Raw genomic sequence first — 53,433 nt, forward strand, 5'->3', positions numbered from 1 at the left:
ACGGCGCCTTCGCGTCGCTGCCGGCGCATGCGCTGGGCGCCGCCGCCATCCAGGCTGCCCTGTCCCGCGCCGGTATCCAGGCCAGCGAGGTGGACGAGGTCATCCTCGGCCAGATCCTGACCGCGGGCGCCGGGCAGAACCCGGCCCGCCAGGCCTCGGTGCATGCCGGCATCCCGGTCGAGCGCACAGCCTTCGGCATCAACCAGCTCTGCGGCTCCGGCCTGCGCGCCGTGGCGCTGGCCGCCCAGCAGATCGCCACCGGCGATGCCGCCATCGTCGTCGCCGGCGGGCAGGAGAGCATGACCCAGGCGCCGCATTGCGCGCAGCTGCGCGCCGGCGTGAAGATGGGCGACTTCCAGATGGTCGACACCATGATCCGCGACGGGCTGTGGGACGCCTTCAACGGCTACCACATGGGCAACACCGCCGAGAACGTCGCCCAGAAGTTCCAGATCACCCGCGAGCAGCAGGACGAGTTCGCCTACAACTCCCAGCGCAAGGCGGGCGAGGCGATGAAGTCCGGCGCCTTCAAGGACGAGATCGCGCCCATCACCGTCAAGGGCCGCAAGGGCGACACGGTGGTCGACGCCGACGAATACCCGAAGCCCGAGACCACGCTGGAGGTGCTGGCCAAGCTGCGCCCGGCCTTCGCCAAGGATGGTTCGGTCACCGCCGGCAATGCCTCGGGCCTGAATGACGGCGCCGCCGCCATCGTGGTGATGACCGCGGCCGAGGCCGCCAGGCGCGGCCTGACGCCGCTGGCGCGCATCGCCTCCTGGGCCACCGCCGGCGTCGATCCCTCGATCATGGGCACCGGCCCGATCCCGGCCAGCCGCAAGGCACTGCAGAAGGCCGGCTGGAACATCCAGGACCTCGACCTGATCGAGGCCAATGAGGCCTTCGCCGCCCAGGCCTGCGCGGTGAACAAGGAGATGGGCTGGGACACCTCCAAGGTGAACGTGCATGGCGGCGCCATCGCCCTGGGCCACCCGATCGGCGCCTCGGGCGCCCGTGTGCTGACCACCCTGCTCTACGGGATGAAGGCGCGCGGCGCGAAGAAGGGCCTGGCCACGCTGTGCATCGGCGGCGGCATGGGTGTCGCCATGTGCCTCGAGGCCGCCTGAGAAAGTAAAGGCCGGGGGGACAGGGTCCCCCCGGACTCCGCCTTCAGTGGGGCAGTTTTTCCACCGCCGTCAGCAGGCAGCCGGGGCGCGCGGTGTGGATGTTGATGTGGCGGGTGCGCGGATCGTCCAGCGCCCGCTGCAGCAGGGGGGCCACCGCGGGCCCTTCGGCGATGCCGCCCAGATCGTAGAGGCACAGCGCCGCTTCGTCATAGGAGCGGACGGAGACGATGGCGTTCGCCAGCACGATCGGCGCGATCTCGTCCTCCGCCGCATAGGCCGCGCAATCCCGCGCATGCAGGAAGATCGGACTCGGCGTCCAGTAGACGCCCTGCGGCTGCGGCAGGTCGTAGCTGCCGAGCAGCATCTCCTCCCCCATCTCGCCGAGTTGCAGACAGTGCCGGCAGGGAAAGCCCGGGCCGTCCACCACGCGGCGATGCAGCTTCTGGCCGCGATCGTCGAGGCCGGTGGCGCGCCAGCGCGCGGCGGTGGCGCTGGGGATGGGGGTGCAGCGGAAGCGGGACATGCAGGGCTCTCCTCTTGGTGGGGGGAGCCTCGCCCGGGCGGCAGCCGGGCCGCCATCCGGGGGTTGCGGCGATTCGAGAGAAGCGCAGCAGAGCGTTCTTTTTTGAAAAAAAGAACCAAAAAACTTTTGTCAGTTGGCGTCCCGCGAATGGCCTGAGGCGGGACGCCAAACTGACAGAAAGTCTTTTTGCTTCTTTTTCTTCAGAAAAAGAAGATTCTTACTAACAGAAATGCGCCCCGCGCGCCTCCACCGGCAGCATGTACAGCGACTGGCTCGCCGTCATGAACAGCACGTTCCGCCGCGTGCCGCCGAAGCAGAGATTGCTGCAGATTTCGGGAAGGCGGATCTGGCCGATGCGCTCGCCATCGGGGGCGAAGACATGCACCCCGTCATACCCCTCTCCCACCCAGCCGGCGGAGGACCAGAGATTGCCCTCGGTGTCGCAGCGTATGCCGTCCGCCAGGCCGGATTTGCCGTCCAGCGCCATGTCGACGAAGACCCGCGGGTTGCGCAGGCTGGCGCCGTCCACGTCGAAGGCCCAGACGACATTGCGCGCCTCGGGGTAGTGGCTGCTGCCGGTGTCGGCGACATAGAGGATGCGGTAGTCCGGGCTGAAGCACAGGCCGTTCGGCTTGAAGGGCTGGTCCGCCACCTTGGTCACCGCGCCCGATTGCGCGTCGATGCGGTAGACGGCTTCCTTGATGAAGGGGCGCGGGCTGCCGGTCTCGTGCCGCTGGCCCTCATAATCCATCAGCGCGCCATAGCCGGGGTCGGTGAACCAGATGCTGCCATCGCCCGGATGCACCACGCCGTCATTGGGGGCGTTGAACTCCCCATCCGGCCCGCGCGCGGCCAGGATGGTGACATCGCCATTCGGCTCGTAGCGCACCACGTCGCGGTGGCGGTGCCGCATGGCGATCTGCCGTCCCTCGCGGTCGAAGGTGTTGCCATTGGCGAAGCCGGAGGGGCTGCGGAAGCGGCGGGCGACATGCCGGTCCTCCTCGATCAGCCGCAGGCATTCATCGTTCGGGATGTCGGAGAAGATCAGGAAGCGGCCGGTGGCGTGCCAGGCCGGCCCCTCGGCCCAGCCCATGCCGGTATGCACCCGGCGGATCGCGGCATTGCCGAGCTTGGCGCGGAAGCGGCGCGGGTTCAGCACCAGCACGTCGGGGTCGGGGTAGCGCAGCGGCGGCGCCCCCGGCCCGTAATCGCGCTGGGCCAGAACAGGGGTGCCGCTGCCGGCGAGCAGCCCGCCGGCCAGCATGCCGCCAAGCACGGCCCGCCGCGGCGGGGTGGCGATCTGGAACATGTTGGGTCCTCCCAGACGGCCGGACCGGTGCCGGCCTTGGGCCGGACTATAGGTGCGGCGCCGAGTCGCGCCGCATCGCCTCCTCGCGAGCGGCCCAGACCCCCTCGGGCACCAGCACCCGCCGCCCGGGGCGGATCGAGGCGCCATGCGCCGGCAGCACGCCGTACATGCTCTTGCGGGCCTCCACCAGCACCAGCCCGGCGAAGCGCGGCGCCAGGCTGCGCCCCGCCCCTTCCCACAGCCCGGCGGCGCGCAGCAGCAGCCGCGCCTGGAAGGGGGGCGTGAACAGCGCCGTGTCGCGCCGCTCGGCGGTGAACATGTTGCGCTCCAGCAGGCGGGAGAGCTGGCCGGTGGAATAGGGCCGCCCCTGGCCGAAGGGCGTGCTGTCCCGGTGTGCCCAAAGCCCGCGGCGGTTCGGCGCCACGATCAGCACCCGGCCATCATCCTTCAGCACGCGCCACACCTCGCGCAGCGCGCGGCGGTCATTCTCCGCCCCCTCCAGCCCATGCACCAGCAGCACGCGGTCGAAGCTGAGATCGGGGAAGGGCAGCGCCGCATCCTCGACCCGCGCGGTCAGCGAGGCGGCGCCCGGCGGCCAGGGCACCGTGTCGGTCTCCGGCAGGCTGGCGGCCAGGATGCGGCTGGCCTGGTCGCGCCACAGCCGCAGATAGGGCGCGGCATGGCCGAGGCCCAGCACCTCCCGCCCGGTCAGGTCCGGCCACAACCGCGCCAGCCGCTCCCGCAGCAGGCGCGCGGCGACCAGGCCGAGCGGCGAGGCGTAGAAATCCCGGTGACCATGGTTGTCCGCGTGGACCTCAGCCTTCATGTCCCTGGATATAGGGCGTCCGGACCGGCATGGCACGCCTTGGCTGGGGCGCGGCGGGCGGAAAGCGATCCGCCGCCGGCCCCTTGCGAAGCCTGGCGGACCGCTCCAACCATGGCGCCACGCCGGAAGCCCCGCTTCCCCCAGAGATCCGAGGAGATGCCGCCATGGCTGTCACCGTCCAGGCCGTGCCCTGCCTGTCCGACAATTACGCCTGGATGCTGCGTGACCAGGCCACCGGCACCGTGGCCATCTGCGACCCCGGCGAGGCGAAGCCGGTGATCGAGGCGCTGGAGGCCGCCGGCGGCCGCTGCGACATCATCCTGCTGACCCACCACCATCCGGACCATGTCGACGGGGTGGAGGAGGTACGCGCCCGCTTCGGCGCCCGGGTGATCGGCGCCGCCACCGACGCCCACCGCCTGCCCAAGCTGGACCAGGCCATCGCCCCCGGCGACACGGTGGCGATCGGCGCCACCACCGGCACGGTGATCGACAGCCCCGGCCACACCATCGGCCATGTCGCCTTCCACTTCCCCGAGGGCGCCGTGCTGCTCTGCGGCGACACGCTGTTCTCGCTGGGCTGCGGCCGGCTGCTGGAAGGCACGGCCGAGGACATGTTCCGCGCCCTCTCCCTGCTGAAGCCGCTGCCGGATGAGACGCTGGTCTGCTGCGGCCATGAATACACCGAGAGCAATGCCCGCTTCGCCCTGACGGTGGAGCCCGACAATGCCGCGCTGCGCGAACGCGCCGCCGAGGTGCAGGCCGCCCGCGCCGCCGGCCAGCCCACCCTGCCGGTCACGCTGGGGCGGGAGAAGGCGACCAACCCCTTCCTGCGCGCGCCCACCGCCGCCGAGCTGGGGCGCATCCGCGCGGGCAAGGACAATTTCCGCGGCTGATTCCTGTGGGGAGGCTTTGCCTCCCCACACCCCACCACCGGGGTGGCGCGGCCACCCCGGACCCCGCGTTCAGACAACCAGGACAACGTCCCGATGAAGCTGTTCCACTCGCCCTCCTCCCCCTTCGTCCGCAAGGTCATGGCCTGCATCATCCTGCGCGGGCTGGAAGGCCGGGTGGAGCTGCTGGCGACCAACGCCCATGCCAGCCCCGAAGCGCTGCTGGGCGCCAACCCGCTCAGCAAGGTGCCGGCCCTGCTGACCGATGAGGGCGTCGCCATCTTCGACAGCCCGGTGATCTGCGAATATCTGGACGGGCTGGGCAATGCCGCGCCGCTCTTCCCGACCGCCGGGCCGAAGCGCATCGCCGCCCTGGTGATGCAGGCGCTGGCCGATGGCATGATGGACGCCGCCGTGGCCCGCCGCATGAGCGACACCCTGCCGCAGGATGACGGGCGCAAGGCCTTCTCCGCCCGCCAGAAGGCCGCCGTGGACCGCGGCCTGGCCACGCTGGAAGCCAGCCCGCCGCAGGGCCTGTCGGATATCGGCGCCATCTCGGTGGCCTGCGCGCTCGGCTATCTCGATTTCCGCTTCGCGCATGAGCCCTGGCGCGAGACGCATCCGAAGCTGGCCGCCTGGTATGAGGGCGTCGCCGCCGCCCCGGCCATCGCCCGCACCGCGCCGCCCGCCGCCTGATGGATCTGCGCGACCCCTCCCTGCCGGCGGCGGCGGTCATCGCCGCCCTCGGCCTGGCCCCTCACCCCGAGGGCGGGCATTTCCGCGAGATCTGGCGCGACCGGCCGGCGGATGGGTCGCGCGGCGCCGGCACGGCGATCTACTTCCTGCTGGCCGCGGGCGAGGCCAGCCACTGGCACCGGGTGGACGCGGCGGAGGCCTGGCACTGGTATGCCGGCGCTCCCCTGCTGCTCTCCATCGCCGCCGAGGGTGGGCCGGTGCGGGAACACCGCCTCGGCCCCGATCTGGGCGCCGGCGAAGAACCCTTCGGCCTGGTGCCGCCGGGCGAATGGCAGGCGGCGAAGAGCCTCGGCGGCTGGACGCTGGTGGGCTGCACCGTCTCCCCCGCCTTCGACTTCGCGGGCTTCACCCTGGCGCCGCCGGGCTGGCATCCGTGAGCGATTCCCTCGCCTGGGACAGGCGCTACGCCGAGCAGCCCTGGATGTTCGGCCGCGCCCCCAACCGCTACCTGGAAAGCTTCGCCCCCCGGCTGCGGCCGGGCATGCGGGCGCTCAGCCTCGGCGATGGCGAGGGGCGCAACGGAATCTTCCTGGCGCGGCTGGGGCTGCAGGTGACGAGCGTGGACTGGTCCGCCGCCGGCACGGCGCGCGCGGCCGACTGGGCGCGGGCGGAGGGGGTGGCGCTAGAGACCGTCACCGCCGATCTGACGCGCTGGGACTGGCCCGAGGCGCGCTACGATCTGATCGCCTGGGTGTTCCTGCACCTGCCGCCCGCGGATCGGGCGGTGGTGGCGGCTGCCGCCTGCCACGCGCTCGCCCCGGGCGGGAGGCTGCTGCTGGAGGGCTTCACCCCTGCCCAGCAGGGCCGCCGCAGCGGCGGGCCGCGCGAGCCGGCCCTGCTCTGGACACGGGAAGCCGCGGAAGTGGCCTTCGCCGGGCTGGAGCTGGAAGAGTGCCTGGCCGGCACGGTGCTGCTGGATGAGGGCCCGAAGCACCAGGGCCCGGCCGAGCTGCTGCGCGGCCTCTGGCGCCGCCCCGCCTGAGGAATCAGGGCGCGCGATAGGCCGAGCCATCCACCGCCCGCGCCGGGTGGCGGCGGTAGCGGCCGCGCTGCGGCACGGCGATCTCCTCGAAATGCTCGGCCAGCTCATGCAGCGCGGCGAGCATCTCCGGCCCATGCATGGCCTGGCCATGGCCGGTCACCACCAGCTCCGGCTCCAGCTCCGCCAGGCGGCGGACCGAGGCGCCGGCGGCCACCCAGTCGGTGGTGAAATAGGCCGGCGGCCCGTGCAGCTCGGCCTTCTGCACCGCCACCGAATAGGCCGATTCCTGCTTGGTGGTGACAAAGGCGTCGCCGGCGATCAGCGTGGCATCCGCTTCGCGCCAGAAGGCGACATGGCCGGCGCTGTGGCCCGGCGTGTGCAGCCAGCGCCAGCCGGGCAGGCCGGGCACCCTTCCATCCTCCGGCAGGGCGTAGAGCCGGTTGCCGACATCGACCGGCCCGCGCGGATAGAGCCGCCCCAGCGCCGCCATGGCGCCACCGCCCACCATCGAATCGCCCGGGGGATAGGAGGCCTCGCCGCGCAGATAGGGCAGTTCCAGCGGATGCGCATAGACCGGTGCGTCCCATTCCGCCGCCAGCTCCTGCAGCGCGCCGACATGGTCGAAATGACCATGCGTCATCAGGATGGCGGCGGGGCGGGCATGGCCGCCGAAGCGCGCGGCGGCGGCGCGGCGGATCAGCCCGGCGGTGCCGTGCAGCCCGGCATCGACCAGCACCCAGTTGCGGTCGCCGGCCTCCCGCACCCCGCAGAACACCACATTGACCAAGGCGAGGCGGCGATAGGCGAGGTCCGGCGCGATCTCCCGCGCCGGTTCGTCATGCCCCGCCTCCGGGAAGGGGGCGATGGCGCTGGGTGGCAGGGGCAGGGATCCGGTCATGGCGGGGCGTCCTCCTGGGAAGGGAACCCGGCCCTCGCGGCGGGGTTCCGCCTCGCCGCCCGGCCGCCGGCCATTCTCCGCGGCGGCGCGATGCCCGGCCTCTCAGCGCGGCCAGGCGCCGGGGGAGGCGGAGGCCGGGCGGCGGCGCCTCACCGCCCTGCCCGCCGGCAACCGCGCCGCAGCCAGGGCGTTGCCCTTTCGCAAGAGAGACGAGGTCCATCATGGGATTCCTGGCCCGCACCGCGATCACCGCCTTCGCCTTCTGGTGCGCCGCCATGCTGGTGGGCGGCATCAGCTTCAGCGGCCCCTTCAACCTGGTCATCGCGGCCATCGTCTTCGGCGTCGTCAACGCGCTGATCCGGCCGGTGGTGATGCTGCTGTCGCTGCCGCTGAACATCGTCACGCTGGGCCTGTTCACCCTGGTGGTGAACGCCGCCATGCTGGGGCTGACCGCGCTGCTGATGCCGGGCATGCGGGTGGCGAGCTTCGGCGCCGCCTTCCTGGGCGCGCTGGTGGTGGCCATCGTGTCCTGGATCGCCAACCGCGCCGTGGGCGACGGCGCCGCCCCGGCGCGCTGAGCCGCGCGGCGGGGAGAGCCCCGCCCCGCCGGGCCTCAGCCCCGCAACCGGTGCGGCCCCGCCATGGCGGGGCCGGACCCTTCAGTACATGTGCTGGCCGCCATTGATCGACAGGGTCGAGCCGGTGATGAAATCGGCCTCGTCCGCGGTCAGGAAGCAGACGCCGCGGGCGATGTCGTCCGCCGTGCCCAGCCTGCCGCGCGGGATGCGCGCCACGATCTTCTGCAGCACATCCTCCGGCACCGCGCGCACCATCTCGGTATCGACATAGCCGGGGGCGATGGCGTTGACGGTGATGCCGGCGCGCGCGCCTTCCTGGGCGAGCGCCTTGGTGAAGCCGTGGATGCCGGATTTGGCGGCGGCGTAGTTCACCTGGCCATACTGGCCGGCCTGGCCGTTGATCGAGCCGATATTGACGATGCGGCCGAACTTCCGGGCGGTCATGCCCTCCCAGACCAGCTTGGCCAGGTTGAAGCAGGAGCCGAGATTGGTGTCGATCACCTCGTCCCACATGGTGCGGTCCATGCGCTTCATGGTGCCGTCGCGGGTGATGCCGGCATTGTTCACCAGGATCTCGATCGGGCCGTGCTCGGCCTCGATCTTCGCCACGGCGGCCTTGCAGGCCTCGAAGTCGGAGACGTCGAACTTGATGGTCGGGATGCCGGTGCGCTCGGTGAAGGCGGCGGCGGCGGCGTCATTGCCGGCATAGGAGGCGACCACCTTGCGGCCCGCCTTGTGCAGCTGTTCGCTGATGGCGGCGCCGATGCCGCGCTGCCCGCCGGTGACCAGGGCGAGTCGTGCCATTGACGGTGTCCTCCTTCTGAAGATTGGGGCGGTGGCGACGCCATGGGATCGGTTCCCTCGGGCATCGCATCACAGACGGCCGGCGCGCGCCATGGCCCATGCGGGCCGGATTGCAGGGGGCGGCGCCGGCGGGCTCAGGATGCGGTCGCGCGGCAACCGGCGCGGCGGCCCGCCCGCGCGGCCAGGGCCGGGACCGCCCGGTCGGGGGCGGAGGGGCGGGATGGCAGGCCGGGCCAGGCACGCATGGGCGATTCGCTCCGTATTGCAGGGCGAGCCTAGGATCTGGGGCGGGGCCGCGCCAGGGCTTCACAAGCCTGCCATCGTTCTTGAACCGTAAAGGATTTTGTGCTACTCACAAAAAGTTGAGAGCGAATAAGCCCCGATCGCTCGGCCATAACTCCATGGATAACATAGGGAAAACGCCATGGCTTCAGCCCTGCCTCGTTCCGTCGCGGGTTCGGCACCCCTGCCTGCCACGGTGGACCGAAACGCCTTGCTGCTGATGCTGTCCTATGTCGAGGCCGAGTGCCGCCGGATGGGCGCCGCGCAGGCGGCTGAGCATGCTGCTGCCGCCGCCTCCTGCCTGCCCTTCGTGGCGGCGGAGATGCACTGGCCCTTGCGGGTGGATCTGCCGCCCAGCTGACCTGCCCGGGCAGGGTTGCACCGGGACGGGGCAGCCCTGCCATTCAGGCCTCGCACAGCTTCGTTGCGCTTTTGTCTGGCCCTGGCGGCGCAGGACGTGTATCCGGCGCCCGCATCCGCAACGGCAGGCTTTTCACCATGGACACCCCGATTGCCGCGGTCCTCTGGACCCACCAGGCGCAGCGCGATCTCGCGGCGGTTCTCCGCCTGCTGGGCCATGCCGAGCGCTGCTGCCTCGAGGCCGGCTCGGAGGAGGCGGCGAGCCTGGTGGCCGAGGCGATGTCGGTGCTGGCGCGCGATGGCGCCGCCCGCAAGATGGCGGCCTGAGCAGCCGCCGGGCGCCAGCGGCGCCCGGCCCTGACAGAAAGAAGATAGGGGTCCGGGGGAATTCCTTCCCCCGGCCTTTTTCATGCCGAGGCCACGCCATCCGGCCGTGGCCCGCCGGCCATCCAGTCCAGCAGCTCCACCGTGTGCACCGCCGGCACCGCGCCGCCGCCGAGCTGGGTGAGGCAGCCGATATTGCCGCTGGCGATCACCTGCCCGCCGGTGCGGGCCAGGTTGTCCAGCTTGCGCGCCTTCAGCTGCCCGGCGATCTCCGGCTGCATCAGGTTGTAGGTGCCGGCGGAGCCGCAGCAGAGATGCGACTCGACCGGCTCCTTCACGGTGAAGCCGGCCTTCTGCAGCAGCTGCTTCGGCGCGGCCGTGATCTTCTGCCCATGCTGCAGCGAGCAGGCGGCGTGGTAGGCGACGGTCAGCCCCGGCGCCGCGCGGCTGGGCGCGTAGCCATATTGCAGCAGCACCTCTGAGATGTCGCGCGCCCGCCCCGCCACCGCGGCGGCGCGGGAGGCCCAGGGCTCCGCCTCGGCGCGGAACATGAAGCCGTAATCCTTCACCGTGGTGCCGCAGCCCGAGGCGTTGACGACGATGGCGTCCAGACCCTCGCCCTCGATCTCGCGCATCCAGGCGGCGATGTTGGCGCGGGCGAGCGCCATGGCCGGGTCATGCTGGCCCATATGGTGGTTCAGCGCGCCGCAGCAGCCCTGGCCCTCGGCCACCACCACCTCCAGCCCGAGGCGGGTGAGCAGGCGGATGCTGGCCTCGTTGATCGAGGGGGCGAGCACCTGCTGGGCGCAGCCGGTCATCAGCGCGACGCGGCCGCGCCGCGCGCCATCGGCCGGGTGGATGCGCGGCGGCAGCGGACGGGCCGGCGGCAGGCTGGCCGGCGCCAGGTCGAGCATGGCGCGCAGCCTGGTCGCGCTGGTGCCGCGGCCGGGGATCAGCCCGCGCAGCGGCCGGCCCAGCCGGGCCAGCGCCAGCGCGGCGCGGAAGCGGCGCGGATGCGGCAATGTCGCGCCCAGCAGGCGGCGCAGCGCGCGCTCGGGCCAGGGGCGGGTGTAGGTTTCCTCGATATAGCGCCGCGCATGGTCGACCAGGTGCATGTAGTGCACGCCCGAGGGGCAGGTGGTCATGCAGGACAGGCAGGAGAGGCAGCGATCGACATGCTTCACCACCGATTCGGTGGCGGGCTGGCCGCTCTCCAGCATGTCCTTGATCAGGTAGATGCGGCCGCGCGGGCTGTCGAGCTCATCGCCCAGCAGCACGAAGGTGGGGCAGGTGGCGGTGCAGAAGCCGCAATGCACGCAGGTCCGCAGGATGGTGTTGGAGGCGCTGAGATCGGCATCTTCCAGCTGCGCCGCGGTGAAATGGGTCTGCATGGCGGGTCCGTTTCCTCTGCCGCCAGGGTGGGCCGAAGGGCGGGGCCGGGCAAGCGCCGGCGTCGCCGGTCTTTTCGAATCCTTAAGAAAAACAGCTGTATCCTAGGGATCGCGAAAATGTCATAAGGCGCAGCGAGGAGACACGGAATGTTGATAACCAATCTGCCCGCCACGGCCCCCCTGACCAGCGCCAGCCCGGTTGCCCAGCCCGGCGGCGCCGCCGAGCAGGCGCGGCTGGCGACCCTGCTGCAAGTGCCGCGCCCCAGCCTGCCGCCGCGCCCCGCCGGGCGCTGACCACCGCCCCGGCGGCGCGCGCTCAGCCGCGCAGCCGCCCGGGGTTGAACAGGAAGTCCGGGTCCAGCGCCGCCTTCACCCGCGCCCCGATGGCGGCGAGCGCCGCCGGCTCCTCCGGCAGAACCGGCACCGCGCCGCGCAGCGAATCCGGCGCGCGGAACAGGGTGAAGCTGCCGCCCGAGGGCGCCGCCGCCGCCATCACCGCGCGATGCGCGGCCTCATTCGCCGGGCCCGCCACCCAGACCAGCCCGCCGCCCCAATCCAGCAGCAGCTTCGCCGGGAAGGCCGCGCGCAGCGCCGCCACCGCCGCCGGCGCGGCGCTCGGCCGCAGCGAGAGGCGCCACACCGCCTCCCCCGGCGCGGCGCCGAGCGCGCGCGCCTCCCGCACCGACTGCCAGAGCGGCGCGTCCTCCTCGATGCGCGCCGCCACGCCATGGAGCGCCAGCAGCGCCGCCAGCGCCGCCGCCCGCCGCGGCAGAAACTGAGAAAAATCCTCGAGGCGCAGCAGGGCGGTGGGGCCGGACAGGCCCGCCTGCGCATCGCCCTCCGGCAGCAGCGCCGCGCCGGAGACGCCATAGGGGCTGCCGAGCCCGGCCGAGAGCGCCGCCACCCCGGCGGCGATGTCCGCCACCGGCAGGGCCAGCGTCAGGCTGGCCTCGGGGCGCGGGGTCAGCTTCAGGGTGATCTCGGTCAGCACCGCCAGCGTGCCATGGCTGCCGGCCAGCAGCTTGCACAGGTCGAGCCCCGTGACGTTCTTGTGCACCCGCCCGCCGGAGCGGATCAGCTCGGCATGGCCGGTCACCGCGCGCACGCCCAGCACCTGGTCGCGCGCAGCGCGCCGCCGACATAGATGCGGCGCGGGCCGGACAGATTGGCGGCGACCAGCCCGCCCAAAGTCGGCGGCGTCGCCACCCCGAACAGCGCGGCATAATCCGGCGGCTCGGCCGGGATCATCTGGCGGTGTTCTGCCAGCGCCGCCTCGATCTCCGGCAGGGTCGTGCCGGCGCGGGCGGAGAGCACCATCTCCTGCGGCCGGTACAGGGTGATGCCGGTGAGCGCGCGGGTGGAAAGACGCCGCGGCGCGACCACCGGGCGCAGGCTGGCGGCCCGGCCGCCCAGGCCACTGACCGCCAGGGCCTGCCCCGCCGCGCGGGCGGCGCGCACCGCCTCCACCACGCCCGCCTCGGTGGCCGGCGCCTCCGCCAGGTCGAGCGCCGCGCTCATGCCGCGCGCCCCGGCGTGGCCAGCACCGGATTGCCCTCCAGCGGGAAGACCTTGGCCGGGTTCAGCAGCCATTGCGGGTCGAAGGCCGATTTGATGGCGCGCTGCTGCGCCAGCTCGGTCGCGGTGAACTGCACCGGCATCAGGTCGCGCTTCTCGACACCCACGCCATGCTCGCCGGTCAGGCAGCCGCCCACCTCGACGCAGAGCTTCAGGATGTCGGCGCCGAAGGCCTCGGCCTTTCGGAAGCTCTCCGGGTCGTTGGCATCGAACATGATCAGCGGGTGCAGATTGCCGTCGCCGGCATGGAAGATGTTGGCGACCTTCAGCCCATACGCCTCCGACATCTCCTGCATCCGCCGCAGCACGCGCGGCAGCTCGCCGGTCGGGATGGTGCCGTCCATGCAGAGGTAATCGGGGCTGATGCGGCCGATCGCGCCGAAGGCGCCCTTGCGGCCCTTCCAGATGGCCAGGCTCTCCTCCGCCGTCTCCGCCACCCTGAGCGAGATCGGCCCGAACCGCCCGCAGATTTCTTTCAGTTTTTCCAGGAGGGCATCCTGTTCCTCGGTGTTGCCCTCGACCTCGATGATCAGCAGCGCCTCGGCCTCCAGCGGGTAGCCGGCCTTCGCAAACGCCTCGCAGGCATGGATCGCCGGGCGGTCCATGAATTCCAGCGCCACCGGAATGATGCCGCTGGCGATGATGGCGTCCACCACCTCGCCCGCCACCTCGTTGCTCGGATAGGCGGCGAGCATCGCCCGCGCCCCTTCCGCCGCGCGCAGGATGCGCACCGTCACCTCGGTGACGATGCCAAGCTGCCCCTCGCTGCCGGTGATCAGCCCGAGCCAGTCATAGCCGGCCGAATCGAGATGCCCGCCGCCGAGGCGCAACACCTCCCCCTCCACCGTCACGAAGGTGACGCCGAGCAGGTTGTTGGCGGTGACCCCGTATTTCAGGCAATGCGCGCCGCCCGAATTCATCATGACATTGCCGCCGATCATGCAGGCGAGCTGGCTGGACGGGTCGGGCGCGTAGAAGAAGCCATCCGCCGCCACCGCCTGGGTGATGCCGAGATTGGTCACCCCCGCCTGCACCACCGCCAGGCGGTCGGCGTAATCGACCTCCAGGATGCGGTTCATGCGCATCAGCCCGATGACGATGCCATCCTCGAGCGGCAGCGCGCCGCCCGAGAGGCTGGTGCCGGCGCCGCGCGGAATGATGCGGATGCCCTCGGCATGGCAGTAGCGCAGCAGCGCCGCCACCTGCTCCGTCGTCTCCGGCAGGGCGACGGCCAGCGGCGGCTGGCGATAGGCGGACAGCCCATCCGTCTCATAGGCGCGCAGCCGCACCGGATCGCCGATCACGCCCGGGCCGCGCGCCGAATCCGGCAGGATGCGGCCGAGCGCCGCCAGGATCTCCGCCCGCCGCGCCAGCACGGCGGCTTTCGGCTGTGGCAGCTCGATCATGCTCCGCTTCCCCTTTTGCCCGGAGAATGAAGCCCGCCCGCCGCCACCGCAAGCGCACGCAAAAACGACGCCGTGGCAGGGCCATGGCGTCGTTTTGGAGCGGAAGAACCGCTGCGGCCGCCCCGATGGCCGGCCGCGCCCGATGTCAGCCCTGGCGGGCCTTCATGCGGGGGTTCTTCTTGTTCAGCACGTACAGACGGCCGCGGCGGCGCACCACCACGCAGTTCTTGTCGCGCGTCTTGGCGCTCTTCAGGCTGTTACGGATCTTCATCTCGGCACCCTCTTCGAGCGGGCGCGTATACGGCCCACCCCCCTCCCCGTCAATCTTTTCTGTCCGCTGCCGGCTTTCTGTCAGCTGCCGGTCAGGGCCGTGACGGGAGGCGCTGCACTCGGCAGGAACGCCGTCGCCCAGGGGCGAAAAGAGCGTGGCGGCGGCCCGCGATGCGCCCCACCTCGCGCTTCGCCCCACCTCGCGCTTCACGGTCCGCCTATCCGCAGAAGCCCACCTCACCGGGAGACGGCGGCAGCCCGAAAAAGAGTACGGCCTCACAAGGAGACGGCGGCAGCCTGACAGGAAAGAGAATCGGACAGGGCGGGGGCGAGGCTGCGGAACTCGGCGGCGCGCGGGGAATGGGCGCGCCAGGCCAGGCCCAATCCCCGGGTCTGCGGCGTGTCCAGCGGCTTCAGCAGCACCGAGGCGCCGGCCAGCACGCCCCCCTCCACCGCCAGCCGCGGCAGCAGCGTCACGCCCAGGCCGCCGGCCACCATCTGCACCAGCGTGTGCAGGCTGGTCGCGGCGAAGCTGTCCTGGCTGACCGTGGCGTGCAGCCCGCAGGCGGCCAGGGTGTGGTCGCGCAGGCAATGGCCATCCTCCAGCAGCAGCAGCCGCTCGCTGCCCAGCGCCGCGACCGGCACGGCCGGTTCATCCGCCAGGCGGTGGCCCTCCGGCAGCGCGGCGAAGAAGGGGTCCTCGGCCACGCGCAGCGTCTCGGCCTCCGGCAGGGCGGCCGGCAGGGCCAGCAGCAGCAGGTCGAGTCGCCCGGCCGAGAGGTCATCGGCCAGCCGGTCGGTCAGGTCCTCGCGCAGCCAGAGCTGCAGGCGCGGGAAGGCGCGGCGCAGCGCCGGCATCAGCCGCGGCAGCAGGAAGGGGCCGATGGTCGGGATGACACCGAGCCGCAGCGGGCCGGAGAAGGGGTCGCGCGCCGCCGCCGCCGTCTCCGCCACCGCGGCCAGCGCCGAGAGCGCCTGGCGGGCGCGCTCCACCAGCTGCAGGCCGAGCGGGGTGAAGACCGGGCGCTTGGCCGGGCCGCGCTCCAGGATGGCGGCGTCGAGCTGCCGCTCCAGCGCGATGATGCCGGCCGAGAGGGTGGATTGCGTGACGGCGCAGGAGAGCGCCGCCCGGCCGAAATGGCCATGGTCGGCCAGCGCCACCAGATAGCGCAGCTGCTGGGGGGTGGGGAGCGGAGTCATCGAGCGGACCGATGATTTCGTCGAAAACTATTCATTGGCATGTGTGCGTTGCACCATACATAAAGCGGCATGCAACGGGGAGGGCGGGAACGCCCTGGCCCGGTGCCCTGGATCGTTTTGTAAGGGGGTATCCACAGATGCTGACGGTTGGTGACAAGTTTCCCGCCTTCAACCTGACCGCCGTGAAGGGCGGCCCGGAGGGCCTGGAGGGCCCCGGCAAGTCCTTCGTGGAGATCTCGAACGAGTCGGATGCCGGCAAGTGGAAGATCGTCTTCTTCTGGCCGAAGGATTTCACCTTCATCTGCCCGACCGAGATCGCGGCTTTCGGCAAGCTGAACAACGAGTTCGCCGACCGTGACGCGGTGGTCTACGGCGCCTCCACGGACAGCGAGTTCGTGCACCTGAACTGGCGCGTGCACAACAACGACATCCGCGACCTGCCCTTCGCCATGCTGGCGGATGTGAAGCGCGAGCTGTCGAGCGCGCTCGGCATCCTCGACAAGCAGGCCGGCGTCGCGCTGCGCGCCACCTTCATCGTCGACCCCGAGGGCACCATCCAGTGGGCCTCGGTGAACGGCCTGAATGTCGGCCGCAACCCGCAGGAAGTGATCCGCGTGCTCGACGCGCTGCAGACGGACGAGCTCTGCCCCTGCAACTGGAACAAGGGCGGCGACACGCTGAACCCGGACCAGCTGTTCAAGGCTGCCTGATCCGGCGGGGGCGGCCCCGCGCCGCCCCCTCCCCGGCCGCGCCGCCCCCGCGCGGGGGCCCCGCGCGGCGGTGCGCCGAACCGGCCTGGTGCCGGCTCCGCCCACCTTACGTCACGTCCCTGCATCGCCCGTTTCACGCCAGACCGGAGGTATCCTTCGCATGTCGCTCGAAGCCCTGCGCGCCCGCCTGCCCGACTATGCCCGCGACCTGAAGCTGAACCTGGGCAGCCTGGCCACCGAGCCGGTGCTGACCGAGCAGCAGCGCGCCGGCACCTTCGTCGCCAGCGCCATCGCCAGCCGCAACGCCGTGGTGACCAAGGCGCTGATCGCCGAGTTCGGCGCCCAGCTCTCGGCCGAGGCGCTGCTGGCCGCCAAGGCCGCCGCCGCGATCATGGGCATGAACAATGTCTATTACCGCTTCACCCATCTGGTGGGCGGCGACTATCCCGGCCTGCCGGCCAAGCTGCGCATGAACGTCATGGCCAAGCCGGGCGTCGAGAAGGTGGATTTCGAGCTGTGGTCGCTCGCCGTCTCCGCCATCAATGGCTGCGGCATGTGCATGGAGAGCCATGAGAAGGTGGTGAAGCATGGCGGCCTGACCAGCGAGCAGGTGCAGGCCGCGGTGCGCATCGCCGCCGTGGTGCATGCCGTCGCCGGCGTGGTCGATGCCGAGGATGCGCTGGCCGAGTGAGGCCGCGGGGCCGGCCCCAGGGCCGGTCCCTGGGCCGGTTCAGGCGCCGCGAGCGGGGCCGGGTTCCGCAAGGGGCCCGGCCTCTGCCGTTTTTCGCGGCATTTTAACCCGACCGGGCGCAAACTCCGCTCGGGTCATGCGTTCATCGCATGGGGTTCCGCTGAAAATGCAGGCAAATTTTCTGCTGCACCGCGAAAAACTGCTTGCATACGAACGACCCCTGACCTATCTTTCCTCTCGCAGCACACAGTTCGCTGTGTCGCTGTCTTTCTTGGACGTTTCCTCCCTAAACTCGGCGGTGCTTCGGCACCGCCTTTTTTTTGCCCGCGCGCCAGGGCGCGGCCGAAGCGCGACCGCGGGCCGCCCCACCGACAACAAGATTCAGACGCGCAGGAAGGACCAGTCGGCCTCGACCAGGCCGTCCAGCAGCGTGGTCAGATCCTGCCGCAGCCGCGCCATGCCGGGCGCCCGCTCGATCGCCGCCTCATCCATGTAGAGGCCGCGGGCGATCTCGATCTGCAGCACATGCACCGATTCGCGCGGCCGGCCGTAATGGCGGGTGACATAGCCGCCGGCATAGGGGTCGTTGCGCCGCACCCGGTAGCCCATGGCCCAGAGCTGCTCCTCCACCCGCCGCACCGCGCGGCCATGGCAGGCGGTGCCATGCGCATCGCCCAGCACCATGTCGGGCGCGTTGGCGCCATGGCCGGGATGCGCCGGCATGGAATGGCAATCGATCAGCAGGCAGCAGCCGAAGGCCTCGCGCGTCTCGGCGATCAGCCCGGCGAGCGCCGCGTGATAGGGCTGCCAGCAATGCTGGATGCGCTCCTCCGCCTCGCGGAAGGGCAGGCGGCGGCGATAGACCGGCTCGCCATTGGCCACCACGCGCGCGATGGTGCCGAGCCCGGCGCCGACCCGCGGGCTGGCGCTGTTCACCCAGGCCGGCAGCGGCCCGTCGAACATGGTCGGGTCCAGCTCCCAGGGCTCGCGATTGGCGTCGCAATAGACACGCGGGAAATTCGCCGCCAGCAGCGGGATGCCGAGGCCGGGGGCGGCGCCCCACAGCTCCTCAACGAAACTGTCCTCGGAACGGCGCACCGCATGCGAGTCGAGCCGCGATTCGGCCAGGAAGGCGGGCGGGTAGTGGCGGCCGGAATGCGGCGAGGCCAGCACCAGCGGTGCGCGCTGCCGGTCCGGGCGCGACAGCTCGAAGGGGCCGGGCGCGGATTGCCCGGCGAGGAGCGGCATCGGAAGATCCATGATCCGTCGCCATCAAGCCACAGCGCAACGCCGCTGTCACGCGCAGGGGGCCCCAGCATGCGGGAGGCCGCGGGGCGGCGACAGGATTTTTGCGGCGGCGGCGAAACCCCTCTTGCCCACCCCCGCCCTCCGGGCTAAAGACCCGGCCCTGCCGGCGGGCGCGTAGCTCAGCGGGAGAGCGTCCCCCTGACACGGGGAAGGTCACAGGTTCAATCCCTGTCGCGCCCACCATTCCTCCGGCAAAGCTCTCCATCCTTCTCTGCACCAGACAGCAGCGCGGCCCATCGGGCCGGACGCGGCTTCGTGGCATGACAGACGGACCACTTCCGGCATAATGCCGGGATGGAAACGACCTCCCTTCCCCGCCCCCCTGTCCTGGCGCCGGATGCCGGCGAAGGGCCGCCGGTCCTCTCGGCCGACCAGGTCGGCGCCATGCTGCGCTTCCTGCTGGATCGCGGCCCGCGCGACGCGGCGGAGCTGGCCGCGCTGCGCCAGCTGCCGACGCAGAAGGCGCTGCGCGAGACGCTGTTCCGCAGCGAGGAATTCGGCCGCCTCTACCGCGCCGCGCTGCGCCACAGCGCCGGCTATGCGATGCCGCTCTTCATGCTGCAGCCGCCCGCCGACCGCGCCGTGCCCTGGCGCTTCGCCGAGCCCGGCCTGGCCGACCCGGTGACGCAGCTCTGCACCGCGGCGCAGCTGCAGGGGCCGGAGCATGCGCGCTGGTGCAGGCTGATGAAGGTGGCGCCGCGCCAGCACCGCAAGCAGTGGGAATTCGCCTGGATCCTGGCGGCGCTGGAGAAGGCCGGCATGCTGCGCCCCGGGCTGCGCGCGCTGGGCTTCGGCAATGGGCGGGAGCGGCTGCCCTGCGTGCTGGCCGGGCTCGGCCTCTCGGTCACCGCCAGCGACGCCCCGCCCGAGGCGGTGGCCGGCCAGGGCTGGTCCAGCAGCCAGCAATACAGCGCCTCGCTCGACCAGCTGCATCATCGCGACCTGATCGACCGCGAGCGTTTTCTCCAGCTGGTCTCCTTCCGCCAGGTCGACATGAACGCCATCCCCGATGATCTGCGCGGCTATGATGTCTGCTGGTCGGCCTGCGCGCTGGAGCATCTGGGCTCGCTGGCGCATGGGCTCGACTTCATCCGCGCCAGCCTGGCCACGCTGCGCCCGGGCGGCCTCGCCTTGCACACCACCGAATTCAACCTCGGCAGCAATGAGGAGACGCTGGAGGCGCGCAGCCTCAGCCTGTTCCGCAAGCGCGACATCGAGGGCCTGGCCAGCCGCCTGACCGCCGAGGGGCATGAGGTCTGGCCGCTGAACTTCCATCCCGGCCATGCGCTGGCCGATGTCTATGTCGACACGCCGCCCTATTCCTCGCCGCATCTGAAGCTGCAGGCGGCGGGGCATGTGGTGACCTCGATCGGCATCGCCGTGCGCAAGCGCGGCTGAGGCCGGGCGCGGCGCCGCGCCGCATGGCGCTCATTGCGCGGCGCCCTCCCCTCGGGCAATAAACATGCAGAAGGGTCGGGTCTGCCTTGCCGGAAATGAGCAAGGCCGGCCTTGACCCTGCCGCGCCGCCACCGCACACCGGGGGCCACGCCGAGGGAAGGGAAGAAACGTCCATGCAACGCCGCAACCTGCTGCTGGCCGGCGCCGGGGCGCTGGCCGCGCCGCTCGCCCTGGCCCGCCCTGGCCTGGCCCAGAGCCGCGCCGCCGCCGTCACCATGCGGCTGTCGCACCAGTTTCCGCCCAGCCACCAGCACGCCACCATCCTGGCCGCCTTCGCCGAGCGGGTGAAGGCGAAGAGCCAGGGCGCGATCGATGTGCAGGTCTTCCCGGCCGAGCAGCTGGCCCGCGCCGGCGAGAATTTCCCCGCCGTGGCGCGCGGCGCCTTCGAGGCGGCGGCGGCGGTGAATTTCCAGTGGGGCAACACGCTCCCGGAAATGAACGTGCTGACCCTGCCCTATCTGTTCACCGAGCTGGAGCGGATCCGCAAATTCCCCGGCTCCCCGGCGGCGCAGTTCCTGGAGGGGCTGCTGCAGAAGCGCGCGGTGCGCAACCTGATGTGGCTCTACACCACGCGCCAGGCGATCTTCACCAGCAACCGCAAGCCGATCGTCAGCACCGAGGATTTCCGCGGCCTGAAGATCCGCGGGCTGAACGCGCTGACCGACCATGCGCTGACCGCGGTGGGCGCCGCCCCCTCCTCCATGCCGGGGCCGGAGGTGCCGCAGGCGCTGCAATCCGGCGTGCTGGATGCGGGGCTGACCGACATCTCCGCCGCCGTCTCCCGCCGCTTCTACGAGTTCCAGAAATTCGGCACGGTGACGCCCTGGTTCTGCGTCTTCACCCATGTCTATGTGAATCCGCGCTGGTTCGACGGGCTGCGCCCCGAGCATCGCAGCCTGATCCAGGAAGAGGCGGCGCAGGCCGAGCGCGACCAGATGCCGCTGACCGAGGAGGTGGCGGCGCATGCCCTGGCCGAGCTGAAGCAGCGCGGCATGACCGTGCATGAGCAGAGCGCCGCCGAGCGCGAGGCCTGGAGCGCTGCCATGCAGAAGCCGGTGGTCGACGCCTTCCTGCGCCTGGCGCCGGAGAACGGGGCGCGCGCCATCGAGACGCTGCGCGCGCTGTGAGCGGCCTGGCCCGCGCCATCGCCGCCCTGGCCCGCTGGGTGGCGCTCGGCGCCGCCGCGCTGGGCGGGGTGGCGACGCTGCTCTGCCTGGCGCTGATCTGCTGGTCGGTCGCCGCGCGCTACCTGCTCGGCCAGCCGCAGCCCTGGATCGACAAGGCGGCGGGCTGGCTGGTGGTCGCCCTTGTCATGCTGGCCGCGCCCGAGGCGCAGCGCCGCTTCGAGCATATCGGCGTCGATGTGCTGACCGGCCGCCTGAAGGGCCGCGCCGCGCATGGCGCCCGGCTGCTCTCCACCCTCTCGGTCGCCCTCGTCGCCGGCATCCTGCTGCAGGCGGGGCTGGAGACGGTGGAATTCAGCCGCATGATCGGCGTGATGACCGAGATCGAGGGCGTGCCGGTCTGGTGGATCCAGGCGCTGCTGCCGCTGGGTGCGGCGCTGCTGATGCTGGTGGCGCTGGCGCAGTCGCTGCAGCTCGCCCTCGGCCAGGCGCCAGACTACCTGCCCGATGGCAGCGAGGAGCTGCCGCGCGACACGCTGGCGCGCGGCGAATGAGCCCGGGCCGCCCGGCCCCGCATCGCTCCACCCGGCATCGCGGCGGGCGGTCGCGCCGCCTGGCGTGACCCGCGCGCCGGACCCCACCACCGGGGCGCGCGCCGCGCCGCAGATCCCGCGGGCGCGCCCCGGCCCCGCCTTCCTGAGGACCCGCCATGACCTTCCTGGCCCTGCTCGCGGCGCTGTTCGTCGTGCTCTATCTCGGCATGCCGATGTTCGCGGCGCTGTTCCTGCTGCCGCTGGCCGTGCTGGTCTGGGTGGAGGGCAGCCTGCCCGCGCTGGGCGAGCTGGTGATCGGCCAGCTCGACGGCTACCTGCTGGTGGCCATCCCGCTCTTCATGCTGATGGCGCATGTGATGGTGCGCGGGCGCGTGGTGGACGATCTCTACGGCGCCGCCTTCGCCCTGCTGCGCGGCGTGCGCGGCGGGGTCGGCATCGCCACCGTCGCCGCCTGCACCATCTTCGCCGCCATCTCCGGCTCCTCGGTGGCGACCGCGCTGACGGTCGGCAAGATCGCCATCCCGCAGATGCTGCGCTACGGCATGAGCCGCAAGGGCGCCTTCGGCGTGGTGGCGGGCGGCGGCACGCTCGGCATCCTGATCCCGCCCTCGGCGCCGATGGTGCTCTACGCCTATGTCACCGAGACCAGCGTCGGCGCGCTGTTCCTGGCCGGCGTGGTGCCCGGGCTGATGATGGCGCTGATGTTCGCCCTCTACTGCTTCCTCACCGAGAAGCGCGCCGTGGCACCCAGCGCGGCCGCGCCGGGCGAGGCGCAGGGCGAGGTGCATGGCGCGGGGCTCGAGAATTTCTCGCTGATGCGCGCCGGCTGGAGCCTGTCGCTGCCGATCTTCGTGCTCGGCGGTATCTATATGGGCATCTTCACGGCGACCGAGGCGGCCGGCACCGGCACGCTCTACGCCATCCTGATCGCCGCCCTGATCTATCGCAGCCTGCGCTGGCGCGACCTGCTGGACGGTTTCGGCGAGGCGACGCGCACCTCCGCCATGCTGCTGCTGATCATCGCCGCCGCCGCCATCTATGGCTACATGCTGACCAAGCTGCGCGTGCCGCAGGAGCTGACCGAGCTGGTGCTGGAATGGGGCCTGTCGCGCACCGGCTTCCTGATCGTCATGATGGTGCTGCTCTTCGTGCTCGGCCTGGTGCTGGAGAGCTTCTCGATCATCCTGCTGACCATGCCGGCGATCCTGCCGGTGCTGACGCAGCTCGGCATCGACAAGGTCTGGTACGGCGTGCTGCTGACGCTGAGCCTGGAGATGGCGCTGATCTCGCCGCCCGTGGCGATGAACCTGGTGGTCATCAAGGCGATCACCGGCGCGCCGCTGGCCGAGGTCAACCAGGCCATCATCCCCTACATGCTGATGCTGGCGCTCGGCACCGGGCTGATCATCGCCTTCCCCGACATCGCGCTCTGGCTGCCGCGCCTGGCGGGCTATGGCTGAGGCCAGGCGGGCGGCGGCCGGGGGTCCCGGCCGCCGCCGCCGATCCGGCCTCAGCCGCTCACCGCATCGGCGGGGTCGTGGTAGCGGCTGACCGCCATCGGCACGGCGCGCGGATCGCCCTCGGCCGAGGCGTTGCGCCCCGCCGGGCCGGGCAGCACGCCGCCGCCATGCGCCAGCTCATGCGCCCGGGTCACCGGCATCGGGATGTCGAGCGGGCCGGGGTCGCTCAGCGGCCCCTTGTTCACATCGGCCGCCAGGGCCAGGCCCGGGGCGGCGGCCAGGCCGGCCAGCAGCCCGGCCGCCAGGGCCAGGGCGCGCCAGCGGGCGGGGTGCGGGGCCCTGGCCCCGCCGGAGATGGGTCGTGCCGAGTTCATGAGGCGGTCCTCCTCAGCAAGGGATGGCTCCCGGCCCGGAGGAGATAGGCGCGGCCGGGCGCCTCGGCAGCGCCCGGTTACGCATCGCTGCAACTCGCAAGCCGGCGCAACAGGCGCCGCCCCGCGGTCCGGCCTGTGGCGTCAGGCCGCCTCGGCCAGGGAGAGCACCTCCTGCAGCGCGCCCACCAGCTGTTCGACCATCGCATCGCTGTGGTGCGGCGTGGCGCAGAGCCGCAGCCGCTCCGTCCCGCGCGGCACGGTCGGGTAGTTGATCGGGGTGATGTAGAGCCCGTGCCGCTCCAGCAGCCGCCGCGCCACCGCCCGGCAGCGCGCCGCCCCGGGGACCGGGATCGGCACGATATGGCTCTCGCTCGGCAGGCGCGGCAGGCCGGCCTTGTCCAGCGCCGCCTTCAGCGCCTGGGCGCGCGACGCCAGGCTGGCGCGCAGCGCCGCATCGGCGCGGATCTGCCGGATGCTGGCCAGCGTCGCCGCCAGGGTGGTGGGCGGCAGGGCGGTGGTGAAGATCAGCCCGCCGGCGACCGAGCGGACATAGTCCACGAGGTCCGCCTCGCCGGCGATGTAGCCGCCATAGCAGCCGATGCCCTTGGACAGCGTGCCCTCGATCACGTCGATGCGGGCGCTGGCGCCGTCGCGCTCGGCGATGCCGGCGCCCTCGGGCCCGTAGAGGCCGACCGCATGCACCTCGTCCAGATAGGTGATGGCGCCATGGCGCTCGGCCAGGTCGCAGATGGCGTGCAGCGGCGCGACATCGCCCTCCATCGAATAGACGCTCTCGAAGGCGATCATCTTGGGCGTGGCCGGGTCGGAAGCCGCCAGAAGTTCCTCCAGATGGCCGAGGTCGTTGTGCCGCCAGATATGGCGCCGGGCGCCGCTGCGCCGCATGCCGTCGATCATCGAGGCATGGTTCATGGCGTCCGAGAACACCTCCATGCCCGGCAGCGCCGCCAGCAGGGCGGAGAGCGCGGCCTGGTTCGCCATGTAGCCGCTGCCGAACAGCAGCGCCGCCTTCTTGCCATGCCAGTCGGCCAGCTCGGCCTCGAGGTCGGTGTGCAGCGGCGAGGTGCCGGAGATGTTGCGGGTGCCGCCGGCGCCGGCGCCGTGCCGGGCAGCGGCCTCGGCCGCCGCCTGGCGCACCACGGGGTGCACCCCCATGCCGAGATAGTCGTTCGAGGACCAGACCACGATCTCGCGCGCCGCATCGGCCCCGCCCGGCCCGGCCCCGGGCTGGTGCCAGCGATAGACCGGGAAGCGATCGGCCAGTTTCTCCAGCCGCGCGAAGTCGCGGTAGCGGCCTTCGGCGCGAAGCGTATCGAGCTGCTGCGTGCAATGCGCGCGCAGGGTCTGCCGTGTGTCCATGGCCGCCCTTCTTACTCCAGCCCCCTGGAAAATGCAGGATTTCGTGAGGGCACGGCTGATCCGAGCCCAGCGCAGGGGCGCCCCGTGCAGTCCAGCACGGTCTTGGCAAGCGCCGCGTTAAGCCGCGCCCTGCCGCTCCGCCCGCAGCACGGCGCGCAGCCCCTCCCGGTAGCTCGGATGGCGCCAGACCAGCCCCAGCATCGCCTGGGTGCGGGCGCTGGAGATGCGGCGGTTCTCCGCCCAGAAGCTGCGCGCCATGGGCGACATCGCCGCCCAGGCCGTCTCGAAGGGGGTCAGCGGCGGCGGCGCCAGGCCGAGCAGCCGCGCCGCCTCCGCCACCACATCGGCATTGGCGGCCGGCAAATCGTCGGCCAGGTGCAGCACCCGCGCCGCCCCTGGCGACCCCGGGGCCGGCCGCGCCGCGGCGGCCAGCACGGCGCGGGCGATGTCCTCGACATGGATGCGCGAGAACAGGTGCCCGGGCCGGTCCACCCGCCGGGCCCGCCCGGCGCGCAGCTCGTCCAGCGCGCTGCGGCCGGGGCCATAGATGCCGGCGCAGCGCATCAGGTCGAGCGACAGGCCGCGCCGCTCCGCCAGCCGCCGCCAGCCTTCCTCCGCCGCCAGCCGGCGGCGGGAGCGCTCCTGCCCCGGGGCGGGGGGCGTGTCCTCCTCCACCCAGCCGCCGCCATGGTCGCCATAGACCCCGGTGGTGGAGAGATAGCCGACCCAGCGCAGCCGCGGCGCCGCGGCCAGCGCGGCGCCATGCGCCGCCAGCACCGGATCCTCTCCCGCCTGCTCCGGCCCGGCGGTGACCAGGAGATGCGTGGCCTCGGCGATCGCCGGCGCGGCCTCCGCGAAGGGCAGCAGCGCCACCCCCTCGGGCGCCGCCTCCGGCCGCGGCGCGCGCATCGTGCCGGCCACCTGCCAGCCCGCCGCCCGCGCCGCCCGCGCCGCCGCGCGCCCGGCAAAGCCCAGCCCCAGGATCAGCAGCATCGCCCTCTCCGCCCTGTCATGGAGGGGATGTGGCGCGGATGCGCGCGCGGGGCTAGAGTGGCGGCCATGCGAGCCCCCCTCCGCAACGCGCTGCTGGGCGTGTTCGCCGCCGCCACGCTGACCGCGCTTGCCGGCGGTGCCTTCCTGCTGCACGCCCCCACCATGCCCGAGGCGGCCGAGCCCGCCCGGCCCGGCGGCAACGGGGCCGCGACCGCGCCGGCATCCGGGGCCGCCAACGCCCCGCCGCCCGGCGCCCCCGCTGCCAGCCCCCCCGCCGCCAGCCTCCCCGCCGCCGGCCAGCCGCCCGCCGCCGCCTCGGCCAGCCCGCCGGGCGCCGTCGCCCTGCCGGTGCCGCCCGAACCGCCGCGCCTGTCCGACAGCGCCGAATACGAGGCCTGCCTCGACCTGCTGCGCAACGACCCGGAGGGCGCGCTGAACCGCGCCATGGAATGGGAGCAGAAGGGCGGCGGCGATCCCGCCCGGCACTGCCTGGCGCTCGGCCTGCTGGCGCTGGGCGAGCCGGAGCGCGCCGCGCCGCGGCTGGAGCGCCTGGCCGGCGGCTCCAGCGCCGGCAACCCGGCCCGCGCCGCGATCTATGCCCAGGCCTCCCAGGCCTGGATGATGGCGGGCGACACCGCCCGCGCCTATGGCGCCTCCACCCTGGCCCTGTCGCTGATGCCCGAGGACACCGCCCTGCTGGTGGACCGCGCCACCGCCGCCGGCGCCATGGGCCGCTACACCGAGGCGCTGGAAGACCTCAACCACGCCATCGCCACCGACCCGAACCGGTCGGAGGCCTTCGTCTTCCGCGCCGCCGCGCTGCGCCACCTGGACCGCACCGAGGAGGCCCAGCGCGACATCCAGCGCGCCCTGGAGCTCGACCCGCGCAATGCCGAGGCCTTCCTGGAGCGCGGCATCCTGCGCCAGCTGAAGGGCGACACCGCCGGCGCCAAGGAGGACTGGCAGCGCGCCATCGCCGTGGCGCCGGACAGCATCGCCGCCGACCTCGCCGCCCAGAACCTCGCCCTCAACGAAGCCGGCCCCCGCCGTTAATTTGTCAGGCTGCCGCCGTCTCCCGGTGAGGCGGGACTTTTTTTCGGGCTGCCGCCGTCTCCCGTTGAAGCGGGACGCTGCGGGCTGACGCTGCGCGACCGGTCAGGTGGGGCGCTGCGGGCCAGCGCCATTTGCCGATGCGGCGCGGCCGGGCGAGCAGCCCTCCACCGGGCGCCACAGGAATCGCCCGGTTCCGCCCATCCGCCGCCCGTCACCCCGCCACCCTGGGCCGGAGCATCCCCCCCAAATACCGCCCCTCCCGTCCCGGCCCTGACCGGCAGCCGACAGATCAACGGTGGTTCATGAGGCAGGCGAGGATGACGATGGCGGCGCCGACCAGCGTCGTCAGCGCCGGCAGCACGCCCCAGATGGCGAAATCCGCCAGCACGGCCCAGAGCAGGGCGCTGAATTCCAGCGGCGCCAGCTGCGCCACGCTGGCGCGGCGGAAGGCGGCGGCCAGGCAGATGGTGGCCGCGCCGGCGAAGACGCCGTTCACCGACAGCGCCAGCAAATCCAGCCCGCCCGGCGCCACCCAGCCGCTGCCGGCGAAGGGCAGCAGCAGCAGCGCCCCGGGCACCGAGGACCAGAGGATCAGCCGGGCGATGCCGGGCTCGTCGCGCAGATAGCGGTTGATGGTCAGCACGGTGGCGTAGCTGGCGGTGCCGAACAGCGCGTAGAGATAGGCCAGCAGGCTGCCGCCCGCCGACAGACCCGGCGCCATGGCGACGACGATGCCGAGGAAGCCGACCCCGCTCCACAGCCAGACGCGGCGCGGCAGGGTCTCGCCCAGCACCAGCGCGGCCAGGGCGAGGGTCATGAAGGGGGCGGTGAAATAGACCAGATAGCCCTCGGCCAGCGGGATCTCGCGCAGCGCCTGGAAGAAGCCGACGGCAGAGCCCAGCATGGCCAGCGCCCGCAGCAGGTGCAGCCCCGGATGCGCGGTGCCGAGCGGCCCGCCCAGGCCCGGCCGCAGCGCCCGCGCGCCGAACAGCAGCGCCAGCAGCACCAGATGGCGGATCAGCACCACCTGCGCCGCCGGATAGGCGCCGGCCAGCAGCTTGCTGTTGGCGTCCAGCGCCGCGAACAGCCCGAGCGCCAGCAGCAGCAGCAGCGGTCCCTGCACGTGTCCATCCCCTCGTCGCGCCCTGGCCCGGGCCCCCGCCCGGGCCGCGCCGGCCCTGGACGGCTTCTCATCCGCGCCGCGCGGCGCGTCAATCGCCCCGCCGCCGACATGGCCGCCCCGCCGCGCGGGGCCTTCCCTTGCGCGGCGGGGCGGGGCACAAGCGGGGCGCCATGACCCCTGCCCTCGCCTCCGCCCTCATGCCGCTGATGCGCGGCTTCGATCCCGAACGCGCGCATCGCCTGGCGCTGAAGGCGCTGGCGCTCGGCCTGGCCGGCGCCGACACCGCGCCGGACGAGCCCGTGCTCGCCACGCAGGTCCTCGGCCTGGATTTCCGCAACCCGCTCGGCCTCGCCGCCGGCTTCGACAAGGACGCGGTGGCGGTGGCGCCGCTGATGCGGCTGGGCTTCGGCTTCGTCGAGCCCGGCACCACCACGCCCCGCCCGCAATCGGGCAACCCCCAGCCGCGCCTGTTCCGGCTGGAGGAGGATGCGGCGGTGATCAACCGCATGGGCATGAACAATGAGGGGGTGGCGGCCTTCGCCGCCCGGCTGGCGGCGCTGAGGCGGCCGCTGCCGGCGGTGCTCGGCGCCAATATCGGCATCAACAAGGAGGGCGCGGAGCCGGAGCGCGACTACCCCGCCCTCTACCGCGCCGTGGCGCCGCAGGCCGATTACGTCACCATCAACGTCTCCTCCCCCAACACGCCGGGGCTGCGCGACCTGCAGGGCGAGGCGAAGCTGGCCGCCATCCTGGCCGCCGTGGCGGCGACGCGGGCCGAGCAGCCGCGCCAGCCGCCGGTGCTGGTCAAGATCGCCCCCGACCTGGCCGATGAGGCGGTGCCGAGCCTGGTCGAGACCTGCGTGGCGAATGGCGTGGCCGGGCTGATCGTCAGCAACACCACCATCGCCCGCCCGGCCAGCCTGCGCAGCGCCCACAAGGGCGAGACCGGCGGGTTGTCCGGCCAGCCGCTCTTCGAGCCCTCCACCGCGCTGCTGAAGCGCGTCTATGGCCTCGCCGCCGGGCGGCTGGTGCTGATCGGCTGCGGCGGCGTGTCCAATGGCGCGCAGGCCTATGCCAAGATCCGCGCCGGCGCCGCGCTGGTGCAGATGTACGCCGCCTTCGCCTATGCCGGCCCGGTGCTGGTGCCGCGCATCAAGCGGGAGCTGGCCGCGCTGCTGCAGCGCGACGGCTTCGCCCATGTCCACGAGGCCGTAGGAGCCGATGCCCGATGAAGATCCTGGAGAGCGTGGCCCCGCTGGCCGAGAGCCATGACGGCTTCGTGCTCGACATCTGGGGCGTGCTGCATGACGGCGCCGCCCCCTATCCCGGGGTGCCCGAGGCGCTGCGGGAACTGCGCGCGCGTGGCAAGCGCATCGTGCTGCTGTCCAATGCGCCGCGCCGCTCCTGGTTCGTCGGCCGCCAGCTGGAGGGCATGGGGCTCGGGCCCGCGCTGTTCGACGGCATCGTGACCTCGGGCGAGGTCGCCTGGACGCTGCTGCGCGACCGCACCCATCCCTGGTTCTCCCGCCTCGGCAGGCGCGCCTTCCATATCGGGCCGGAGCGCGACCTCTCGGTGATCGAGGAGCTGGACATCACCCTGGCCGCCCGCCCGGCCGAGGCCGATTTCCTGCTCAACACCGGCCCCGAGCCGGAGCGCGGCCCGCAAAGCGTCGAGCCCTACCGGGCGGAGCTCATGGAATGCGCGCGCGCCGGGCTGCCGATGCTCTGCACCAATCCGGACCGCGCGGTGATGGTCTCCGGCCAGAAGCTGATCTGCGCCGGCGCGCTGGCCGATGTCTATCTGGCGCTGGGCGGCGATGTGCTGGAGATCGGCAAGCCAGACGCCATGGTCTACCAGACCGTGCTGGCGACGCTGGCGCTGCCGCCGGCGAAGATCGTCGCCATCGGCGACACCCCGCACACCGACCTGCTGGGCGCGGCCAATGCCGGCATCGATGCGGTCTGGGCGCTGACCGGCCTGGCCGGCAATCATTTCGGCCCGAACCCCTCGCCCGAGGCCCTGGCCGAGGAGGCGGCGCGCGAGGGCGTCACCCCGATCGCCGCGCTGCGCAGCCTGCGCTGGTGAGCGCCAGGGCCGGGGGCGTGTCCCCCGGCCCAGCGCAGGATGCCGGGTGGGAGCCCCGCGCCAGCCGCATGGCTCGGCGCCGCATCCCGGCACGCCCGCCCTGGCCGGGCGGCGCCGCCGGTCATACTGTGATCGGATGAGCCCGCGCGATCTGGCCACGGAAACACCCAAGGACCTTCCCACCGGCGCGGCGCCCGCCTCGCCCGTCGCGCATCCGCCCACCCCGCCCCCCGCCCTGCGCCGCGCGCCGGAGACCTGGCTGCTCACCCTGCTGATGGGGGTCGGCCCCTTCAGCATGCAGATCCTGATCCCCTCCCTGCCGCTGCTGGCCGGCTATTTCGGCGTGCCCTACGCCAGCGCGCAGATGACGCTGACCGTCTACCTGATCGGCATCGCCGTCGGGCAGCTGATCTATGGCCCGCTCTCGGACCGCTTCGGACGGCGGCCGGTGCTGCTGGCGGGGCTGGTCATCTATCTGGCGGGCTCGGCCGCGGCGTTGCTGGCGCCCTCGATCGGCTGGCTGGCGGTGGCGCGGGCGGCGCAGGCGGCCGGCGGCTGCGCCGGCATGGTGCTGACGCGCGCCATCATCCGCGACGTCTTCCCGCGCGACCAGGCGGCCAGCAAGATCGGCTTCGTCATGATGGGCATGACGGTGGCGCCGATGATGGCCCCGCTGCTGGGCGCCGAGCTGACCGCCGCCTTCGGCTGGCGCAGCACCATGGCGGCCTGTGTCTGCTTCGGCGCGGCGCTGTCGCTGCTGGCGCTGCGGCTGCCGGAAACCCTGGCCGAGAAGCAGCCCTTGCCGGGGCTGGCCGGCATGGGCCGGGCCTATCTGCAGCTGGTGCGCATCCGCAGCTTCCGCTGCTACGCCGCCATCACCACCTGCACCACCGGCGTGTTCTTCGCCTTCATGGCCGGCGCGCCGCGCGTGCTGATGGATGGCATGGGCTATTCGCCGCGCGGCTATGCCATCGCCTTCATGGCGATCTCGGTGGCCTTCGGCGCCGGCTCCTATGTGGCGGGGCGGCATTCGGCGCGGCTCGGCGTGGCGCGCATGCTCAGCGCCGGGCTGCTGGTCTGCACCCTGGGCACGCTGGCCGGGCTGCTGGGCCAGGCGCTGCTGCCGCTGTCGCTGGCCGTGTTCTTCCTGCCGATGACCGTCGTGGCGCTGGGCAATGGCGTGTCGCAGCCCAATGCGGTGGCGGCCGCCGTCAGCGTCCGGCCGCAGCTGGCCGGCACCGCCTCTGGCCTGGTCGGCGCGCTGCAGATGGGCTTCGGCGCGGTGATGACGCTGCTGGCCGGGGCGGTGGAGCTGGGCAGCGGCATCGGCACCGCCGCCACCATGGCCGGCTGCGCGCTGGGCGCCCAGCTGGCGCTGCGCGGCGCCAACCAGGCGCAGCAGGGCCGCGGCTGAGGCGTGTGGCCGGCTGAATCTTTGTCCAGCTGGCCGTGGCGAGGCCAAGCCGCGTTGACCGGCCCCGCCCGGTTTGCGAGGGTCGCGCCGTGAACGCCCTGGATCCCGACATCGCACGCCAGCTGGCCGAGGACCTGCCCCAGGAGGTCTTCCTGCGCCTGCTGCGCACCTTCGAGGCCGATCTGGCGCGGCTGGCGCGCGAGATGCGCGCCGCCGCCGCCGCCGGCGACCTGGATGGCTACCGGCGCGGCGCGCATGGCCTGGCGGGCGCCGCCGGGGCGATCGGCGCGCGCGGGCTGGAGGCGGTCTGCCGCGAGGCGATGAGCCCGGCGACCCCGCTGCCGCCGCCCTCGATGCTGCCGCGGCTCGACCGCGAGGCCAGCCAGACCCTGGCCGAGCTGGCCGCGCTGGTCGCCCGCCACGGCGGCTGACGCGGCCGCGCAGGCTCCCGCACCGCCCGGCCCCGGCCGGCGCGCCCCGCTCCGCGGGGCCCAGCTGTTGCGCCGCTCCGCGGGCCTGGCCGTTGCGCCGCTCCGCGGGCCTGGCCGTTGCGCCGCTCCGCGGGCCTAGCCGGTGCGGCGCTCCGCAGGGGGCGCGCCGCGCAGCTCGGCGACCAGCCGCTGCAGCGTGGCGCGCTGCACCGGCTTGGTCAGGTAGTCATCCATGCCGGCGGCGCGGCAGCGCGCCTCCTCCTCGGGCCCGACCGCGGCGGTCAGGCCGATGATGCGGCTGCGCTGGTTGGGCCCGGGCGCGGCGCGCAGGCGCTGCGTCGCCTCCAGCCCGTCCATGCGCGGCATCTGCATGTCCATCAGGATCAGGTCGAAGCGGGTCTCGGCGGCCAGCGCCACCGCCTCCACCCCGTCGCCGGCCAGGGTGACGGCGCAGCCCTGGCGCTGCAGCAGCGCCTGCATCACCGCCTGGTTGGTGGCATTGTCATCCACCACCAGCACGGCGGGGCCGGGCCCCTCGGCGCCCGCCGGGGCGGGGGCGGCGGCGATCGGCGCGGCGGCGGCCGGCGCGCCGCCGCCGGAGAGCGCCTGCAGCGCCGCCTCGCGCAGCCGGGCGGGCAGGCTCGGCTGCAGCAGCAGGGTGGCGCCGGGCAGCGGCGCCGCCGGCGGCGGCAGGCAGCAGAGCAGCGCCAGCCCCGCCCCGCCCGGCGCGGCGCGCAGCCGGGCGCCCAGATCGGGGCCGGGCGCGCCTTCGGGCACCGGCCGGGCCGCCGCGCCATGCAGCAGCGCCAGCCGCACCGGCCGGCCGGCCAGGGCGGCGGCGGCCAGCATATGGCGTGCCTCGGCCTCCCCCGCCGCCACCAGTGGCTCGGCGCCCAGCGCCGCCAGCTGGCGCGCCAGCACCGCCTGGCCCTCGGCGCTGCCGCCCAGCAGCAGCACCGGCAGGCCGGCCAGCGGGGTCTCCGCCACCGCCGGCTCCAGCAGGCCGAGCTCGACATGGAAGCGGAACTGGCTGCCGCCGCCCGGGCGCGGCGCGGCGCCGATGCCGCCCCCCATCTGCTCCGCCAGGCGGCGGCAGATGGCCAGGCCCAGCCCGGTGCCGCCATAGCGCCGGCTGATCGAGGCATCGGCCTGGGTGAAGCGTTCGAACAGCATCGGGATGCGCGCCGGGTCGAGGCCGATGCCGGTGTCGGAAATGGTGCAGCTCAGCCGCCAGGGGGCCGGGCCCTCGGCGCCGGGGGCGCGCGGCAGCGGCAGCGCCTCCACCTCCAGCTTCACCCAGCCGCTATCGGTGAACTTGATGGCGTTGCCGATCAGGTTGAACAGGATCTGCCGCAGCCGCGCCGGGTCGCCCAGCATGCGGCGCGGCAGGCCGGGCCCGAGGTCGCAGAGCAGTTCCACCCCGCGGGCGGCGGCACGTGGCGCGAACAGCTCGGCGATGGTGGCGATCTCGGCCTCGGGCGAGAAGGCGATGCGCTCCTGCTCGACCACGCCGGATTCGAGGCGGGAGAAGTCGAGCACATCGTTCAGCAGCACCAGGAGATGCTCGGCGCTGCCGCGGATGGTCTCGGCATAGCGGCGCTGCACCGGCTCGAGCGGGGTCTCCATCAGCAGCCCGGCCATGCCGATCACCCCGTTCATCGGGGTGCGGATCTCATGGCTCATGGCGGCCAGGAATTCCTCCTTGGCGCGGGCGCCGGCGCGCGCCGCCGCCTCCTCCTCGGCCAGGCGGGAGCCCTGGCGGCGCAGCGCATCGGCCTGCCGCGCCATCAGCCAGAAGGCGGCCAGCGCCAGCAGCACCAGCGCCGGCAGCGCCGCCAGCACCAGCGGCCGCACCGTGCCGGCCATGGCCAGCGCATCCTCGCGCCGGCGCACCGCCTCGACCACGATCTGCCCCGGCCGGGCCAGGGCGAAGGCGGCATAGCCTTCCACCCCCTCCTGGTCCGGGCCTTCCCACTGGCCGCTCTCGCGCCGCGGCAGGAAGGAGCGGAACGGCCAGGCGCTGGCATTCAGCACGCCGATGCCGCCCGCCCCGCCATCGCTGCGCGCCAGCAGCAGGCCGGTGGCGCTGTGCAGCCGCAGCGTCACGCCGAAGGATTCGCTGGCCGGGCGCAGCAGCGCCTGCTGCAGCGCCTGCGGGTCGAGCAGCGCGACCACCGCGCCGCGCACCCCGCCCGGCGCCGCCCCGGCCCCGGCCACGCCCGGCAGCGGCCGCGCCAGCGGGATGCTCCACTGCCCGGTCTGCGCGATGATGGCCGGGCTGCCGCCGCCCGGCGGGCCCAGGAACAGCCCGGCCTCCGGCGCGCCGCTGCGCAGCCCAGGGGCGCTTCCCGGGGCGCTTCCCTGGCTGTTCCCCTGGCCGCTCCCTTGGCCACTCCCCTGATTATTCCCCTGGCCATTGCCCAGGCGCAGCAGGCGGAACCAGTCGCGGTCGCCGATGCCGCGCTCCAGCATCGCCTCGTCGGTGGCGGCCTGCACCCGGCCCAGCACATCGGCCAGCAGCAGGCCGCGCAGCTCCGGCAGGTCGCGCAGCGCCGCCTGCAGCAGCGCGGTGGCCTCGGCCGGGTCGACGAAGCGGCTGGCGGGCAGCGCCGCCAGCGCCTGCAGCCGGCGGTCCACCCGCTCCAGCGTGGCGGAGAGCTGCGCCGTCACCACCCGCGTCACACCGGCCGAAAGCTGCAGCGCGCGCTGGCCCTCGACCGATTCGATGCGGGCCTGCAGCAGGGCGTGCAGCGCCGCCAGCAGGGCCAGCAGCAGCAGCGCGGCGCAGCCGAACAGCCGCCAGGGCCGCGGCCCCGTCGGGCGGCGCGGCGCCAGGCCCAGGAAGCGGCGCCAGCGATCCGGCAGGCGGGGGGGAGCGGCGGCGGTCATGCGGGCCGCATCTTGGCAAAAGCATCACAAAATTGGGAGAATTTACTCGCTTTTTTACGATTGAGGGCCGATGAACGCCCTGGCCGCAGGATTCGTCGCGGCTTTCAAGACGTGAGCGCGGCCATTGCCGGCGCTGTCGGAGCGGCCATTCGGGATGCGGCGGATCTACACCTGCCTGGCGGAGGAGCATGATCCGGTCCTGCTGCTGGCGGCGGCCCTGCTCTGCCTGATCGGCGCCACCGTCTCGCTCGGCCTGCTGCACCGCGCCCGGCGCGCCCGGCCGGAGGCGCGCGCCGGCTGGCTGCTGCTGGGCGGGCTGGCGGTCGGCGCCAGCATCTGGTGCACGCATTTCGTCGCCATGCTGGGCTACCAGCCGGGCTTCGGCCTGGGCTTCCGCCTGCTGCCGACGCTGGGCTCGCTGCTGCTGGCCGTGGTCTCGGGCACCGCGGCGCTGGCGGTGGCGGCCGGGCCCTGGGCGCTGGCGGCGCCGCTCGGCGGGGCGCTGTTCGGCCTCGGCACCTGGGCGATGCATCTGCTCGGGCTCAGCGCCTATGGCGATGCCGGGGTGCTGCGCTTCTCCCCCCTGCTGCTCGGCGCCTCGCTGCTGTTCGGCATGGCGCTCGGCGCGCTGGCGCTGATGGGCAAGCGGGCGCGGCCGGGGCCGGCCGGCTGGTTCGGCGGCGGCGTGCTGCTGGCCGCCTCGGTGCTGTCGCTGCATGTCACCGGCATGGCGGCGATCCGGCTGCTGCCGCTGCCGCTGCAGGACCCGGATTCGGCCGAATCCTCGCTCGGCCTCGCCGTGGTCAGCGTGGCGCTGATGGTCTTCGCCGCCGCCCTGGCCGCGCTGCTGATCGACCGCCGGGCCGAGGAGGAGGGCGAGCAGCGGCTGCGCCGCCTGGCCGATGCGGCGATGGAGGGGCTGGCGGTGGTGCAGGAGGGGCGCATCGTCGAGGCCAATCACAGCTTCCAGGCGCTGTGCGGCCGCACGCGCGCGGCGCTGCTGGGCCAGCCCCTGCCGGGGGCGCTGCTGGAGATGGCCGAGGCCGGCGAGGCCGGCTGGCTGCGCCATGCGGATGGCAGCCGCATCGAGGTGGCGCTGCAGCTGCGCGAGGGGCTGCCGGAGCCGGGCTTCCGCGTCTTCGTGCTGCGCGACCTCAGGCCGCAGCGGGCGCAGGAGGCGCGGCTGGACCACATGGCGCGGCATGACGCGCTGACCGGCCTGCCCAACCGCGCCCGCTTCGCCGAGATGCTGGAGCAGGCCCTGGCCGAGGCGCGCGGCCGGCACGGGCTGGCGCTGCTGCGGCTCGGGCTGAACGGGCTGAAGACGGTGAACGGGCTGCATGGCCATGCCGCCGGCGATGCGGCGCTGCGCGCCTATGCCCGCGCCCTGGCGGCGCGGCTGCCGGAGGCGGGGCTGGCGCGGCTCGGCGGCGATGAATTCGCCGCCCTGCTGCCCTTCCGCGACGAGGCCGAGCTGCAGGAGCGGCTGCCGCGCATCGCCGCCCTGACCGTGCCGGTGGGCGGCAAGGCCGGGGCGGGCCCGCTCGGCACCGGCATCGGCGCCGCGATCGGCGCCGCCCTCTACCCGGAGGATGCGGGCGAGGCGGAGGCGCTGATGGCCTATGCCGACATCGCGCTGCAGCGCGCCAAGGCGCTGCCGGGGCGGCCGCCCTGCTTCCATGACGCGGCCCAGGATGCGCGGCTGCAGCAGCGTCGGCGGCTGGCGCAGGACCTGGCCGGGGCGCTGGCCGAGGGGCAGTTCTTCCTGGTGTTCCAGCCGCAGATGGTGCTGGCCAGCGGCCAGCTCTGCGGGCATGAGGCGCTGCTGCGCTGGCACCATCCGCAGCTCGGCCTGGTGCCGCCGGACCATTTCATCCCGCTGGCCGAGGAGAGCGGGCTGATCCTGCCGCTCGGCGCCTGGACGCTGCGCCAGGCCTGCGCCGCCGCGGCGGCGGAGCCGCGGCTGGGCAAGGTGGCGGTCAACCTCTCGCCGCTGCAATTCCGCGATGAGGGGCTGCCCGCCCTGGTCGCCGCCACCCTGGCCGAGACCGGGCTGCCGCCGCAGCGGCTGGAACTCGAGATCACCGAGAGCGCCATGATGCAGGAGATGGCCCGCGCGCTGGAAATGCTGCGGCAGCTGCAGGGCTTGGGCATCGGCATCGCCATGGATGATTTCGGCACCGGCTATTCCTCGCTGGGGACGCTGCGCGCCTTCCCCTTCCACAAGATCAAGCTGGACCGCAGCTTCATGCGCGAGATCGGCGAGAGCCCGGCGGCGCTGGCCATCCTGCGGGCGGTGCTGGATATGGGCCAGGGGCTCGGCGTGCCGGTGCTGGCCGAAGGGGTGGAGACACCAGCGCAGCGCGACCGGCTGCGCGAGGAAGGCTGCGCCGAGGCGCAGGGCTATCTGTTCGGCCGCCCGTTGCCGCTGGCCGAGCTGTTCCCCAGCCCCACCCCCGCCGCCGCCTGATTTTTGTCAGGGCCGGCCGCCGCTGGCGGCCGGCGGCGGGGCGCTGGCCCGGCCCCGCCCCACCCGCGCCCCCCTTCCCTGCCGCGCCCCGCCTCAAAACCCGATGGCGGCAGCACGAAAGAAAGCAGCCCGAAAAAAATCAGCGGTGGATGCGCAGCGGCCCGAAGCTCTGGCAGACCGGCATCAGCTGCAGCGTGTTGACGTTCACCCGGGCCGGGCGCGTCGCCACCCAGTGCACGGCGTCGGCGATGTCGTCGGGCGTCAGCGGGTCGGTGCCGTCATAGACGGCGGCGGCCTTGGCATCGTCGCCGAAGCGGACATTGGAGAATTCGGTGCCGCCGACCAGGCCGGGCTCGATATCGGTGACGCGGATTTTGGTGCCGAACAGGTCGGCGCGCAGGTTCAGGCTGAACTGGCGGACGAAGGCCTTGGTCGCGCCATAGACATTGCCGCCCGGATAGGGCCATTCGCCGGCGGTGGAGCCGATATTGACGACATGGCCGCGGTCGCGCGCCACCATGCCGGGCAGCACCGCATGGGTCATGGCGACCAGGCCCTTGACGTTGGTGTCGATCATGGTCTGCCAGTCGGACAGGCTGGCGCGCTGCGCCGGCTCCAGCCCCAGCGCCAGGCCGGCATTGTTTACCAGCAGGTCGATCTCCGACCATTCGGCCGGCAGGCCGGCGATGGCGGGGGCGATGGCGTCGCTGTCGCGCAGATCGAGCGGCAGGGGCAGCACGCGGTCGCGGCCCAGCTCCCCGGCCAGCGCCTGCAGCCGCTCGGCGCGGCGGCCGATGGCGATGATGCGGGCGCCGTCCTGGGCGAAGCGGCGGGCGATGGCGGCGCCGAAGCCGGCGGTGGCGCCGGTGACGAGGATCAGCATCGGGCGGTCTCCTGCGGGTCGAGGCCACCGGTATGGCAGCGCGGCGCGGAGCCGGGAAGCCGAGGCCGCTCAGCCGACGCGCAGCAGCCCCGGCCCGTGCCGGCGCAGCCAGGCCTGCGCCGCCGCATGGTGCGGGTTCAGCGCCGCCAGCACCGCCCAGAAGCGCGGCGAGTGGTTCAGCTCCTCCAGATGCGCGACCTCATGCGCCACGACGTAGTCGAGCACCCAGGGCGGCGCCATCACCAGCCGCCAGGAGAAGGCCAGGGTGCCGTCCGGCGCGCAGCTGCCCCAGCGGCCACGCGGATCCTTCAGCCGCACCGCGCGCGGCGCGACGCCGAGCCGCGCGGCATGGCGGCGCACCAACGGGCGGATGCGCCGCCCGGCCTCGTCCTGCAGCAGGGCCATGACCTGGGCCGGCAGGGTGTCGGGGCCGCCGCCCACCAGGATGCCGCCCGGCCGCAGCGCGGCGGGGCCGGCATGGCCAGGATCGTGGCGGATCGGGTGCGGCACGTCGCCGAGCGGCACGGCGGCGCCGGGGCGCAGGCGCAGCGGCGGCGCCAGCGCGGCCAGGCGGGCGGTCACCCAGGCGGCGTGGCGGCGCAGCAGGGCCAGGCCGGCGCGCCGCCCGGCGGCGGGGGTGAGGCTGGCCGGCAGGGTGACCAGCACGGCGCCCGCCACCGGCTCGATCCGCAGCGAGACCAGGCGGGCGCGGGCGGAGCGGCGCCAGAGCAGGGCGCAGGAGATGGCGGCGGCGCCGGGCGCCGGGCGCAGCAGCAGCGCCTCGGGCAGCGGCGGGTCCGGTTGATCCGGCGCGGCCATGCCTGGCGCGGCCTGGCGTGGCGCGGCCTGGCGCGGCGCCGGGCGGCGCGGCCTGTCCGGCCCGGGCGGCGCGGCCCCGGCAGCGGCCGGGGGAGACGCGCCGGCCATGCGGCTCAGCCGGGCTCGGGCAGGGCGGCCTGGCGCAGCGCCGCCTCCAGCTCGCGCAGCCCATAGGGCTTGATGAGGAATTGCGCGCCCGGGAGCATGTCCGGCGTGTCCAGCCCGCCATAGCCGGAGGCGAAGATGATGCGCAGCCCCGGCCAGCGGGCGCGCGCCTGCTGCGCCAGCACCGAGCCGGAAATGCCGGGCAGGCCGATATCGGTGAAGAGCAGGTCGAACCGCTCCTTCTCCAGCGCCAGCAGGGCGCCGCGCGCGTCGCGCGCCGTCACCACCTGGCAGCCGAGATGGGCCAGCAGGTCCTCGCTGTCCATCAGGATCAGCGGGTCGTCCTCGACCAGCAGCACGCGCAGGCCGCGGCCGGCGGGGGGCATGGCCGGGCTGGCGGTGGGCAGGTGCGGCACGGCGGCGGCGGCCAGCGCCTGGCGCCGGTCATGCAGCGCCTGGCGCACCTTGCGCGCCAGATCCTCGCGCCGGTAGGGCTTGGAGAGCAGGTTGACGCCGGGATCCAGCCGCCCGCCATGCACGATGGCGTTCTCGGTGTAGCCGGAGGTGAACAGCACCGCGGCATGCGGCTGCATGGTCTGCACCTGGCGCGCCAGCTCCGGCGCGCGCACGGGCCCCGGCATCACCACATCGGTGAACAGCAGGTCGATGGAGACGCCGCTGCGCAGCAGGGTCAGCGCGCTCTGCCCGTCCGAGCAGCGCAGCACGGTGTAGCCGAGATCCTGCAGCAGCTCGACCACCGTCGCCTGCACCACCGGATCATCCTCGACCACCAGCACGGTCTCGCGCCCGCCCTCGACCGGCAGGCCGGCGAGCGGCGCCACCACCGTCTCCGCCTCATGGCTGCGCGGCAGGTAGATGCGCACCGTGGTGCCCTGCCCGGCCTCGGAATAGATCTTGATGTGGCCATGGCTCTGCTTGACGAAGCCATAGACCATGGAGAGGCCGAGCCCGGTGCCGCGGCCCTCGCGCTTGGTGGTGAAGAAGGGCTCGAACACCTTGTCGAGCAGCTCGGGCGGGATGCCGCAGCCGGTGTCGGAGACCGCCAGCATGACATACTGGCCCGGCCTCACCTCGTCATGCTGCAGGGCGTAGTAATCGTCCAGCATGGCGTTGCCGGCCTCGATGGTCAGGCGGCCGCCGCCCTCCATCGCGTCGCGGGCGTTCACCGCCAGGTTGAGCAGCGCGTTCTGCACCTGGTCCGGATCGGCCAGGGTGTTCCACAGCCCGCCGGCGATCACCGTCTCCAGCTCGATCGCCTCGCCGAGCGCCCGGCGCAGCAGGTCGTCCATCTCGCGCACCAGCCGGCCGAGATTGACCGGGCGCGGCTCCAGCGGCTGGCGCCGGGCGAAGGCGAGCAGCTGGGCGGCGAGCTTGGCGCCGCGCTCCACCGCGCCCAGCGCCGTCTCGATGCGCCGCGCATCGTCGGGCGCGCGCTCGGCCTGCTGCAGCATCTGCAGGTTGCCGGAGAGGATCTGCAGCAGGTTGTTGAAGTCATGCGCGACGCCGCCGGTGAGCTGGCCGATCGCCTCCATCTTCTGGCTCTGGCGCAGCGCCGCCTCGGTGCGGCGGCGCTCGGCCTCGCTCTCCTCCAGCGCGCGGGTGCGCACCCGCACCATCTCCTCGAGCTGGTCCTTGTAGCGCTCCAGCTCGTCGGCGACGCGCTTCTGCTCGGTGACGTCGTAGCCGAGGACGAAGATGCCGGAGACGCGGCCCTCCGGCTCCAGGATCGGCTGGTAGACGAAGTCGAGGAACGCCTCGCGCGTGGCCAGGCCAGCGCCGCGCTGCGGCAGCGCCTGCGGGTCGTGCAGCCAGGCGCGCATGGCACGGCCGTTGAAGGCGCGGCCGGAGGCGAAGACCTCGTCCAGGATGCCGAAGAAGGGCTGGCCCTCCAGCTCCGGCAAGGCCTCGCGCACCGGCTTGCCGAGGATCGAATCGCGGCCCACCAGCGCCAGGTAGGAGGCGTTGGCGATCTCGAAGACATGCTGCGGGCCGTGCAGATAGGCGGCGAAGGCCGGCGCCTGCTCGACCAGGCGGCGCAGCTGGGTGCGCTCCGCATCCAGCGCCAGATTGACCTGCTGCACCGCCTGGGCGCGGCGGAACACCGAATGCTCGAGCCCGGGGCCGCCCGGCCCGGCCTCGCCGGCGCGCAGGCGCAGCGCCTGCAGCTCGGTCACGTCGTCGGTCTGCTGCAGGATGAAGGCGACCTCGCCATCGGCGCCGAGCAGCGGGGTGTGCGTCGCGCTCCAGAAGCGGTCCTCGAAATCGGGGCCGCGCGGGATGGCGTAGCGGATCAGCGCGATGGTGTGCGGGGCGCGGGTCTCGACCACCGTCTCCAGCGACTGGCGCAGCTGCCGCGTGCCCTCGCCGCCCGGATCGTGCGGGCCGCCGGGGAAGGCGTCGAACACGTTGCGGCCGAGGATATCGGCCGCGGCCCGGCCAGTGACGCGCAGATAGGCGTCATTCGCCCAGACCAGCGTGAAGCGTGCATCCATCACCACGTAGGGATGCGGCGCGGCACGCAGCAATTGCTGGAAATCGGGCAGGTGGGCCAAGGCTGGCGGCAAAATCTCACTCCAGGGGCCGGCGGTGGATCCGGGCCCGATGCCCTTGCCCCGCCCACCTCCTGCCGCATCCGCGCGGGAAAGGAAAGCCCCGCGCGCGGGCACCGCTGCGGATGCGCGGCCGGATTGGCGGAGGGGAACCAGGGAAGCGAATTGCGGCGCCAGCGCTGCCGCCGCGGGCAAGCCATGGCGCCGGGATCCCCGGCGCCGGGGCCTCAGCCGGGCATGCCCTTCAGCTCGACCTCGACAAAGCTGAAGGCGGTGTCGGAGCTGTTCACCACGTTGTGCTCCACCCCCGCCTGGCGGTGATAGGACTGGCCAGCCTTCAGCGTGGCCGCGGCGGTCTCGCCGCCCGGCAGTTCCAGCGTCATGCTGCCATCGGTCAGCGGCACCACCACATAGGCCCAGCCATGCCGATGCCAGCCGGTCTCCGAGCCGGGCGGGAAATCCCAGCGCGTGGCGCGCAGCTCCGGCGTGTCGAGCTGCAGCGTGGCGGTGGCCGGCGGGCGGCAGCGCAGCGGCTCGGGGCCCGGCTTCTGGAACGCGTCGGACATCATCTCTCCTCTCCCGGTGGCGCCGCCGGCCATTCGCCCGGCCAGTCGGCGATGTGGTCCTCAAGGTCGCGCGCCGCGCGCTCGGGGATGGCGCGGCCGCGCACCGAGGCGCCGGCGCGGTGCACGCTCTCCGGATCGCCGGAGCGCAGCGGATGCCATTCGGGCAGGTCCTTGCCCTCGGCCACCAGGCGATAGGCGCAGGAGGGCGGCAGCCAGTCGATGCGGGCCAGGCGCTTCGGCGTCAGCTTGACGCAATCGGGCACATGGTCGCGGCGGTTCGGGTAGTCGCGGCAGCGGCAGCTATGGATGTCGAGCAGCCGGCAGGCGACCTCGGTATGGGCCAGTTCCTCGGTGTCCTCGTCGCGCAGCTTGTGCAGGCAGCAGCGGCCGCAGCCATCGCAGAGGCTTTCCCATTCGGCGCGGCTCATCGCCGCCAGGGTCTTGGTCTTCCAGAAGGGCAGTTCGGCCATCCTCCCATCCTAGGCCCGCCGCGCTTGACGCGGGAGGGAACGGAGAGCGAACATAGGGCCCCATGTCCCTTCTCACCCCCCTCCCCCTCACCCCGCCCGAGCGCACGCTGCGGGTCTGCCGGGCCGCTTCGCGGCTGTGCGGCCGGCTCGGCTGGGCGCCGGTGCTGGAGGTGCCGCTGCCGACCGGACGCCGGCTCGACATCCTGGCGCTGCAGCCGGATGGCGATTTCACCGCGATCGAGGTGAAGAGCTGCGCCCGCGACTTCCAGACCGACGCCAAATGGCACGAATACCGCGACTGGTGCGACCGGCTGTATTTCGCCGTCGATCTCGACTTCCCGCAGGCGCTGCTGCCGGAGGATGCCGGGCTGATCGTCTGCGATGATGGCGAGGCCGCCATCCTGCGCCCGCCCGCCGAGCACCGGCTGGCGGCGGCGCGCCGCAAATCCCTGCTGCTGCGCTATGCAAGGCTGGCGGCCGGGCGGCTGCAGGGGATGCTGGACCCGGCGGGGGCGGCCGAGCTGCGCGCCTCGCTCAAGGTCGAGTAGCGGCCGCGCCCCTCAGGGAATCTCGGGCGGGAAGAGATGCGTGCCGTCCGGCCGCAGCGGCAGCGGCATCGCCCAGGCCACGGCGGTGAGCGGCAGCGGCCCGTAGAGATGCGGGAACAGGCCGGGGCGGGAGCCGCCAGCCGAGCCCTCCCAGCGCAGGGTCACACCGAGATCCGCAGCCCGCGCCGCCACCAGCCAGAGATCGGGCTGGCCGGCGCGGTGCTTGCGCGCGCTCTCGCGCAGCTGGGCCGCGGTCGAGAAATGCAGATAGCCGTCCCGCGCATCCTCGGCGCTGCCGCGATAGGCGCCGGCGGCGCGGGCCTCCTGCCAATCGGCGTCGCGGACCATGGTGTAGATGATGGGCTCCATGGCGCCGGTGTAGCGGAGGCCGCCCCCCGGGCGAAGTCCTTCTTCCGGTTTGCGACGCCCGGGTGGAGGAGCCCAGAGCCGGTAACCCCTTCGGTTGCGCTCAGCGCGCGGCGGGGCCGGCGCGGTAGAAGAGCAGCGTGCCGATCTCCGCCACCGGCACCAGACCGCCGGCCCAGGCGGGCAGTTCCTCCACCCCATGCGCATGGGTGGCGCCGCCGGTCGGGTCCGGCAGGGCGCCGGAGGCGGCGCGCGCGGCGATGCGGCGGCAGATCGCCATGGCCGGGTCGCCCGGCGGGATGGAGAGCATCAGCGCGTGGCGCAGATGGTGGCGATTCCAGCAGGAGAACTGGAAGGGCGCGCGGCAGATCGCCGAGAGGCCCCTGCCCCATTGCGTCATCGCCCCGCTCTCGGCCAGGCGGACGCGGTTCATGATGGTGGCGGCCAGTGCCTCGATGCCACGCACCGGGCGGGTGCCGGCCTCGGCCCAGAGGGTCATGGCCAGCACCTCCTGCGGCGACAGGACGGTGCGGGCAAAGGGAGCGGTCATGGCGGTGCTCATCGCGGTTCGTCTCGTCGGGGGGGGGGGATGGGATGGCAGCCGGGCGCCACCCCGGCGGGGCGCGGGGCGGCGGGTCAGCGAGGCCGGGTCAGGCGCGGCTCAGAGCCGGTCCTCGCCGCGCCAGCCGCGCTGCTGCTGCGCCGATTGCACGGCGGCGGCGGCGGTGGCGGCACGCGTCGCGGCATCGAGCTTCTCCTCGATGCGCAGCAGCTGCCGGCTGAGCCGCTGGTCGACATCGCGGATCAGCGACAGCGGGACGTAGGTGCGGGCCACTTCCAGCTTGAAGGCGGCCAGCTCGTCGCGGGTGCGGGCCAGGGCGTCGCCATCGCAGCCGGGCTCGGGCGGCCGTTCCGGCGGCAGCTGCCGGCGCAGCGCGTGCAGCATCCAGGCGAGGATGGCGAGCATCGGGGCCTGCGCCGCCGTGGCCAGGGTCTGCGGCTCCAGATCGAGCGGATTCATCGGCCCTCCTCGGGCTGGGGGATGGCCCGGCCAGGGCGCCTGCGCGGCGCCGGCCGGACCGGCGGATCGGGGGGTGCGGGGGGCGGCCGGGCCAGGGCGCGGCCACAAAAAAACGGCCGCCCTCGGGGGAGAGGGCGGCCGTTCGGGGAGGTCTTGGGCGCAATTCGCCCGGGGACGTCCCTGTTCTACCAGGGGCCCGCCGGGCGATGCAAACAAAAAGAGAACATCGCCGCCGCGCCAGGCCGGCGGCGAGGCTCAGGGGGCACCGCGCCAGCCCGGCGGGCGGGTGGGCGGTGGCGCGCCGGGCAGCCGCACCGGCTCGGCCGCCAGGCAGCCGGCCAGCGCGTCCAGCGCGTCGTCGCGGGTGCCGGCGGTGTCGGGTTTCCACTCCGCCATCTCCACCGGGAAGGGGGTGCGGAAGACCTGCTCCTGCGCATGCAGCCGGCGCGCCGCCAGCAGCGGATCCAAGGCCGTCAGGATGCGCTGCTGCTTCGGCGTGCGGCTGTGCTGCTCGACCACCGCGCAGGGCGCGCCGGCGCGCGCCATCTCCCGCCGCAGCAAAGCCGGCAGGAAGCGGCCGATGCCATTGGTCTCGACGCGCAGAACGGGCAGCCAGAATTCCCGCGCCAGCGCCGCCACCTGGCGGCATTGCTGCGTCGCCGGGTCGTCGGCCAGATCGGGGTCATGCGTCAGGTAGTGCAGCCGGTGCAGGTAGTGGTTGCCCTCGCCATCGGCATAGGCGATGGCCAGCACGCTGCCATCGCCGCGGCCCGGCCGGCCATAGGCCGGGTCCCAATAGCCGCCGCCCGAGACCATGCGCCGCCCCATCAGGCCGAGCACCGGGCGGCCATGCGCCTCGCGATAGTCGAGCTCGTCGCGGTAGCGGATCAGCAGCCCGGGATTGAGCCGCGCCGCCGCCCCCGCCACCGGGCGCAGCAGCATCTGGCGCGAGAACTGGATCGGCCCGACCCGCTCGCGCAGCCGCGCCACATCCTCGGCCGGAAAGCGCTGCGGCCAGGCGCTGCGGCCGGCGGCGTTGAGCAGCGGCACCACCAGGCGGCGATAGCCGGCGAGCGTCGGCTCCCCCTCCTCCGGCGTGCGGTACAGGCTCTCCGCGCAATGCGGCGTGCCGACATAGAGCAGCGTGCCGCCGGGGGTCAGGATGAACTCGGTCTCCGCCAGGCGCTCGCGCAGCTCGGTGCGCTTGCCGGCGGTGTCGCAATTGCCCGCCACCTCGACATCGTCGCAGATGATGACATCGGCGCGCGCGCCGGTGATGTTGCCGGCCAGGCCCGCGGCCAGCATCGACGGGTCGCGCAGCGCGCCGGCGCGGCGCACGGTGAAGCGGTCCACCGCCCAGGCCTCCGGCACCTCGGGCAGGATGGCGCGGCAGAGCGGATGGCGCTCGACGATGCGGCGCACCGTGCCGACCATCTTGGTGGCCAGCAGATGGTCCGCCGCCAGCACCAGGATGCGCGTCTCCGGCCAGCGGCTGAGCAGCCAGGCGCAATACAGCCCGACCAGCGTCGACTTGCCGCAGCCGCGGAAGGCCATCAGCAGCAGGCGGGTGTCGCCGCCCGCCCGGCGCGCCTCCAGCCAGCGCAGGATGCGGCGATGGACGGGCGGGGTGGAGAGCCCCGCCGCGTCGTTCCAGATCCAGACGAATTCGTTCAGATCAGCCGGAGTCTCCATCGGCATCGGAGTCGCTGTCCTCCCCTTCCTGTTCCGCCGCCCGGCGCAGCGCGCCGCGCGCCTCGCGCAGCAGGGCATCGGCCTGGGCCATGCCCTGCTCCTCCTCCGCGCCGCCGCCCTGGGCGCGGGCCAGCTTCAGCAGCTGCTCCAGATGCGCCAGCGCCGATTTCGCCGCGGCGTGGTGCGCGGCGAAGGCCTTGGCGTCGTCATGCGTGCCCGGGGCCGGGCCCTGGGCCACGAAGCTGCGGTAATCCTCCGCCACCTTCAGCATCGCCGCCGCCAGCTCCTCCCGCGCCGCCTCGGGCAGCGTCTCGGGCGCGCGCCTCATGCCTTCAGCGCCCGCACGCGCACCGTGCCGGCCAGCAGGTCGATCGGGTCGGTGTGCCGGTTCCAGGCGGTGACGGTGACGGTGTTGCTGGCGCCGACATTGGCCAGGAAGACGATGCCCGTGGTCGGCCGGCTGAACGCCGCCTGCACGAAATCGCCCGGCCGCACGCCGGTCAGCGTCACGCCGATCTGCGCCGAACCGCCGGCGGCGATGCTCGGCGGGTCCCAGGCCGTCTCGGCCACCAGCTCGCGCCGGCCGAAGGGCAAATCGGGCTGGCCATAGAGCAGGCGCGGGCCCTGCGACGGGTCGCAATAGAGCCGCAGCGCCCGCACCTCATAGTCGCGCGTCAGCCGCGCCACGCCGATGATGGCGTAGGCGACGCTGTCGGCGACACGGATGGTCTGCAGCCGGGTCAGGCCGCTGTCGGTGTTGTCGGCATTGCCCTGCCACCATTTCGGCGTGTCCGACCAGACCATCGACATGCCCGAGGCGCGCACCAGCGCGCCATTCGCCGGTTCGGTCAGCAGCGTCTTCGCCGCGTCGAAGCACTGCACGATCAGGCGCGGCTCATCGGCATCGGCGACCAGGGCGAATTCCTTGCAATGCCGCGTGTCGACGACGAAGCCGAGGCCGCGCCCGCCGGTCAGCACGACCCCGTCATTGGTCAGGCTGTAGCTGTCCAGGGCCTGGAAGGTGAATTGCGACAGGCTGGTGGGCCCGCCGGAGACATTGGTGGACAGCGCCGCCAGCCGGTCGAAGCCGGTCTCGGTGTCGCTCCAGCGGACGGCGGCGGCGCGCAGATTGGGCACCTCGCCCACCAGCCGCGTCGCCTCCCGGTGGCCGGCCGCCTGGTGCAGGGCGCGCACCACGGAACCGACGCGCGTCGCCGTCGCCGCGTAGTCGATGCCGATATCATAGCCCTGGCTGGCCCAGGCGACCTCGTAGAGATGATCCTGCGCGCCGGCGGTGTGGCGCGCGGCGAAGGGATCGCAGCCCTCCATGCGCATGCCATAGACCATCACCGCGCGGCTGTTCACCTCGATCAGGAAGGGAATGCCGGTGCAGGGGCGGTCGCGCGACTGCAGCTCGAAGGCGGGGCCGAAGAAGACATGGCGGTTGTGCGCGACATAGGCGCCGGGCTCGGCCGAGAAGCGGATGCCGAAGCGGTCCTTGTCCTGGTGCAGCGCCGCGGCCTGCGCGAAATGCCCGCCATAGTAGCGCACCGAGGTGTTCCACGCCCCCGCCGTCTGGGTCCGCACATCGAGGCCGATGCGGTTGTTGACGATGCGGCCCAGCGTGATGTCGCTGTCCTCCACCCCGCGCTCGACGCCCAGCGTCTGGATGCCGATGGTGAAGCCCTCGACCTGGATGACCTCCACCTTGCAGGAATCGAGATTGCGCAGCCGGATGCCGATGTCGCGCTCATCCAGCCAGTCGGAGATGCTGGCGCGCAGCACACGCAGCCCCTGGTACCTCCTGGCCTGGTTGCGCACCGCGGCGCCGTCGCCCAGCGTCAGCGCCGCCTCGCCGCCCGGCCCGGCATAGACGATGCTGCCGCGCATGATCAGCCCGGCCGAGGCGCCGGGCAGGGTCAGCGGCAGGGTGGTGCGGTGGCTGCCCTCGCCGATCTCCAGCAGCTTGCCGCTGGCGGCGGCGGCGTTCATCGCCGCCTGCAGCGCGATGCCGTCATCGGTGACGCCATCGCCCACCGCGCCGAAATCGCGCGCCGTCAGCCGCTCGGCCAGCTTGTCCTCGACGCTGCGCGGGATGGCGCCGGCGAAGGGCGATTGCAGCGTGCCGTCGCGCGGGAAGGCGGTGACATTGCCCAGGCTGTCGAAGCCGAGCACGCGGTTGGCGCGGCCGCCCTTGGCCGGCAGCACCAGGCTGGCCGGCAGGTCGCCCGGATCGGCGCGCACCGCGCCCTCCACCTCCTGGCGCAGCTGCTGCGCGATGGCGGTCTGCCGGTCCAGCTCATCATTCAGCGTGTTGGCGCGCAGCAGGCCGTTGGGCTGGAAATCGCTCAGCCGCTCGACCGGCAGCACGCGCCGCAGCAGCACCTGGCGGCCCGCGGCCGGGGCCGTCGCGAACACCACCGTGCCGCCCTCCGAAGCGCCGGCGCCGGTGACCTGGAAGCCATCCGTCTGCACCACCCCGTCGACGCGCAGCTCGAGATCGGAGATCTCGAAGATCGGGAAGGGATAGATGAAGACGGTCTGCGCGCCATCCGCCGCGTAGTGGACACGCGGCGCGATGTCGCCGATGCGGATATGCTCGGCCATGCGGATCTCTCATGCGGAAGGAGGGAGGGGGTGGCCGGCCCGGCCGGGTGAGGCTTATTCGAGCAGCGAGCGCAGCGCGCCGCCGAAGCTGTTGCCGGCGCGCAGCCAGGTGGTCAGCGAACCGTCGGGGTTCAGCAGCGAGGCGCGGCCGGCGGCCAGCCGCGCGCCATAGGCCTCGCTGCTGCTCTGCTGCGCCTCCGCCGCATCCTGCTGCAGGCCGGTGGCGATCGCCGCCGCCGAGCCCTGGTCGGGGCTGACGCCGGAGGCCGCCAGCCGCGCCCGGGTCGAGGCCAAAGTGCGCTCCAGCCGGTCGGCGCGCTCGCGCGCATCCACCTCCTGCTGCGTCGCGATCTGCTGCTGACGCGCGGCCAGGCTGGCCGCTTCCTGCGCCGCCTGCGCCTTGCTCTGCGCGGCCTGCGCCTGGCCCTGGCGCACCGTGCCGTAGAGCGAGGCCCCGGTGCCGATCAGCGTGGCGATGGGAGCGAGCTGGGCCATCAGTCGGTCATCCTCGTCTCGGTGGTGACGGAAAGCAGGGTGAGCGGCAGCGGCGTGTCGCCCTCGATGCGCCAGAGCGGCAGCATGGTGTCGCGCCGCCAGCCCAGGCCGCGCAGCGTGACATCGCCGGTGAAGACCGGCGGCGCCGCGTCCAGCAGCGCGGTGTCCAGCCTGCGGAACGGCACGGGCTGCGCGCCGCGGCCGAGATCGACGCTGAGGGACGCGGTCTGCAGCAGGCGGAAGGTCGCCGCCACCAGCCGCACCGGCGCCGCGCGCGACCCGCCGGGGGAGAGCAGCTGCGGCGGCAGCGGCTCGATCACATGCGCATAGCCGAGGCCGATCTGCACCGCGGCGGCCGGCGGGTCGATGGTGACGGCGCCGGCCGTGACATTGGCCAGGCCACGCGGCGCGCCATCCGCCACCACCTGCACGCCGCGGCCCTCAAGGTGGCCGAGGCCGCTCCAATGGTCCTGCGGCGCGCCGCTCTCGCCGGTCAGCCCGGCATCGACCGCCAGCGCGGCGTCGAAACGCTCCAGCCGCATCGAGCCGGCGCGCTCGACGGCGCACCAGACGGTGCCGTCGATCTCGGCCAAGGCGCGGAAGGCGCCATCGGTGTCCTGCCGCGTCCAGGCGGTGACCTGCTCGGCGCGGTAGAGGGTCAGCGTTGCCAGCCAGCCGCCTTGCATCGCCACATGCAGCAGCCGCCGCGTCTGGTCATAGGCCATGGAAACAGGCGTCTGCACCAGATGCCGCGCCACCAGCGCCAGGTCGCTCGCCTGATAGGCCTGCTGCACATCGGTATAGGCGTATTCATGCACCGCCTGGCCGGAGCGGGCGACGAAGATGGTGCTGCCATCGACATCGACCGGCGGGATGATGCGCCCGACCGGCGAGCCGATGCGCGTCTGCCGGTGCAGCTGGATCGAGGAGGGCGTCATCGGCTCGCCGGTGACCATCCATTCGGCGCCCGAGGTGAAGACCTGCAGATGCCGCCCCGAGAAGACGGCGCGGATGGCGTTCACCTGGTCCGACAGCAGGCCGAACTCGATCGCCTGGTCGTCGAGGCCGGTGCCCAGGTCGAAATTGAACAGATCGCCCGAGCGCGACAGCCACAGCCGGTTCGGCAAATCGCGCGCGCCGCCGATCACCAGCCGGTCCTGATGGAAGCAGGCGGTGACCGGCCAGCCGCGCACCGCGCTGAAGGCGGCCTCGTCCCAATCCGCGCTGGCCGTGGTGCCGGCGAGCGTCTCTTCCACGCTCGCCGTCGCGCTGGTGGCAGAGGCGACAGCCGTGAGCAGCACGCGTTTGCCGCCCAGGCGGAACCGCACCCCGACATGGCCGGGCTGGAACACCGCCCCATTCGCCGTCAGCGTCACGCTGCCGGTGGTGGCGCTCGCCGCCAGCGTCACGCCGGAATCGGCGAACCGGTAGAAGGGCTCACGCACGAAGCTCCAGGGCGCGAGCGTCCAGCTGGTGTGGCTGCTGCGCGTCAGGCGCTGCGGCACCATGTCGGGATGCAGCAGCAGCAGCGTGTCGGCGCTCTGCGTCCAGGCGATGTTCTCCAGCATCGAGGCGGTCCAGGGCCCGGCCAGGCTCGCCACCTGGACGTCGCCCATGAAGACGCGCAGGCCCTGATGCGTCAGCGCGACCAGATAGGTCTGCTCAGTGTTGAACTCGAAGGCGATCAGCCGCGCGGTGCCGGGCAGCTCTGCCACATGGCGCAGGCCGGGGCGGCGGGTCAGCCCGCCGGTCGGCTGGATGAAGACGTTGCGCAGGCGCCGCGCGCCATTCTCATAGGCGCGCAGATCCCCCCGGCCCAGCAGCTGGTCGCCGAGTTCGCCCGCGGTGAAGCTGGTCTTGGTGCTGCGGCCGGCGGCCATGTCTCAACCCCTCGCGTCGATCAGCGGGAAATCCTCGACCGCGCGCACCGTGTCCTGCTGGCTGTCGACCAGGCGCGCATGGCGCAGCTCGGCCTCGGCCAGGCGGTGCAGCATCTCGGCACGGCTGGTGCTCTCGGTCAGCGGCACGCAGAACTCCGCCGCCAGCCGCGCCACCAAAGCGGAGGCGAAGAAGGGCGGCAGCGCGCTTTCCGCCGGGCGGAACAGATAGGTCAGCACGACACGCGGCGAATCCGTGTGCAGCCGGTTCTCATGGATGCGGTAGAGCAGCCCGCGCCCCCGCCCGCCCCCGCCCGCCGACAGCACCCGCAGGAAATCCGCCGGCAGCTGATAGGCATAGGCGTAGTCGGCATGCGGCACGGCGAGCAGCCGCGGCAGATCCGCCTGGCCCGTCGCGAAGCTCCAGGGATGGGCGGAGAGCAGCGCATCACGCACCGCCGGATAGAGATTGGCCGCCACCTCCGCTTCCGCGGTGCCTTCCTCAAGCGAGGCGACGGGCTGCGCGCCGATCTTCAGCAGCGCGCGCGAGCACAACACAAGCGCCGACAACGCCATTTTCCTATCCTTTCATGCTACCGTTTTTCTTTCGGGCTGCCGCCGTCTCGCGGCCAGGCGGGACGCTGTTTCTGCAGCCGCGCGCTGCCTTCTCGCGCAGCGCGCAGGGGCGCCGGGCGTTGCCACCCGGCGCCCCCGATCAGTGCCGCGCGCGGCGCTGCACCCCCGGGCCGAAGCGCCTGGCCCGCGTGCAGCGCCTCCCGTCCCGGCCCTGACCGGCAGCCGAAAGAATCATTCGGCGCAGCGCATGCGGACGACGCCGGCGGGGTCGATCAGGACGGCGCCCTGGCTCATCATGTTGTTGACGAAGAAGGCGGCGCGGTCGCCATGCCAGGTGATGTCGGTGGTGACTTCCTGGGCAACGGCGTGGCCGATGGCGGTCTTGTGGTAGAAGTAGCAGAAGCGGGTGGCGCCGCTCTTGGTCAGGCCGGAATGCGGCATCCAGGTCGCGCCCAGCCAGCGCTTCACCTGGGTGCCCTTCCAGGGCAGCTCGTCATCGCCGATGTACTGGGTGTTGGCGAATTCCTCGATCTGCAGCAGGTCGCTCCACTGCTTCCAGCCGACGATGGCGAAGCGGTTGCCGTCATCCGGCACGTCGGCGGCGCCCAGCATCTCGAAGGCCAGCAGCACCTTCGCCTTGGTCAGCCCGTCGGTGTCGGTGGTGCCGGCGGCGGTGCCGGTGGCCTCCTCGGTGGCGGTGTCGAGCGCAGCGATCACCAGCTCGTCGGTCTTGCGGCCGAGCGCATAGGCGCCGGCGCTGGCCACCACCTGGCGCTCGTCGATATTGACCTTCAGCTCGTCCAGGCGGTCGATCCACTCGCCGGCGTAGTAGTCCTGCAGGAAGCATTCGACGTTGGAATGGGCGAGGTTCATCACCGGCACGGCGCCGTTGCGCGCCTTCGCCGCCGCGGTGCCGTGGCCCACGATCGGGAAGTTGGTGGAGGCGCCGCGCACGCCGCTCTTGCTGCGCACGGTCGGGCGCAGCTTGGAGCCCTGGCGCTGATAGGCCTCATGCACCTCGGATTCGAACTGCTTGACGAAGACCTGGTCGATGGAAGCGGACATGCCGTGTTCCTTCAGGGAGGGGCGAGGAAAGGGGAGAAGCCGGGCGGGCGCGGTTCCCCGGGGGCGGGCCGCGCCGCCGGCCGCCATGGCACCCGCCAGGGGTTGCGCCATGGCGCGAAACGGCGGCGGCCCCGCGCCTCAGCGGAGGCGCGGGGCCGTGATCAGGCCAGCGGGGCAGGCCAGCGGGGCCGGAGGGATCAGCCCTCGTTCTGGCCGAACAGGCGGCGGAAGCCGTCGGTGACGCGCTTGACGTATTCCGGCTCGCGCGCGCGCCAGTAGCGCGGGTCGCGCATCATCCGGCGCAGCGCCTGCTCGTCGATCGCCTCCGGCGCCTCGGCGCGGCTGGCGAGGTTCGGCTCGGCCTTGCCCATCATGCGGTGCAGCGCCAGCACGCCCTCGGCGGTGGTCGACAGCGCCTCATAGACGGGCTTGGCCAGGTTGGCGCGGCCCCAGGCGGCGATCTGCGGCGCGATGCGCTGGAAGCCCTCGGCGCCGCCGAATTCCTGCTCCAGCCGGGCGCGCTGCTTCTGCGCCTCGTAATCGGCCGCCGCCTCGGCGATCAGCGGCAGCAGCCGCTCCGCCGCCAGGTCGTAGACCAGTTGCACCTGGGCGCAGGTGAAGCCGGCCTCGTGCAGCCGCTGGTTCACCTCCGGATCCGGGCCGCACATCGCGTGCTTCGGCTCGATCGCGTAATCCTCGGGGCTGTCCGGCACGCCGAGGGCGCGGCGGAAGCGCGCGCGCTCCTCCTCCGGCGCAT

Annotated in this window: 55 protein-coding genes and 1 tRNA gene (2 of these 56 running past the window's edge); 23 read left to right on the forward strand and 33 right to left on the reverse strand. The window is 73.0% G+C overall.

The features are described from left to right. Positions 1-1,124, forward strand: partial view of an acetyl-CoA C-acetyltransferase gene (locus tag QE401_RS14645; RefSeq protein WP_307138905.1) — the 3' portion only. Its footprint begins 52 nt before the window's first position; only the last 1,124 of its 1,176 coding nucleotides appear in the window; its start codon lies off the left edge, out of view; it ends in the stop codon at positions 1,122-1,124. A 43-nt stretch (positions 1,125-1,167) separates the two neighbouring features. On the opposite strand, the gene QE401_RS14650 is transcribed toward QE401_RS14645, so the two are convergent. The 3 genes from QE401_RS14650 to QE401_RS14660 form a co-directional block, all read right to left on the reverse strand. Next, positions 1,168-1,647: a DUF1203 domain-containing protein gene (locus tag QE401_RS14650; protein ID WP_307138906.1), complete on the reverse strand. Its 480-nt coding sequence runs from the start codon at positions 1,645-1,647 to the stop codon at positions 1,168-1,170. A gap of 220 nt (positions 1,648-1,867) precedes the next feature. Then, positions 1,868-2,956, reverse strand: coding sequence for an SMP-30/gluconolactonase/LRE family protein (locus QE401_RS14655; RefSeq protein WP_307138907.1), 1,089 nt, complete (start codon positions 2,954-2,956; stop codon positions 1,868-1,870). A gap of 46 nt (positions 2,957-3,002) precedes the next feature. Beyond that, positions 3,003-3,782, reverse strand: coding sequence for a methyltransferase domain-containing protein (locus QE401_RS14660; RefSeq protein WP_307138908.1), 780 nt, complete (start codon positions 3,780-3,782; stop codon positions 3,003-3,005). A gap of 164 nt (positions 3,783-3,946) precedes the next feature. Here QE401_RS14660 and gloB point away from each other — a divergent pair, with 164 nt between their 5' ends. The 4 genes from gloB (at position 3,947) to QE401_RS14680 (ending at position 6,413) form a co-directional block, all read left to right on the forward strand. Then, positions 3,947-4,678 carry a hydroxyacylglutathione hydrolase gene (gloB, locus tag QE401_RS14665; RefSeq protein ID WP_307138909.1) on the forward strand — a complete coding sequence of 244 codons (732 nt, stop codon included), beginning with the start codon at positions 3,947-3,949 and terminating at the stop codon, positions 4,676-4,678. A 93-nt stretch (positions 4,679-4,771) separates the two neighbouring features. Beyond that, complete coding sequence (locus tag QE401_RS14670) at positions 4,772-5,371, forward strand: glutathione S-transferase N-terminal domain-containing protein (protein ID WP_307138910.1); 600 nt, start codon at positions 4,772-4,774, stop codon at positions 5,369-5,371. Further along, positions 5,371-5,808, forward strand: a complete 438-nt coding sequence (locus QE401_RS14675; RefSeq protein WP_307138911.1) for a cupin domain-containing protein — start codon at positions 5,371-5,373, stop codon at positions 5,806-5,808. The genes QE401_RS14670 and QE401_RS14675 overlap by 1 nt, the downstream gene beginning before the upstream one ends. After that, on the forward strand, positions 5,805-6,413 hold the full coding sequence (locus tag QE401_RS14680) for an SAM-dependent methyltransferase (RefSeq protein WP_307138912.1): 609 nt from the start codon (positions 5,805-5,807) through the stop codon (positions 6,411-6,413). Before QE401_RS14675 ends, QE401_RS14680 begins: the two co-directional genes overlap by 4 nt. Before the next feature lie 4 nt (positions 6,414-6,417). Here the strand turns inward: QE401_RS14680 and QE401_RS14685 are convergent, their stop codons facing one another. Continuing rightward, positions 6,418-7,311, reverse strand: a complete 894-nt coding sequence (locus tag QE401_RS14685; protein WP_307138913.1) for an MBL fold metallo-hydrolase — start codon at positions 7,309-7,311, stop codon at positions 6,418-6,420. Positions 7,312-7,532: 221 nt separating this feature from the next. Here QE401_RS14685 and QE401_RS14690 point away from each other — a divergent pair, with 221 nt between their 5' ends. Further along, positions 7,533-7,889 carry a phage holin family protein gene (locus QE401_RS14690; RefSeq protein WP_307138914.1) on the forward strand — a complete coding sequence of 119 codons (357 nt, stop codon included), beginning with the start codon at positions 7,533-7,535 and terminating at the stop codon, positions 7,887-7,889. 81 nt (positions 7,890-7,970) lie between these two features. On the opposite strand, the gene phbB is transcribed toward QE401_RS14690, so the two are convergent. Beyond that, on the reverse strand, positions 7,971-8,693 hold the full coding sequence (gene phbB / locus QE401_RS14695) for an acetoacetyl-CoA reductase (RefSeq protein ID WP_307138915.1): 723 nt from the start codon (positions 8,691-8,693) through the stop codon (positions 7,971-7,973). Positions 8,694-9,186: 493 nt separating this feature from the next. On the opposite strand from phbB, the gene QE401_RS14700 reads away from it, so the two are divergent. Both QE401_RS14700 and QE401_RS14705 read left to right on the forward strand, forming a co-directional pair. Further along, complete coding sequence (locus QE401_RS14700) at positions 9,187-9,336, forward strand: hypothetical protein (RefSeq protein ID WP_307138916.1); 150 nt, start codon at positions 9,187-9,189, stop codon at positions 9,334-9,336. A gap of 137 nt (positions 9,337-9,473) precedes the next feature. Then, entirely contained in the window at positions 9,474-9,662 is a 189-nt protein-coding gene (locus tag QE401_RS14705; protein ID WP_307138917.1) for a soj family protein, read from the forward strand. An 80-nt stretch (positions 9,663-9,742) separates the two neighbouring features. On the opposite strand, the gene glcF is transcribed toward QE401_RS14705, so the two are convergent. After that, entirely contained in the window at positions 9,743-11,050 is a 1,308-nt protein-coding gene (gene glcF / locus QE401_RS14710; protein WP_307138918.1) for a glycolate oxidase subunit GlcF, read from the reverse strand. 147 nt (positions 11,051-11,197) lie between these two features. Between glcF and QE401_RS14715 the strand changes: the two genes are divergently transcribed. After that, entirely contained in the window at positions 11,198-11,344 is a 147-nt protein-coding gene (locus QE401_RS14715) for a hypothetical protein (RefSeq protein WP_307138919.1), read from the forward strand. Between the two features lie 22 nt (positions 11,345-11,366). On the opposite strand, the gene QE401_RS14720 is transcribed toward QE401_RS14715, so the two are convergent. The 5 genes from QE401_RS14720 to QE401_RS14740 all read right to left on the reverse strand — a co-directional run bounded on the left by QE401_RS14720 (position 11,367) and on the right by QE401_RS14740 (position 15,501). Then, on the reverse strand, positions 11,367-12,155 hold the full coding sequence (locus QE401_RS14720; protein WP_307138920.1) for a hypothetical protein: 789 nt from the start codon (positions 12,153-12,155) through the stop codon (positions 11,367-11,369). Next, positions 12,143-12,568 carry an FAD-binding protein gene (locus tag QE401_RS14725; protein WP_307138921.1) on the reverse strand — a complete coding sequence of 142 codons (426 nt, stop codon included), beginning with the start codon at positions 12,566-12,568 and terminating at the stop codon, positions 12,143-12,145. The genes QE401_RS14720 and QE401_RS14725 overlap by 13 nt, the downstream gene beginning before the upstream one ends. After that, positions 12,565-14,031 carry an FAD-linked oxidase C-terminal domain-containing protein gene (locus QE401_RS14730; protein ID WP_307138922.1) on the reverse strand — a complete coding sequence of 489 codons (1,467 nt, stop codon included), beginning with the start codon at positions 14,029-14,031 and terminating at the stop codon, positions 12,565-12,567. The genes QE401_RS14725 and QE401_RS14730 overlap by 4 nt, the downstream gene beginning before the upstream one ends. Before the next feature lie 145 nt (positions 14,032-14,176). Beyond that, a complete protein-coding gene (gene ykgO, locus QE401_RS14735) occupies positions 14,177-14,302 on the reverse strand; it encodes a type B 50S ribosomal protein L36 (RefSeq protein ID WP_007003646.1) in 126 nt (41 codons plus the stop codon). 275 nt (positions 14,303-14,577) lie between these two features. Beyond that, complete coding sequence (locus QE401_RS14740) at positions 14,578-15,501, reverse strand: hydrogen peroxide-inducible genes activator (protein ID WP_307138923.1); 924 nt, start codon at positions 15,499-15,501, stop codon at positions 14,578-14,580. A 137-nt stretch (positions 15,502-15,638) separates the two neighbouring features. On the opposite strand from QE401_RS14740, the gene QE401_RS14745 reads away from it, so the two are divergent. Beyond that, positions 15,639-16,211 carry a peroxiredoxin gene (locus QE401_RS14745; RefSeq protein WP_307138924.1) on the forward strand — a complete coding sequence of 191 codons (573 nt, stop codon included), beginning with the start codon at positions 15,639-15,641 and terminating at the stop codon, positions 16,209-16,211. Between the two features lie 160 nt (positions 16,212-16,371). Beyond that, positions 16,372-16,902 carry an alkylhydroperoxidase, AhpD family gene (gene ahpD / locus QE401_RS14750; protein WP_307138925.1) on the forward strand — a complete coding sequence of 177 codons (531 nt, stop codon included), beginning with the start codon at positions 16,372-16,374 and terminating at the stop codon, positions 16,900-16,902. A gap of 381 nt (positions 16,903-17,283) precedes the next feature. Here the strand turns inward: ahpD and QE401_RS14755 are convergent, their stop codons facing one another. Next, positions 17,284-18,150 carry an N-formylglutamate amidohydrolase gene (locus tag QE401_RS14755; RefSeq protein ID WP_307138926.1) on the reverse strand — a complete coding sequence of 289 codons (867 nt, stop codon included), beginning with the start codon at positions 18,148-18,150 and terminating at the stop codon, positions 17,284-17,286. Between the two features lie 168 nt (positions 18,151-18,318). On the opposite strand from QE401_RS14755, the gene QE401_RS14760 reads away from it, so the two are divergent. The 5 genes from QE401_RS14760 (at position 18,319) to QE401_RS14780 (ending at position 22,806) form a co-directional block, all read left to right on the forward strand. Continuing rightward, positions 18,319-18,393 (forward strand) — tRNA-Val (locus tag QE401_RS14760). A 111-nt stretch (positions 18,394-18,504) separates the two neighbouring features. Next, positions 18,505-19,608, forward strand: coding sequence for a class I SAM-dependent methyltransferase (locus QE401_RS14765; RefSeq protein ID WP_307138927.1), 1,104 nt, complete (start codon positions 18,505-18,507; stop codon positions 19,606-19,608). Between the two features lie 173 nt (positions 19,609-19,781). Continuing rightward, the gene (locus QE401_RS14770; RefSeq protein ID WP_307138928.1) at positions 19,782-20,795 is read left to right on the forward strand and encodes a TRAP transporter substrate-binding protein; all 1,014 of its coding nucleotides are present in this window, start codon (positions 19,782-19,784) and stop codon (positions 20,793-20,795) included. Continuing rightward, positions 20,792-21,346, forward strand: a complete 555-nt coding sequence (locus QE401_RS14775) for a TRAP transporter small permease (protein WP_307138929.1) — start codon at positions 20,792-20,794, stop codon at positions 21,344-21,346. The genes QE401_RS14770 and QE401_RS14775 overlap by 4 nt, the downstream gene beginning before the upstream one ends. A 155-nt stretch (positions 21,347-21,501) precedes the next feature. After that, on the forward strand, positions 21,502-22,806 hold the full coding sequence (locus tag QE401_RS14780; protein WP_307138930.1) for a TRAP transporter large permease: 1,305 nt from the start codon (positions 21,502-21,504) through the stop codon (positions 22,804-22,806). Positions 22,807-22,856: 50 nt separating this feature from the next. Here QE401_RS14780 and QE401_RS14785 read toward each other — a convergent pair whose 3' ends face one another. From QE401_RS14785 to QE401_RS14795, 3 genes are all read right to left on the reverse strand, one after another. Then, a complete protein-coding gene (locus QE401_RS14785; protein WP_307138931.1) occupies positions 22,857-23,180 on the reverse strand; it encodes a hypothetical protein in 324 nt (107 codons plus the stop codon). A 141-nt stretch (positions 23,181-23,321) separates the two neighbouring features. Beyond that, complete coding sequence (hemA, locus tag QE401_RS14790; RefSeq protein ID WP_307138932.1) at positions 23,322-24,557, reverse strand: 5-aminolevulinate synthase; 1,236 nt, start codon at positions 24,555-24,557, stop codon at positions 23,322-23,324. 117 nt (positions 24,558-24,674) lie between these two features. Continuing rightward, the gene (locus QE401_RS14795) at positions 24,675-25,550 is read right to left on the reverse strand and encodes an NAD-dependent epimerase/dehydratase family protein (RefSeq protein ID WP_307138933.1); all 876 of its coding nucleotides are present in this window, start codon (positions 25,548-25,550) and stop codon (positions 24,675-24,677) included. Between the two features lie 66 nt (positions 25,551-25,616). Between QE401_RS14795 and QE401_RS14800 the strand changes: the two genes are divergently transcribed. Continuing rightward, a complete protein-coding gene (locus QE401_RS14800; RefSeq protein ID WP_307138934.1) occupies positions 25,617-26,603 on the forward strand; it encodes a tetratricopeptide repeat protein in 987 nt (328 codons plus the stop codon). Positions 26,604-26,892: 289 nt separating this feature from the next. Here the strand turns inward: QE401_RS14800 and QE401_RS14805 are convergent, their stop codons facing one another. After that, positions 26,893-27,726, reverse strand: coding sequence for a DMT family transporter (locus tag QE401_RS14805; RefSeq protein ID WP_307138935.1), 834 nt, complete (start codon positions 27,724-27,726; stop codon positions 26,893-26,895). Between the two features lie 170 nt (positions 27,727-27,896). On the opposite strand from QE401_RS14805, the gene QE401_RS14810 reads away from it, so the two are divergent. From QE401_RS14810 to QE401_RS14825, 4 genes are all read left to right on the forward strand, one after another. Then, positions 27,897-28,958, forward strand: a complete 1,062-nt coding sequence (locus tag QE401_RS14810) for a quinone-dependent dihydroorotate dehydrogenase (RefSeq protein WP_307138936.1) — start codon at positions 27,897-27,899, stop codon at positions 28,956-28,958. Continuing rightward, complete coding sequence (locus tag QE401_RS14815) at positions 28,955-29,812, forward strand: TIGR01459 family HAD-type hydrolase (protein ID WP_307138937.1); 858 nt, start codon at positions 28,955-28,957, stop codon at positions 29,810-29,812. The genes QE401_RS14810 and QE401_RS14815 overlap by 4 nt, the downstream gene beginning before the upstream one ends. 136 nt (positions 29,813-29,948) lie before the next feature. Next, positions 29,949-31,226 carry a multidrug effflux MFS transporter gene (locus QE401_RS14820; protein WP_307138938.1) on the forward strand — a complete coding sequence of 426 codons (1,278 nt, stop codon included), beginning with the start codon at positions 29,949-29,951 and terminating at the stop codon, positions 31,224-31,226. Positions 31,227-31,315: 89 nt separating this feature from the next. Then, on the forward strand, positions 31,316-31,657 hold the full coding sequence (locus QE401_RS14825) for an Hpt domain-containing protein (protein WP_307138939.1): 342 nt from the start codon (positions 31,316-31,318) through the stop codon (positions 31,655-31,657). A gap of 135 nt (positions 31,658-31,792) precedes the next feature. On the opposite strand, the gene QE401_RS14830 is transcribed toward QE401_RS14825, so the two are convergent. Beyond that, positions 31,793-34,546, reverse strand: coding sequence for an ATP-binding protein (locus QE401_RS14830; protein WP_307138940.1), 2,754 nt, complete (start codon positions 34,544-34,546; stop codon positions 31,793-31,795). Positions 34,547-34,700: 154 nt separating this feature from the next. On the opposite strand from QE401_RS14830, the gene QE401_RS14835 reads away from it, so the two are divergent. Continuing rightward, positions 34,701-37,016, forward strand: coding sequence for a bifunctional diguanylate cyclase/phosphodiesterase (locus QE401_RS14835; RefSeq protein WP_307138941.1), 2,316 nt, complete (start codon positions 34,701-34,703; stop codon positions 37,014-37,016). Between the two features lie 139 nt (positions 37,017-37,155). Here QE401_RS14835 and QE401_RS14840 read toward each other — a convergent pair whose 3' ends face one another. From QE401_RS14840 to QE401_RS14860, 5 genes are all read right to left on the reverse strand, one after another. Continuing rightward, positions 37,156-37,899, reverse strand: a complete 744-nt coding sequence (locus QE401_RS14840; RefSeq protein WP_307138942.1) for an SDR family NAD(P)-dependent oxidoreductase — start codon at positions 37,897-37,899, stop codon at positions 37,156-37,158. Between the two features lie 69 nt (positions 37,900-37,968). Next, entirely contained in the window at positions 37,969-38,718 is a 750-nt protein-coding gene (locus QE401_RS14845; protein WP_307138943.1) for a M48 family metallopeptidase, read from the reverse strand. A 113-nt stretch (positions 38,719-38,831) separates the two neighbouring features. Next, positions 38,832-41,396 carry a response regulator gene (locus QE401_RS14850; protein ID WP_307138944.1) on the reverse strand — a complete coding sequence of 855 codons (2,565 nt, stop codon included), beginning with the start codon at positions 41,394-41,396 and terminating at the stop codon, positions 38,832-38,834. 224 nt (positions 41,397-41,620) lie between these two features. Then, positions 41,621-41,959 carry a cupin domain-containing protein gene (locus tag QE401_RS14855; RefSeq protein WP_307138946.1) on the reverse strand — a complete coding sequence of 113 codons (339 nt, stop codon included), beginning with the start codon at positions 41,957-41,959 and terminating at the stop codon, positions 41,621-41,623. Next, the gene (locus QE401_RS14860; protein ID WP_307138947.1) at positions 41,959-42,429 is read right to left on the reverse strand and encodes a YcgN family cysteine cluster protein; all 471 of its coding nucleotides are present in this window, start codon (positions 42,427-42,429) and stop codon (positions 41,959-41,961) included. Before QE401_RS14860 ends, QE401_RS14855 begins: the two co-directional genes overlap by 1 nt. Before the next feature lie 62 nt (positions 42,430-42,491). Between QE401_RS14860 and QE401_RS14865 the strand changes: the two genes are divergently transcribed. Beyond that, positions 42,492-42,977 carry an MmcB family DNA repair protein gene (locus tag QE401_RS14865; protein ID WP_307138948.1) on the forward strand — a complete coding sequence of 162 codons (486 nt, stop codon included), beginning with the start codon at positions 42,492-42,494 and terminating at the stop codon, positions 42,975-42,977. Between the two features lie 12 nt (positions 42,978-42,989). Here the strand turns inward: QE401_RS14865 and QE401_RS14870 are convergent, their stop codons facing one another. The 11 genes from QE401_RS14870 to QE401_RS14920 form a co-directional block, all read right to left on the reverse strand. Beyond that, on the reverse strand, positions 42,990-43,346 hold the full coding sequence (locus QE401_RS14870) for a DUF952 domain-containing protein (RefSeq protein WP_307138949.1): 357 nt from the start codon (positions 43,344-43,346) through the stop codon (positions 42,990-42,992). Between the two features lie 100 nt (positions 43,347-43,446). Beyond that, entirely contained in the window at positions 43,447-43,893 is a 447-nt protein-coding gene (locus tag QE401_RS14875) for a cell wall hydrolase (protein ID WP_307138950.1), read from the reverse strand. 111 nt (positions 43,894-44,004) lie between these two features. Beyond that, positions 44,005-44,364 carry a hypothetical protein gene (locus QE401_RS14880; protein WP_307138951.1) on the reverse strand — a complete coding sequence of 120 codons (360 nt, stop codon included), beginning with the start codon at positions 44,362-44,364 and terminating at the stop codon, positions 44,005-44,007. Positions 44,365-44,619: 255 nt separating this feature from the next. After that, on the reverse strand, positions 44,620-46,062 hold the full coding sequence (terL, locus tag QE401_RS14885; RefSeq protein ID WP_307138952.1) for a phage terminase large subunit: 1,443 nt from the start codon (positions 46,060-46,062) through the stop codon (positions 44,620-44,622). Further along, on the reverse strand, positions 46,040-46,384 hold the full coding sequence (locus QE401_RS14890) for a hypothetical protein (protein WP_307138953.1): 345 nt from the start codon (positions 46,382-46,384) through the stop codon (positions 46,040-46,042). The genes terL and QE401_RS14890 overlap by 23 nt, the downstream gene beginning before the upstream one ends. Continuing rightward, positions 46,381-48,663: a phage tail fiber domain-containing protein gene (locus tag QE401_RS14895; RefSeq protein WP_307138954.1), complete on the reverse strand. Its 2,283-nt coding sequence runs from the start codon at positions 48,661-48,663 to the stop codon at positions 46,381-46,383. The genes QE401_RS14890 and QE401_RS14895 overlap by 4 nt, the downstream gene beginning before the upstream one ends. 54 nt (positions 48,664-48,717) lie before the next feature. Further along, complete coding sequence (locus QE401_RS14900) at positions 48,718-49,158, reverse strand: hypothetical protein (protein WP_307138955.1); 441 nt, start codon at positions 49,156-49,158, stop codon at positions 48,718-48,720. Then, positions 49,158-51,038, reverse strand: coding sequence for a phage tail protein (locus tag QE401_RS14905; protein WP_307138956.1), 1,881 nt, complete (start codon positions 51,036-51,038; stop codon positions 49,158-49,160). Before QE401_RS14905 ends, QE401_RS14900 begins: the two co-directional genes overlap by 1 nt. Before the next feature lie 3 nt (positions 51,039-51,041). Further along, entirely contained in the window at positions 51,042-51,611 is a 570-nt protein-coding gene (locus tag QE401_RS14910; RefSeq protein WP_307138957.1) for a phage connector family protein, read from the reverse strand. A 231-nt stretch (positions 51,612-51,842) separates the two neighbouring features. Next, positions 51,843-52,676 carry a phage capsid protein gene (locus QE401_RS14915; protein ID WP_307138958.1) on the reverse strand — a complete coding sequence of 278 codons (834 nt, stop codon included), beginning with the start codon at positions 52,674-52,676 and terminating at the stop codon, positions 51,843-51,845. Positions 52,677-52,873: 197 nt separating this feature from the next. Beyond that, positions 52,874-53,433 carry the 3' portion of a capsid assembly protein gene (locus QE401_RS14920; RefSeq protein ID WP_307138959.1) on the reverse strand. 169 nt of this gene lie beyond the right edge of the window, so 560 of the gene's 729 nt are visible here — the last part of the coding sequence; the start codon falls outside the window, past its right edge; the stop codon is at positions 52,874-52,876.

Source organism: Pseudoroseomonas cervicalis, from assembly GCF_030818485.1.
Classification (GTDB): Bacteria; Pseudomonadota; Alphaproteobacteria; order Acetobacterales; family Acetobacteraceae; genus Pseudoroseomonas; species Pseudoroseomonas cervicalis_A.

What these genes read in the sequence shown, in the direction of transcription:
- QE401_RS14650 (WP_307138906.1), bottom strand. Translation starts at nt 1,647, where the DNA reads ATGTCCCGCTTCCGCTGCACCCCCATCCCCAGCGCCACCGCCGCGCGC.
- QE401_RS14655 (WP_307138907.1), bottom strand. Translation starts at nt 2,956, where the DNA reads ATGTTCCAGATCGCCACCCCGCCGCGGCGGGCCGTGCTTGGCGGCATG.
- QE401_RS14660 (WP_307138908.1), bottom strand. Translation starts at nt 3,782, where the DNA reads ATGAAGGCTGAGGTCCACGCGGACAACCATGGTCACCGGGATTTCTAC.
- gloB (WP_307138909.1), top strand. Translation starts at nt 3,947, where the DNA reads ATGGCTGTCACCGTCCAGGCCGTGCCCTGCCTGTCCGACAATTACGCC.
- QE401_RS14670 (WP_307138910.1), top strand. Translation starts at nt 4,772, where the DNA reads ATGAAGCTGTTCCACTCGCCCTCCTCCCCCTTCGTCCGCAAGGTCATG.
- QE401_RS14675 (WP_307138911.1), top strand. Translation starts at nt 5,371, where the DNA reads ATGGATCTGCGCGACCCCTCCCTGCCGGCGGCGGCGGTCATCGCCGCC.
- QE401_RS14685 (WP_307138913.1), bottom strand. Translation starts at nt 7,311, where the DNA reads ATGACCGGATCCCTGCCCCTGCCACCCAGCGCCATCGCCCCCTTCCCG.
- QE401_RS14690 (WP_307138914.1), top strand. Translation starts at nt 7,533, where the DNA reads ATGGGATTCCTGGCCCGCACCGCGATCACCGCCTTCGCCTTCTGGTGC.
- phbB (WP_307138915.1), bottom strand. Translation starts at nt 8,693, where the DNA reads ATGGCACGACTCGCCCTGGTCACCGGCGGGCAGCGCGGCATCGGCGCC.
- QE401_RS14705 (WP_307138917.1), top strand. Translation starts at nt 9,474, where the DNA reads ATGGACACCCCGATTGCCGCGGTCCTCTGGACCCACCAGGCGCAGCGC.
- glcF (WP_307138918.1), bottom strand. Translation starts at nt 11,050, where the DNA reads ATGCAGACCCATTTCACCGCGGCGCAGCTGGAAGATGCCGATCTCAGC.
- QE401_RS14715 (WP_307138919.1), top strand. Translation starts at nt 11,198, where the DNA reads ATGTTGATAACCAATCTGCCCGCCACGGCCCCCCTGACCAGCGCCAGC.
- QE401_RS14725 (WP_307138921.1), bottom strand. Translation starts at nt 12,568, where the DNA reads ATGAGCGCGGCGCTCGACCTGGCGGAGGCGCCGGCCACCGAGGCGGGC.
- QE401_RS14730 (WP_307138922.1), bottom strand. Translation starts at nt 14,031, where the DNA reads ATGATCGAGCTGCCACAGCCGAAAGCCGCCGTGCTGGCGCGGCGGGCG.
- ykgO (WP_007003646.1), bottom strand. Translation starts at nt 14,302, where the DNA reads ATGAAGATCCGTAACAGCCTGAAGAGCGCCAAGACGCGCGACAAGAAC.
- QE401_RS14740 (WP_307138923.1), bottom strand. Translation starts at nt 15,501, where the DNA reads ATGACTCCGCTCCCCACCCCCCAGCAGCTGCGCTATCTGGTGGCGCTG.
- QE401_RS14745 (WP_307138924.1), top strand. Translation starts at nt 15,639, where the DNA reads ATGCTGACGGTTGGTGACAAGTTTCCCGCCTTCAACCTGACCGCCGTG.
- ahpD (WP_307138925.1), top strand. Translation starts at nt 16,372, where the DNA reads ATGTCGCTCGAAGCCCTGCGCGCCCGCCTGCCCGACTATGCCCGCGAC.
- QE401_RS14755 (WP_307138926.1), bottom strand. Translation starts at nt 18,150, where the DNA reads ATGCCGCTCCTCGCCGGGCAATCCGCGCCCGGCCCCTTCGAGCTGTCG.
- QE401_RS14765 (WP_307138927.1), top strand. Translation starts at nt 18,505, where the DNA reads ATGGAAACGACCTCCCTTCCCCGCCCCCCTGTCCTGGCGCCGGATGCC.
- QE401_RS14770 (WP_307138928.1), top strand. Translation starts at nt 19,782, where the DNA reads ATGCAACGCCGCAACCTGCTGCTGGCCGGCGCCGGGGCGCTGGCCGCG.
- QE401_RS14780 (WP_307138930.1), top strand. Translation starts at nt 21,502, where the DNA reads ATGACCTTCCTGGCCCTGCTCGCGGCGCTGTTCGTCGTGCTCTATCTC.
- QE401_RS14785 (WP_307138931.1), bottom strand. Translation starts at nt 23,180, where the DNA reads ATGAACTCGGCACGACCCATCTCCGGCGGGGCCAGGGCCCCGCACCCC.
- hemA (WP_307138932.1), bottom strand. Translation starts at nt 24,557, where the DNA reads ATGGACACACGGCAGACCCTGCGCGCGCATTGCACGCAGCAGCTCGAT.
- QE401_RS14795 (WP_307138933.1), bottom strand. Translation starts at nt 25,550, where the DNA reads ATGCTGCTGATCCTGGGGCTGGGCTTTGCCGGGCGCGCGGCGGCGCGG.
- QE401_RS14800 (WP_307138934.1), top strand. Translation starts at nt 25,617, where the DNA reads ATGCGAGCCCCCCTCCGCAACGCGCTGCTGGGCGTGTTCGCCGCCGCC.
- QE401_RS14810 (WP_307138936.1), top strand. Translation starts at nt 27,897, where the DNA reads ATGACCCCTGCCCTCGCCTCCGCCCTCATGCCGCTGATGCGCGGCTTC.
- QE401_RS14815 (WP_307138937.1), top strand. Translation starts at nt 28,955, where the DNA reads ATGAAGATCCTGGAGAGCGTGGCCCCGCTGGCCGAGAGCCATGACGGC.
- QE401_RS14820 (WP_307138938.1), top strand. Translation starts at nt 29,949, where the DNA reads ATGAGCCCGCGCGATCTGGCCACGGAAACACCCAAGGACCTTCCCACC.
- QE401_RS14830 (WP_307138940.1), bottom strand. Translation starts at nt 34,546, where the DNA reads ATGACCGCCGCCGCTCCCCCCCGCCTGCCGGATCGCTGGCGCCGCTTC.
- QE401_RS14835 (WP_307138941.1), top strand. Translation starts at nt 34,701, where the DNA reads ATGCGGCGGATCTACACCTGCCTGGCGGAGGAGCATGATCCGGTCCTG.
- QE401_RS14840 (WP_307138942.1), bottom strand. Translation starts at nt 37,899, where the DNA reads ATGCTGATCCTCGTCACCGGCGCCACCGCCGGCTTCGGCGCCGCCATC.
- QE401_RS14845 (WP_307138943.1), bottom strand. Translation starts at nt 38,718, where the DNA reads ATGGCCGCGCCGGATCAACCGGACCCGCCGCTGCCCGAGGCGCTGCTG.
- QE401_RS14855 (WP_307138946.1), bottom strand. Translation starts at nt 41,959, where the DNA reads ATGTCCGACGCGTTCCAGAAGCCGGGCCCCGAGCCGCTGCGCTGCCGC.
- QE401_RS14860 (WP_307138947.1), bottom strand. Translation starts at nt 42,429, where the DNA reads ATGGCCGAACTGCCCTTCTGGAAGACCAAGACCCTGGCGGCGATGAGC.
- QE401_RS14865 (WP_307138948.1), top strand. Translation starts at nt 42,492, where the DNA reads ATGTCCCTTCTCACCCCCCTCCCCCTCACCCCGCCCGAGCGCACGCTG.
- QE401_RS14870 (WP_307138949.1), bottom strand. Translation starts at nt 43,346, where the DNA reads ATGGAGCCCATCATCTACACCATGGTCCGCGACGCCGATTGGCAGGAG.
- QE401_RS14875 (WP_307138950.1), bottom strand. Translation starts at nt 43,893, where the DNA reads ATGACCGCTCCCTTTGCCCGCACCGTCCTGTCGCCGCAGGAGGTGCTG.
- QE401_RS14880 (WP_307138951.1), bottom strand. Translation starts at nt 44,364, where the DNA reads ATGAATCCGCTCGATCTGGAGCCGCAGACCCTGGCCACGGCGGCGCAG.
- terL (WP_307138952.1), bottom strand. Translation starts at nt 46,062, where the DNA reads ATGCCGATGGAGACTCCGGCTGATCTGAACGAATTCGTCTGGATCTGG.
- QE401_RS14890 (WP_307138953.1), bottom strand. Translation starts at nt 46,384, where the DNA reads ATGAGGCGCGCGCCCGAGACGCTGCCCGAGGCGGCGCGGGAGGAGCTG.
- QE401_RS14895 (WP_307138954.1), bottom strand. Translation starts at nt 48,663, where the DNA reads ATGGCCGAGCATATCCGCATCGGCGACATCGCGCCGCGTGTCCACTAC.
- QE401_RS14900 (WP_307138955.1), bottom strand. Translation starts at nt 49,158, where the DNA reads ATGGCCCAGCTCGCTCCCATCGCCACGCTGATCGGCACCGGGGCCTCG.
- QE401_RS14905 (WP_307138956.1), bottom strand. Translation starts at nt 51,038, where the DNA reads ATGGCCGCCGGCCGCAGCACCAAGACCAGCTTCACCGCGGGCGAACTC.
- QE401_RS14910 (WP_307138957.1), bottom strand. Translation starts at nt 51,611, where the DNA reads ATGGCGTTGTCGGCGCTTGTGTTGTGCTCGCGCGCGCTGCTGAAGATC.
- QE401_RS14915 (WP_307138958.1), bottom strand. Translation starts at nt 52,676, where the DNA reads ATGTCCGCTTCCATCGACCAGGTCTTCGTCAAGCAGTTCGAATCCGAG.